The sequence below is a fragment of the Erwinia sp. S38 genome (genome assembly GCF_016624545.1).
Classification (GTDB): Bacteria; Pseudomonadota; Gammaproteobacteria; order Enterobacterales; family Enterobacteriaceae; genus Erwinia; species Erwinia coffeiphila.
Genome location: NZ_JACVTS010000007.1, coordinates 173,015 through 229,811 on the forward strand (window position 1 = coordinate 173,015; position 56,797 = coordinate 229,811).

A 56,797-nucleotide genomic window follows, 5' to 3' on the forward strand; every position below is an offset into this window, starting at 1 on the left:
CAAGTTCGCAGTTTCCAGCCCCTGCATCAGCTTACTGACGCCCTGATCAACGGCAAAGCTGATCACGCGATACTGCTCCAGCGTCTCACCATCGCGATCGAGCAAATCAACACGCAGCGGCAATTTAGTTTCACTGTCCAGCCAGACAACGTAGCCATAACGGGTACCATCGCGTGAGACGATGCGAATCACTTCACAAAGCTGATCGGCAATACGCGTGCGGCCAACCGGAACAAAATCATAGTTGCTGGCAAGATGCTGAAAATCGGCATAAACCAGCGCAGGCAGCGAATCAACGATATGATCGCCCGCCATGGTGAAGGGTTCCAAGCCCGGTTCGAAATAGCTGATTTCACTGCCGCGCTGAATGATCTCTCGACGAGGCCCATCCATTTGCAGCAGCTGTGCGTAGGTTTTGTTGTCAATGACCGCATGACGATAGCGAAGGGATTCGATCCCCAGTCTGGAGACATTGATATAGGCGAGTTCATAACTGAGAGACTGGCTTGCCTGCTCCATCTGTTGTAACAGCGCCCCGGACGGAGATTGTGCCGGGGCGACAGAGGAGTACATCAGGCTGCCAGCCAGAAGGCTGACGGCACACCAAAGCTGCTTCATTACTGCTGTTGCATTCCTAAGGACTGATTACCGGGAACCTGAGCAGCAGCCTGCTGGTCAGGATTTTGATCGAACTGCAGCTGTTCTGCATGCAGACGACGCTGAAGCTCATAGTCCTGCAGCAGTGCATTCACGCGACGACGCTGATCCTGCACCTGCTGATTGACTTTGCTGGTGCTGGTTGCGTTTTCAGAAGGTACGCCAAGGCTAACCTGCGAAGCCTGCCCCATCATCGGCAGCGTGTTAAACGCCGGCGAATCGGAAGACTGGCCTGCAACGGGCTTGTTGTACTGCTGAACGCCGACGATGACCGCCAGTGAAACGCAGGCGGCCAGGCCAACCTGAGTAATCTGAGCAGCCCATGGACGTAATTTGCCCCAGAACGGCATCGCTGCAGCTTCTTCGGGTTTCGGCTGAGCTTCCGGGATCAATCGAGTGACAGTTTTCGCTGGCTCATCTTCGATAGCCGCGGCCACGCGGGCAGCGATATCAAAATCCAGCAGCTGTGGGACATCGCCACGCAGCGTATCGCGGATCAGATGATAGCTTTCCCAGTTTTTCTGTAGTGCTGCATCGGAATTGAGAGCCGACATCAGCTCGGTATCCAGTGCTTCACCATCCATTAAAGCGGAAAGTTGTTCTTTCTGCATGCCTCAATACCCTTCCTGTGTACGTTATTACTAACGTTGGATAAGCGGTTGAATTTTATTATCAATAGCTTCTCGTGCACGAAAAATTCGTGACCGAACCGTACCCACCGGACAATCCATGATAACCGCTATCTCTTCGTAGCTCAGGCCATCAAGTTCGCGCAGTGTAATCGCCATGCGCAGATCCTCGGGTAACGTTTCGATAGTACGAAAAACTATCTGTTTCAGTTCTTCTGACAACATTAAGTTCTCAGGGTTCGAAATTTCTTTCAGCGCTCCCGCACTTTCAAAATTTTCTGCGTCGATAGCGTCCACATCGCTGGACGGCGGACGACGCCCCTGAGCCACCAGATAATTTTTAGCCGTATTGACGGCAATTCGATAGAGCCAGGTATAGAAAGCACTATCTCCCCGGAACGATTCCAGCGCACGATAGGCTTTAATAAATGATTCCTGCACAACGTCAGGAACATCTCCTGAAGGTACATAGCGGGAAACCAGACTCGCCACTTTATGCTGGTAGCGTACTACCAGTAAATTGAATGACTTCTGATCGCCCTTCTGCACGCGCTCAACGAGAATCTGATCCGTTAACTGCTCGCTCATCCGAGGTAAAATCTCCCCAAATCTGTTTCCACGCGTAACCAAACTCCCAGTGATAACCCAATATTGTTTTCGAGCAAGCACGCGATTTGAGTGGTTTTCATTGGAGAAGTTCCATTACGCCATTATTTTTGTGAGGTCATCAGGACATATTTACAAATCAGCTCGCTTTTTTATGCATTCTTGCCGATTTGTGAGCCACTGCCTTTCTTTGGAACCTGAACTCATGGTTCATCACCCTGATAACGCCCGCAGAGTAACGCATGGGGCCAGGTTTTTCACCCTCTAATCGCTTCAAAAAGCTTCGGCTCACACTATTAATAACCCTGGATTGCGTGTTAAGCCTGATGTACGCGGCAAATTTCCACATCTCAATACAGCTCACACTCTGCACACTGGTCGATAAAAAGCCTTTTTGCCTGATTAATTTGAATGCTATGCTCAGCAAACAACCTGTTTAGTAAATTAAACACCATGACGCATTCTTCCGATTACAGCTGTGATGTTTTGATTATTGGCAGCGGCGCAGCTGGCCTTTCTCTGGCGCTGCGCCTTGCGGCAAAACACCGTGTTACCGTGCTCAGCAAGGGCCCGGTCAGCGAAGGTTCTACTTTTTATGCTCAGGGCGGCATCGCGGCGGTGTTTGATGAAACTGACAGCATTGAGTCCCATATTGAGGATACACTCATCGCCGGCAGCGGCCTGTGCGAGCGTGATGCCGTTTCGTTTATCGCCAGTAACGCCCGCCACTGCGTTCAGTGGCTGATTGATAACGGCGTGCTTTTCGATAAAGAAACCCCAGGAAACAGCGAGCAGCCTTATCACTTAACTCGTGAAGGCGGCCATAGCCACCGCCGCATCCTGCACAGCGCCGACGCGACCGGCAAAGCCGTTGAAACGACCCTGGTGAGCCAGGCGCTTAGCCACCCCAACATTACGCTGATTGAGCGCAGCAACGCCGTTGACCTGATCGTCTCCGACAAGATCGGCTTGCCGGGTGAACGCCGGGTAGTCGGCGCCTATATCTGGAACCGCAAACGTGAAAAGGTCGAATCCTGCCGCGCGCGTGCGGTGGTGCTGGCAACCGGCGGTGCAGCGAAAGTGTATCAATACACCACCAATCCGGATGTCGCTTCCGGCGACGGCATCGCGATGGCATGGCGTGCCGGCTGTCGGGTCGCCAATCTTGAGTTTAACCAGTTCCACCCCACCTGCCTGTTCCATCCTGATGCCCGAAACTTTCTGCTGACCGAAGCCCTGCGTGGTGAAGGCGCACTGCTTAAGCGCCCTGATGGCTCCCGCTTTATGCCGGACTTCGATCCACGTGGCGAACTGGCACCGCGCGATATTGTAGCCCGGGCGATTGACCACGAGATGAAGCGGCTGGGTGCCGACTGCATGTATCTGGACATCAGCCATCAGCCGCCGGACTTTATCCGCGCGCATTTCCCTACCATTTACGAAAAGCTGCTGACGCTGGGTTTCGATCTCACCAGCCAGCCGATCCCTATCGTTCCGGCGGCGCACTATACCTGCGGTGGCGTGATGGTAAATCAGCAGGGACAAACCGATCTCAGCGGGCTGTATGCCATTGGGGAAGTCAGCTATACCGGGCTGCACGGCGCCAATCGCCTGGCTTCAAACTCTCTGCTGGAGTGCCTTGTTTACGGCTGGTCAGCGGCGGAAGATATCGATCGCCGCCTGGCTGACATTGAAATAGTGACAGCGCTTCCGGCATGGGATGAAAGCCGCGTGGACGATTCCGATGAGCGCGTGGTGATCCAGCATAACTGGCATGAACTGCGGCTATTTATGTGGGACTACGTGGGGATTGTTCGCACGACTAAACGCCTGGAACGCGCGCTGCGGCGTATTAACACCCTGCAGCAGGAAATTGACGAGTACTACGCCAATTTCCGCATTTCTAACAACCTGCTGGAGCTGCGCAATCTGGTACAGGTTGCCGAACTGATGGTGCGATGCGCCCTCGATCGCAAAGAAAGCCGCGGCCTGCACTATACGCTTGACTATCCTGAAGCGCTGGGCGAAGCCAGACCGACGGTGCTGGCTCCCCGATTAGCGGAATAAATAGAAGTCGCGGGTCAGACTACAGTGCGCCTCAGAGTAGTGCTGATCCGGCCCGCGAATCGTCATACGATCCAGCATCTGCTCACCCGCCTGTGGCGATAGCGCCAGCATGACGCGGTTCGGTGGCCGGGTATCGTTATCTGCCACATCGGTGCGGAACCGCAGATGCCAGCCGCGCTGTAGGGCAATCTCAACCAGCGCACTCCCGGCAGATTCCGGTAGGATCACGCAGAAAAATCCGTCTTCCGTGATGAGCTGCTCGGCGCAGCCCAGCAGTGCTTCATGTGTGAGCGCGCCGGTATAGCGGGCGGAAGCGCGTTCCGGGGTCGCACAGTCCGAACCCGGTGCAAAATAGGGCGGATTGCTGACAATCAGCGAATAACGCTGTTCACAACCCGTCGTCCATTCAAGAATATCAGCCTGATGAACCCAAATTCGATCCGGCCACGGCGACGCGGCAACGTTTTCCTGCGCCTGCTCTGCCGCCGCCGCATCCAGCTCGACGGCATCAACCTGTACGGATCCCGCGGTACGCTGAGCCAGCATCAGTGCAATCAGACCGCTGCCCGTACCGATATCCAGCACGCGGCGGACGTTGGCAACCGGAGCCCAGGCCCCAAGCAGTACGCCGTCGGTACCCACCTTCATGGCACAGCGATCGTGCGCGACGAAAAATTGTTTAAAGGTAAACCCGTTGGCACGGAGAATGGCTTTCTGTTGCGACATTTGACTGACCTGAAAGAGAAACGGCGCTAGCATAGGGCAAACCATGACGAAGGAAAAGTCATTAACCCGATACAAACAGATGAAGATCGCGTTCAATCTGTCTATAATCAGCGCCCCAAACTGAGGTAGACCATGACTGTAACCACTTTTTCCGAACTCGAACTAGACGAAAGCCTGCTGGAAGCTCTGCAGGAAAAAGGCTTCACGCGCCCCACTGCCATTCAGGCCGCGGCGATCCCGCCAGCACTGGAGGGTCGCGACGTTCTGGGTTCGGCACCAACCGGTACAGGCAAAACTGCGGCCTACCTGCTGCCCGTCCTGCAGCACCTGCTCGACTTCCCACGTAAGAAGTCCGGCCCTCCGCGCGTTCTGATTCTGACGCCAACGCGCGAACTGGCCATGCAGGTTGCCGAGCAGGCGCGCGAACTGGCTAAACATACCCACCTGGACATCGCGACCATTACCGGCGGCGTGGCATTTATGAACCACGCGGAAGTCTTCAGCGAAAACCAGGATCTGGTGGTCGCCACCACCGGTCGTCTGCTGCAGTACATTAAAGAAGAGAACTTTGACTGCCGCGCGGTTGAAACCCTGATCCTTGATGAAGCCGACCGCATGCTGGACATGGGCTTTGCGCAGGATATTGAGACTATCAGCGCCGAAACGCGCTGGCGTAAACAGACGCTGCTGTTCTCCGCCACGCTGGAAGGGGAAGCCATTAAGGACTTCGCCGAGCGTATTCTGAACGAGCCGGTCGAAGTTGAAGCCGATCCGGCGCGTCGCGAGCGTAAAAAAATCCAGCAGTGGTATTACCGTGCTGATGATACGCAGCATAAAACCGCCCTGCTTATCCACCTGCTTAAACAGCCGGAAGTGACTCGTGCGGTGATCTTTGTACGTAAACGCGAGCGCGTTCATGAAGTCTGCGCGTGGCTGCGTGAAGCCGGGATCAATACCAGCTACCTCGAAGGGGAACTGGTGCAGGCCAAGCGTAACGAGGCCATCAAACGCGTTGTTGAAGGCCGCGTTAACGTACTGGTCGCTACCGATATCGCAGCACGCGGTATTGATATCGATGATGTCAGCCACGTATTTAACTTCGATATGCCGGTAACGGCAGATACCTATCTGCACCGCATTGGCCGTACCGGCCGTGCCGGTAAGAAAGGCATCGCTATCTCGCTGGTTGAAGCGCACGACCATCTGCTGCTGGGCAAAATCAGTCGCTACATCCAGGAACCGCTGAAGTCGCGCATCATCGAAGAACTGCGCCCGACTACCCGTCCACCAAATGAGAAGCTGAAAGGCAAACCATCGAAAAAGGTGCTGGCGAAGCGCAAAGAGAAGAAAGATAAGGCGAAAGAAGACGAGAAGCCGCGCGCTAAAGTCCGCCACCGCGACGCCAAAAATGTCGGTAAACGCCGCAAGCCAAGCGCTGCTAAAACCGACGGTGCTGAATAATCGCACTGCATGATAAAAAGCCGCCTTCGAAGGGCGGTTTTTTTTCGCCTGTAAGCAGTGAAAACAGGCCGTTGAGTCAAAAAATGATCACTGTGTTAATTATGTGTTTCCCGGCCAGCGCCTGAATTTGCCGAATGATAAAAAAAACGCCAGCATTCAGTAAATTAAACCGAATGCTGGCGTGATGCGTTTATCAACAGCTCACCAATTAAATCCGGTGATTATTGCTTATAAACTCTCAGTAAATGTACGGGTAATCACATCACGCTGCTGTTCCGGCGTCAGAGAATTAAAACGCACGGCATAGCCGGATACGCGAATAGTCAGCTGCGGGTATTTTTCCGGATGCTTAACCGCTTCTTCCAGCGTTTCGCGGCTCAATACATTCACATTCAGATGCTGACCGCCTTCTACACGTACCTCAGGTTTTACTTCCAGCGGAATTTCGCGATATTCGATTTGGCCCAGATCGCTGACCGACACAACCTGATCTTCACTGTAGCCAGATTTCGCACACACGCAGCGAGCTTCCGCTTTCTCGCTGTCCAGCAGCCAGAATGAATTCAGCAGTGCGCTATTTTTTGCTTGAGTAATTTGAATTCCGGTAATCATGATGTTGCCTCCCAGGCAGTGGGCGCAGATTGAAACTGCGCACGGATGAATGGATAAACCAGTCTTCTGTATATCAGCCCGAAATGCTCTCCTCTTTGACCCAAATCAATTGATAAAAACCGCCAATAACGGTTAATAGAGTAACATTCTGTTTTATATCAATTTTCCCCGATTTTTTATTTCTAACATTTTTGTAAATATTCAATTATTTTTTAAGTTTAACCCCTTACTAAACCACGCTAAGCTACACGCTCTACAGACTTAAAGGAGTTGGCGATGGTCAATACCATGACCTGGCACGATGTGCTGGCTGAGGAAAAAGAAAAACCATATTTCAGGGAAACGCTGGCTGCGGTCGCCGCAGAGCGTGCGGCCGGCAAAACGGTTTATCCGCCACAAAAAGACGTGTTTAACGCTTTTCGCCTGACGGAGCTGGGGCAGGTAAAAGTGGTTATTCTGGGGCAGGACCCTTATCACGGGCCGAATCAGGCACACGGTCTGGCCTTTTCCGTCCTGCCGGGCGTGGCAGTACCGCCTTCGCTGGTGAATATGTACAAAGAATTGGTGACGGATATTCCCGGGTTTCAGCGGCCTAATCACGGCTTTCTGGAAAGCTGGGCACATCAGGGGGTGATGCTGCTCAACACCGTTCTGACCGTTGAAGGTGGCAAGGCGCATTCGCATGCTAAATTTGGCTGGGAAACCTTTACCGATAACGTGATTGCCGCGATCAATCAGCATCGCGAAGGCGTGGTTTTTCTGCTGTGGGGTTCCCATGCGCAGAAGAAAGGCAGCATTATCGACCGGAAGCGCCACCACGTTTTACAGGCACCGCACCCTTCCCCGCTGTCGGCCCATCGCGGTTTCTTCGGTTCCGCGCATTTCTCTAAAACCAATCAGTGGCTGAGTGAACGGAATGAAGCGCCGATAGACTGGACGCCGCATCTTCCTGAATAACAGTGATAAAAAAAGCACCTTTCGGTGCTTTTTTATGATTTAATTATCAGGCTTTCGCTTTCGCCACTGCAACCATCGCCGGGCGTAACAGGCGACCGTTCAGGGTGTAGCCGCGCTGCATCACCATCATTACGTGGTTTGGCGCAACGTCTTCAGATTCCATCATCGACATCGCCTGGTGCACGTCAGGGTTGAACGGTACGTTGGTATCGCCCACCACTTCTACACCGAATTTACCCACCGCGTTCAGCAACGATTTCATCGTCAGGTCGATACCTTCGATCATCGAAGCCAGTTCCGGGTTGGTCTTATCAGCCACTTCCAGTGCACGCTCAAGGCTGTCGATTACCGGCAGCAGCTCGTTGGCGAATTTTTCCAGCGCAAACTTGTGCGCCTTCTCAACGTCCATTTCCGCACGACGGCGAATATTTTCAATTTCGGCCTGAGCGCGCAGCTGCGCATCGCGCACGCCGCCCAGAGATTCAGCCAGCTGGGCTTCAAGCTGCGCAATACGTTCATCGCGCGGATCCACCCCATCTGCTGCGTCTGTAGCCTGGTTTTTCGCCTGCTCGATCTCAATTTCGTCTGAGACTTGCTCGTTTGGTGTGTTCTGTTCTTTACTACTCATGAATTTCTCCGCGTTTGTGCATATTCCATCGCTGGTTCGCTTATTATGGGGATCAGAATCGCGGTTTCAAGGGAACCAGTCACATTGTCGGGGGAGTTTACCTCGTAAGGAATGCCAGAATCATGAACAGCCACTTCAACTGCATCGGGATCGTCGGTCATCCCCGGCATCCTACCGCGCTCACCACCCATGAAATGCTGTACCGCTGGCTCACTGCGCGCGGCTATCAGGTGATTATTGAGCGCCAGATTGCCCGCGAGTTGAAACTGGAAGGGGTGGAAACCGGCACGCTGGCCGAAATTGGTCAGAAAGCGGACCTTGCGGTGGTGGTCGGCGGTGACGGCAATATGCTCGGTGCCGCACGCGTGCTGGCGCGTTATGATATTAAGGTTATCGGCATCAACCGCGGTAATCTCGGATTTTTGACCGATCTCGACCCGGACAACGCCCAGCAGCAGCTGGCGGACGTGCTGGAAGGCGAATACTTTGTTGAAAGCCGTTTTCTGCTGGAGGCACAGGTTTGCCGCCAGTCCGGCGCACCGCGCATCGGCACCGCCATCAATGAAGTGGTCCTGCACCCGGGCAAAGTCGCCCATATGATTGAGTTTGAAGTTTATATCGATGAGAGTTTCGCCTTTTCGCAGCGTTCCGATGGCCTGATCATCTCCACACCGACGGGCTCGACCGCCTATTCTCTCTCAGCGGGTGGCCCGATCTTAACTCCATCGCTGGACGCGATTGCGATAGTGCCAATGTTCCCGCACACCCTGTCGGCGCGACCGCTGGTGATTAACAGCAGCAGCACGATCCGCCTGCGCTTTTCCTCACTGCGCAGCGATCTGGAAATCAGCTGCGACAGCCAAATCGCCCTGCCGATCCAGGAAGGGGAAGATGTGCTGATCCGCCGTAGTGATTACCACCTCAATCTTATCCACCCAAAAAATTATAACTATTTCAACACGCTAAGCTCAAAACTTGGCTGGTCAAAAAAATTGTTCTAAATCTGTGCCTGGCTACTTTACTGGTCATAAAACCAGTATATACTGTATGAAAAACCATATATGTGTTTTCATACAGGAAGGCAACTATGCTGGCACAACTGACCATCAGTAACTTTGCTATCGTTCGTGAACTGGAAATCGACTTTCAGCGCGGGATGACGGCAATCACCGGCGAAACCGGTGCGGGTAAGTCCATCGCTATTGACGCGCTGGGGCTTTGTCTGGGTGGTCGTGCCGAAGCGGATATGGTTCGCCAGGGCGCATCCCGTGCGGATATCTGCGCCCGCTTCTCGTTGAAGGATACGCCTTCAGCCCAGCGCTGGCTGAGCGATAACCAGCTGGATGACGGCAACGAGTGCCTGCTGCGCCGCGTTATCAGCAGCGATGGCCGTTCACGCGGATTCATCAATGGCACTTCGGTGCCGCTTTCCCAGCTGCGTGAACTGGGCCAGGCACTGATTCAGATCCACGGTCAGCACGCGCATCAGCTGTTGCTCAAACCCGAACACCAGAAAACCCTGCTGGATGCCTACGCGGGCGAAACGCTGCTGCTGCAAAACATGGCGCAGCGCTATCGCCAGTGGCACCAGAGCTGCCGCAACCTGGCACACCATCAGCAGCAGGCACAGGAGCGGGAAGCGCGCCGCGAACTGCTGCAGTACCAGTTGAAAGAGCTGAATGAATTCGCCCCGGTACAGGGCGAGTACGAGCAGATCGATGAAGAGTATAAGCGCCAGGCCAACAGCGGCCATCTGCTCTCCGTCAGCCAGCAGGCGCTGCTGATGCTGGCGGACGGCGAAGATCATAATCTGCAAAGCCAGCTGTATACCGTTCGTCAACTGATGGGCGAGCTTACCGAGATGGATGACAAGCTCAGCGGCGTGTTTGGCATGCTGGAAGAAGCCGCTATCCAGATTAGCGAAGCCAGCGACGAACTGCGACACTACTGCGATCGGCTGGATCTGGACCCAAACCGCCTTCAGGAGCTGGAACAGCGCCTGTCGCGGCAGATCAGCCTTGCCCGCAAGCATCATATCGCGCCGGAGGAGCTGGCCTCCTTCCATCAGCAGCTGCTGGCAGAACAGCAACTGCTGGACCAGCAGGAAAGCGATCAGGATGAACTGACTCAGGCGGTAGCCGAACACCACGCAGCCGCATTGCACTGCGCCGAACAGCTGCATGAACGCCGCGCGCACTTTGCTGAAGAGCTGGGGCGCTTAATCACCGAAAGTATGCACGCGCTGTCAATGCCGCACGGCCGCTTCACTATCGATCTACAATTCAACCCTGAGCACCTGACGGCGGAAGGCGGCGATCGCATTGATTTCCGCGTCAGCACCAACCCCGGCCAGCCGCTACAGCCGCTGGCGAAAGTCGCCTCCGGCGGTGAGCTGTCGCGCATCGCGCTGGCTATTCAGGTGATTACCGCCCGTAAGATGGATACCCCGGCCCTGATCTTCGATGAGGTCGATGTGGGTATCAGCGGACCAACCGCAGCCGTGGTCGGTAAGATGCTGCGCCAGCTGGGCGAATCAACTCAGGTGATGTGCGTAACCCACCTGCCGCAGGTTGCAGGCTGTGGCCATCAGCATTTCTTCGTCAGCAAAGAAACCGACGGCGAAATGACTGAAACCCATATGCAGTGCCTGGACAAACGCTCGCGCCTGCAGGAACTGGCTCGTTTACTGGGCGGAAGCGAGGTCACCCGCAACACGCTGGCGAACGCAAAAGAACTTTTAGCCGCCTGAGCATTGCACTTTTTTACCGGTTTGTGGTCATATCCTTGCTTCGCAGAGGTTTTAAACTGCGTAAAGGTTTATTATCATCGGCAACTTACGCTGGTATCGTAGTTGTACACTGATAGACCCAGATTGCCGGGGCGGCTGCTTCAGGTGGGTGGGGATATAAATAGCCACAAAGGAATAAACATACTTATGCGCTGTAAAACGCTGACTGCTGCTGCGGTGGTTCTTCTGATGATGACCGCTGGATGTTCCACTCTGGAGCGAGTGGTTTACCGGCCTGATATAAACCAGGGTAACTACCTGGTTGCCAACGATGTTGCCAAGATCCACACCGGTATGACGCAACAGCAGGTTGCTTACACTCTGGGTACGCCGATGATGCACGATCCGTTCGGCAACAACGTCTGGTACTACGTATTCCGCCAGCAGCCTGGCCATGAGCCAATCAAGCAGCAAACCCTGACGCTGACCTTCGACAGCAACGGCACGCTGACCAACATTGATAATAAACCGGCTCTGACAAAATCTGAGGGTTGATCCACTCCGCCTTAACGGCTGTGGAATGGATACAAAATAAGGCGCAACGGCGCCTTATTTTTTTGTCGCGCGCTCGGCGCGCTGTCGGCGCAGTTCTTTCGGATCGGCAATCAACGGGCGATAAATCTCAATACGATCGCCGCTCTGCACTTCATCATGCAGCTTAACCGGGCGGCTGTAGATGCCGACCTTGTTTTCGTTGAGGTCGATATCGCTGCGCAGGTCGAGCACGCCGGATGCCTTTATCGCATCTTCAACCGTACTGCCTTCCGGAACCTTGACGCTGTAAAGATATTGTTTTTCCGGCAGTGCATAGACAACTTCAACCGCAATATCAGGCACTGTAGACCTCTTTCGCACGCTGGGTGAAAGCCTGAACCATGCTGCTGGCCAGCTCTTTAAAGACGCGGCCAAATGCCAGTTCTACCAGCATATTGGTGAACTCGAAATCCAGGTTCAGCTCAACTTTGCAGGCTTCCTCGCTCAGCGGAGTAAACCGCCAGCCGCCGCTCAGTTTGCGGAACGGACCATCAACCAGCTGCATATGGATGCTCTGGTTATCCGTCAGGGTATTGCGGGTAACGAAAGTTTTACTGATGCCCGCCTTGGAAACATCTACGGATGCGGTCATCTGATCGTTGCTGGCATCAAGTACACGGCTGCCGGTACAACCCGGCAGAAATTCCGGATAGCTGCTGACGTCATTAACTAACCGGTACATTTGCTCAGCACTGTACGGCACCAGCGCCGAACGACTAATCTGGGACATAACAATTCCTGTCTAATCTTAGAACTTTTAAATAATACCATTGCCGGGATTCAAACAAAAATTCTCTCCTGGCTGGCATCTGCTAGAATACCTCTTTCCCCTTTCGGTCACGTTACAGGGGATGCCAAAAATCACGGCTTCATGTACACTAAGTGGCACTATGACAAAGAAAAAAGCAAATAAACCCGGTTCCGCTACCATTGCCATGAACAAGCGTGCCCGCCACGAATACTTCATTGAAGAAGAGTTCGAAGCTGGGCTTTCGCTACAGGGATGGGAAGTAAAATCTCTCCGTGCCGGAAAGGCCAATATCAGCGATAGCTACATTCTGCTGCGCGACGGTGAAGCTTTTCTGTTCGGTTCAACATTCCAGCCGTTGAGCGTGGCCTCTTCGCATGTGGTTTGCGATCCAACCCGCAGCCGCAAGCTGCTACTGAAGCAGCGCGAACTCGACACCATCTTTGGCAAAGCCAACCGCGACGGATACACCATCGTGGCGCTGTCGATGTACTGGAAAAACGCCTGGGCCAAACTGAAGATCGGCGTGGCGAAAGGTAAGAAAGAGCACGACAAGCGCGATGACATCAAAGAGCGCGAATGGAAATTAGACAAATCGCGCATTATGAAGCACGCTAATCGCTAAGCTACTGGCATAGCGACAGGTTTTTCTGATATACTGATTTTCTACTTGGGGCTGATTCTGGATTCGACGGGATTTGCGAAGCCCTAGGAGCATGCCGAGGGGCGGTTTGCCTCGTAAAAAGCCGCAAAAAAATAGTCGCAAACGACGAAAACTACGCTTTAGCAGCTTAATAACCTGCTAAGAGCCCTCTCTCCCTAGCTTCCGCTCTTAAGACGGGGATCAAAGAGAGGTCAAACCCAAAAGAGATCGCGTGGAAGCCCTGCCTGGGGTTGAAGCGTTAAAACTAATCAGGCTAGTTTGTTAGTAGCGTGTCCGTCCGCAGCTAACCGGCGAATGTAAAGACTGGACTAAGCATGTAGTGCCGACGGTGTAGTAATTTCGGACGCGGGTTCAACTCCCGCCAGCTCCACCACTTTTTAGTAAAATTACGTCTACTCAAGTCTACTAAGGTCGCATTCCACAAGGGTTTGCGGCCTTTTTCATGTCCAGTGAAGTCTACTGAGAATTGCTAGAAACCACTCCTTATGGCACCCTCCTATTATCCCTCGTCGATGAGGGAGTAAAAACGAGGGAGCAAAAATGCCGAAGGTAGCAACAAAACTCACTGACACAGAGATCAAAAAGGCCAAGCCCACAGAGAAAGAGTTCACGCTATGGGATGGAGATGGCTTGTTCCTGCGTATCAAACCAAGTGGCAAAAAAATCTGGCACCTCGGCTATACCGTTCCTTTAACCAAGAAACGGGCCAAAATGAGTCTTGGGTTCTATCCCTACCTGACACTTGCTCAAGCAAGAGCGCTACGGGATGAATACCTCTCTTTGCTTGCACAGGGTATCGATCCCCAATCCCACAATGAGCAAAAAGCTCAAGCGCTCAAAGATGCCACTGAACACACATTCCAAACAGTGGCGAAAAAGTGGCTTGATGAAAAAATTAAAACATCAGGCATATCGCAAGATCATGCTAAGGATATCTGGCGTAGCCTTGAACGAAACATCTTTCCAACTTTGGGGGATATTCCTATTAAAGAGATCCGCCCTAAGATGTTGAAACAACATCTTGACCCTATCGAGCAAAGAGGTGTTCTTGAAACTCTACGCCGTATAATTTCCCGACTGAACGAAATTTTCCGTTATGCGGCCACAGAAGAGCTTATTGAGTTCAACCCTGCAGATAACCTCACACAGCGTTTCAGCAAGCCAAAGAAGCAAAACATGCCAGCCCTCCCCCCCAGCGAGTTACCAAGGTTCATAGTGGCTTTAGCAAACGCATCTATACGCTTAGAAACACGCCTGCTAATTGAATGGCAACTTCTTACATGGGTTCGCCCCGGAGAGGCTGTCCGTGCTCGTTGGACTGACATCGACGAAGAGAACCGATTCTGGAACATCCCCGCTGAGTTCATGAAGATGAAACGGCCCCACAAGGTTCCATTGAGTAAGGAAGCTATGCGTATTCTTGAATCCATGAAACTAATCAGCGGTCATCGTGAGTGGGTTTTCCCCAGCATCAAAGCTCCTCTTAGCCATATGCACGAGCAAACAGCTAACGCAGCAATCATCCGCATGGGTTTTGGCGGTGAACTGGTGGCACATGGTATGCGTTCTATTGCAAGAACAGCAGCAGAAGAGTCTGGTAAGTTCAGAACGGAAGCTCTTGAAGCGGCCCTTGCTCACTCGAAAAGAGACGAGATCGTCGCAGCTTATAACCGTGCCGAATATCTTGCTGAAAGAGTGGCGTTAATGCAGTGGTGGGGAGATTTCGTTGCGGCGCAAAAAAACAAGTCTATAGCAGCCTGAAAACCCCATCGAATTTGAGCCTATCTGCACGATGAGATAGAATCAGCAACAAAAGATGTTAAACTCATTGACAAAACTGGGAGGTTTGCGCATGTTTTATTCAGATAAATCGCAGACAATCCTATCGAGGATAGACAGACATTTTAGCTAACATTCTCACTATTTGAATATGGAAATTTTATGGCTACTACACAACAATTGAAAGTAAAAGAACTAGTTTTAGATCTTAAAAATTTTCGAACAGTCGCCCAAGATAACGAAATTGATGCCATCAAAGCTATGATTACTATTAGTCCTGATTATTTTTGGGGGCTCATGAATAGCTTACTTGATGATGGATACCTTCCGACAGAAAACATTATCATACTTCGCGAAAATAACATATATCTTGTAAAAGAAGGGAATCGTCGCATCGCTTCACTTAAAATAATACATGGATATGTAGATAAAAATAATTTTGACTTGCCATCAGAAATAGAAAGTAGAATAAATGCGTTGCCGAATACATGGCAAGTTCAAAATGAAATGATCCCATGCACAATTTATGATACAGATGAGGCTGATTTAGTCGATAAAATTGTTACTCTTACTCATGGTAAAGGTCAAAAAGCTGGACGCGATGACTGGGAAACCGTTGCTCGAGCGAGACATAACCAGCAAGTAAATTCAGCCCCTGAGTATGGCTTAACACTGCTTGAGAAATACCTTGAACATGGTCAAAACCATTCAAATGAACAAAAGCTAAGATGGTCGGGAAAATATAACCTATCTGTTTTAAATGAAGCACTCCCTAAAATATATGAGAGAGTTGACTGCACTTCAGTTATGGATCTAGCACTGAACTATCCAAACATAAAATTTAAAAAAGAATTAGAATCAGTTATCTATGCCATTGGTTTAGAGGAATTGAAATTTCCTGATATTCGTACATCCAGTGATTTCTTAATACGGTACGGGTTCCCACCGCTGAACACGAAAAAAAACACAACCAATACCAACTCAAATAATACATCTTCATCTACCCAAAATGGTCCTACAGGGACTACTAACTCATCCGCAAACAATTCATCACAGAATAGTTCAGGTAGTTCTGGAACAAATGGAACCGCCGCTAATAGCTCAACGCCAAATAGCAATACTTCTGCAGCTAATAATGGTTCTTCGTCTACAAAAAAAACAGCCACCTCAACAAACGACATAAAAACAGTAAGAAAATTATTGCGCAGCCTGAAACTATTTGGACCAAATAGATCAAAACTATTCGATATTAGAAAAGAAATGGAAAAATTAAAGCCTGAGGAACATCCCATCGCATTTATTTTTCTTCTAAGATGCATGATTGAAATATCTGCTAAGGCATATTGTGATGACATAAGTTCATCCCAAGGCTCTCCAAAATATGTTAAAACAGATGGTAGCGACAGAAACCTAGCCGATGTATTAAGAGACATTGTAAGTTATTTAACCCAAAATAAAACTGACAAACAAATGGTAAAATTATTGCATGGCCCATTAACAGAAATAACGCGCCAAGATGGTTTATTGTCAATAACCTCGATGAACCAGCTAGTGCATAATCCAAACTTTGTTATCCGTAGTAATGATATTCCGGGTCTTTTTGTATGCATTTTCCCACTAATTGAAAAAATGAATAACTAATTATGGCTAAATATAGAACACCACTAAGATACCCCGGCGGGAAACAAAAGCTAACCCCTTTTGTTTTGGAACTAATTATTGCGAACGGAATGGAAGGCTGTCAATACGTTGAACCGTATGCAGGTGGAGCCGGTGTTGCAATGCAGCTTCTCATTGATGGACATGTGAAAAATGTTCATCTCAATGACTCATCTTATCATATCTATGCATTTTGGCATTCAATATTAAACAATACGGAAAAATTCTGTAATCAGATATCTAAGTCATTATTAAATATTGATGAATGGAAAAAGCATCGTGAAGTAGTACGTCATCCATCAGAGCATAGTATTTTCGATGTTGGTTTTTCGACCTTTTATTTAAATAGAACTAATCGCTCAGGAGTATTAACTGGCGGGGTTATTGGTGGATTATCACAAGAAGGTAAATGGAAAATTGATGCAAGATTTTCACATTCAGAGCTAATAAATCGTATAGAGTTAATTGCATCCAAAAAAGACAGTGTTTTTGTTTATAATAAAGATGCAGAGGATTTTTTTGCTGAAAATGTTATAGCCTTTCCCGAAAATACTTTCATGTATTGTGATCCGCCTTACTTTGATAAAGCAAGTGGCCTATATCTTAATTATTATAAGCCAGAAGACCATGAGAGAATAGCTAATACAATACAAACAATCGATAATATCAAATGGATTGTTTCATATGATGGTGTTGAAAACATACTCAGCTATTATAAAAACAGGAAAAAATTCCTCTATCAGCTTCAATACAATGTTGCTAAAGTATATAAAGGAAACGAAGTTTTCATTTTTTCAGATGACATGGTCATTCCTAGAGATTCTGGCTTGAACTATATTTCTCATGCATTGAAGAATAATCCACAAGTATTTGAAGCACGTGTTTGATTTAACGCACTATGAACATGTTATAACATATGTTGCTAAAAGGGCTTTTCGGCCCTTTTTCCCCCACTAATTAATATACTGATCCTCCCTTTACTCAGAGCCAACTATCAAATCTCAGTGTGTGCTTTTTCATGTAAGCCCACCTAATATAGCTTAACAGGTGGAATGTCTCACTACGTGAACCTCCCACCTATACAAATGTTTTTTAATCTATGTGTCATCAAGAACAATAGCGGAACCCTTAAAAGGGAACCCCCACCATTCTTCTTGACGTCCTAAATATAGGAGTTGTCATTTAGTCTTATTGGAGATATTGCGGCGTTCCATGAATGACTTATAACGTTCTTCAGCTTCTTTTTGAAACTTTTCAGCATCAAATGTTGACGTCTCTATTTTTATCTTTTGTTTTAACTCCGCATCTAATCTTTTATTCTCTCTCAACCTTTCCTTCTCGGATAATATAAGCTTATAGTATTTTAATTTAATGTTAAAACTTTCTTTGACTAACTCATTAGGATCAAAATCTATTTTATATTTTCGTAGAAGCCTCAATATATTATCTATAGTCATTTTTTTCGCTTCCTTTTTTATTCTCTTTTCTTCATGATCTTTTCTCCTTTTTCCGTATTTTAACCAATGCTTAAAATTATAGCCGCTGTAATGCTGCCATTGATATATTTCAGCGGCATACATCACCGACAACATACAAATAATAAAAAATACAACCATAAAAACCACACATATTAAATAATACATATCAGCCCCCGCCTTTCCTTCTATATTGTTCTTTTATTAATGCTACATGATATTTTTTTGCGTTGCTTATACTTACATCAGCAGATGTTTCTAGCAGAAGCAAAAGCACTTGAAACAACAGAAGCAATAATAGCAACTAAGAAAGCAGCAACAAAAAAACCCATCGCTGGCCCCATAAAACTAGCCCCACCGTCATCTATTGCTGGTTTTGCTTTTGCTAATAATGATAATAGGCTCATATATTTCTCTCTTCTTCAATGTTTTTAATCGCTGTTTCTATTCTTTTTTTTACAAAGTCTCTAAACGCATAACCTATTATTCGCGCGTCTTCACATATATCTAACTCATCTTTTTTATGAAAATATAAATCAGCGCTTAAAAGCTCTTCGCTTTGAATATTTAACATTTTACTAACAAGTGATATTCTAATAATATTTCGCACTTCTAAATCCAAGCTTGCTCTATTATGCTTATTCAAAAGCTGGAGCGGATGAAAATCTTTTTTTCTTTTCATTTCTTGCATATCATTATCAAAATCTATCATTAAAAAATGTAAGCAAGTAAAAGACGTATCATAGAAGTTTAAGCGGTTCATCATATCCGCCGCCCCCTCTTTTCGAGGGTTCGGGTTAGGTCTTAAGTTATTCATCTGCTTTACTCCTTTTCTTGTTGTTTTTTAGCTTCCATTCATTCAGTCTTTTATCGCCTTCAACTTTTAAGAACTCACGCTGATCGTGTATTCTTTTCAGTATTAGACTATTAGTTAATGCTCCTATTAACAAAGAAATATCATTCGCAAAATCTAATGTCTCGATGTTATTCTCTCTAACTATTCTTATTAGTTCAGCGCCGACTTTTATTTTACGTGTCGCATCTTTTTTCCTTTCTTCTGCCTTCATTTCTTGCTCCATTCTATTCAATAAGTTTGCTCTTTGCTCAATTTCTTTTTTTACTTTATTATATTTCTCTATATTAAACGCCATTTTTTGAACCTCTCTTTTCTTTTATCGTAATAAAAAAAGCAATCAACCCACTGATCAATAAAATTGGTAAAGTTAAAATAAACCCTACCAATAACACTAATGAAAATCCGATCACGCCGGACATCTCATAGAGATTTCCGAACAATATGCTTTCGTTTTTATACTCAATCATATTCTGTAAAACAGACCTTTTTTCAAAATCTTTTTCTTTTAAATAGTCTTCTCTATATTCATAATCTTCACAACTCAAAGGAATTTCCACAGTGTTATCATTCAAATACTCATTATCATAATAGTCGTAATCATTATTCCCAATCATTCTAGAGCTCCTCCTAACGTGTCATAAACAACAGTAAAATCATTCTCATGAGAAAGAAGATTGTAAGTTATAAATAAGCTTGTCCTATAAACAATATCTGTATTTTCATCCTGTAGTTTTTGAATAATCAACTTAACAAGATCAGACGCTGCCACTTCAATTTTTTTATCAATATCATTCATGTTCCACCTCTTTTATTTTTTTTGATTTCTGTTATATATATTAAGTAATATAATTATTTATTTAAGTAAAGCGCGATATATATTTTTTTGTTTTTATAACGCATCTTTCAGATAAAAGGTTCACGTGCGGCGGCTATTTTAGTTTTACTAAAAACTACAATAGCGCACTTATACATTCTTCGAATGTGCGCGCCCCATAAATGGGGGTTTACTAACGCATAAAAATAAAAAGCAACATTCGCTTTATGCTCAATATTACTTAATCGATTTTTAAAAAAGCAAATATATTTTGCTTATTTTAAAAAGTATGTGCTTTCAATATCAGGAGATAGAAACAATGGCAATATTTCATATGAGTGCTCAAACAATAACACGCAGTAAGGGGCATAGTAGCGTAGCTGCGGCAGCTTATCGCCACGGCGAAAAGTTAACGGACGAACACACAGGAGAAATCCACGACTATAGCAAAAAGAAAGGTATTTCAGACAGTGTGATATTAATGCCTGAAAGCGCAGACCGTAATTTTTTAAAACCTGCATATTTATGGAACACGATAGAAAAAAGCGAAAAAAGAAAAGATGCGCAGTTAGCACGCGAGTTTAATATTGCGCTTCCTGTCGAAATGACAGACGAACAAAAAAAGGCGTTAGCAATAGATTTTTGCCAAGAGCATTTTGTAAAAAATGGAATGATTGCTGATATAGCTTTTCACAAGCTCGATAGCGACAACCCACATTTTCACGTAATGCTAACTACTCGCCGCCTTACTCCTGATGGTGCAGGGTTCGGGCAAAAGGTCAGAGAATGGAACAGCAAAGAGCAGCTACAAGAATGGCGCAAGAGCTGGGCAGACACAGCGAACGAGCACATGCAAAAGGCTGGCATCGATGCGCGTATTGATCATCGTTCATTGAAAGAACAAAAAACAGAGCTTGACGCTATCCTCCCCCCTCTCAGAACGGTTGAGCAAGAGGCGCAGTCTATCAGCTTAGACAGACCGCCGACTATCCATAGAGGCCATAGCCGCAATCCAGAGCGACAAGCACGCTTTGACGTGCTCAAAGAAGTGAAAGTATCACAAGAGGCAAAAGCACTTAACCACATTGAACAGAAACAGCTTAAGCCCTCGCCGCTGGCTCCTACTTCCTCCCCTGCCGCATCTTTGCAAGATGCTACACAGGGAGGCAATGAAAACAACCCGCAAAATAAACTCGACGAAGTTGGCGAATATCTTCAATCTGAACTCAATAAAGCAGATCTTAATGCGGATAATGAAATCAAAGTTCACACTACTAAAAATAATAGTAAAAGCAGTTCAGCAGCAGCTATAGGTTCAACATCAAATATTAATTTAACCGATGAGAAGGTAGATAAGAATCTACACTTAACAGAAGCACAAAAAGAAGAGTTAGAGGATTTAGAAAATAAAGAAGCAGCAGCGAAGAAAAAAGCTTATCTGATGGGCGGCGCTGTCGTTCCTGAACTTTCTCAAGATAACAAAACACAGTCAAAAAGTGAGTTTAAAAATAAGCTTCATACAGCTAAACAATCATTATCATTAACTGAACAGAGATTTAATGAAGAACGTGAAGCATATGAGAACAGAAGAAACCGACCAATAACGCCCTAAATATTTTGCTCATTTTTTATCCTCAATGAATGACTTAGAGTCATATTCACTTTAACCAATTGATAGTATTGGTTTATTTCCGCCTATCGTCGTATCGTTTATATCGATCAAAATCGACATAATGATAGTTATCACCTATCATAACTACTCTATCGATCGATTAAAACAATTAAAACACCGATCGATAAGCACTCTTTAATCGTTATAAACTATCAATATTAAATAATTGATCTTTAATAACGATCATTTTACTTGAGAGCAGCCCTCCTCATGGTATGCTCGGAGCGTGGAAGATCGGGCGAATCACCTTGGTATCTTCATGATTAAGCTAAAAACTATCGCTCTATGAGGAATGAAATTTTATGAAAACCGAAAACATTATTTTTCTTTTTTGGGCAGTGATTTTTATCCTGATTCTCTGCCAACTGTTTTACTTTGGCCCTAAAAAAAGAAGATATCTCAATACTTACACAGAGGTATTAGATGGTGATGTCCTCTCATATGAATGTCAAAACACCGGTGTAGTCATTGATACTAAAAAACACACAGTACGTATTTTCAATACAGATAAGGACAGCACTTTCAAATACGACAACATCAGGGAAATAAATTATACGCTATCCGAAGCCGGAAAAATTTATAGCACAGGTAATAATCTAAACTCTATGATAAAGTCCGCTGGAGCTAACAGTAATGAACAAATGTTAGCTAATCAGCGTTCCGGTATTTTTATACTGACAGATGATATAAAAAATCCTTCATGGAAAATCAATCTACCAATGAAAAACAAAACATCATCGACCAATCAAGAGATCTGCGATCGCTGGCTTCTCATTTTTAATAAATACGTTTTATAACCTTGTTATGTTTTATAATTTATATTTGGAGTTGATATGAAAAGATTGATTGCGGCAGCATTTATTATTCTTCCTTTGGCGAGTTGTACCGTTTATGGAAACAAATCTATTAAAGACGAGACACAGCAGAATATAGCATCTAAGATTATCAAGGGTAAAACTACTCAACAAGATATCCTTCGTTTTTATGGGGAGCCTCAGACTAAAGAAACTAACGATGGTAAAGAAATGTGGGGGTATTCCGTTATGTCCGGTGAATCCCAGATTTCAAATTACATACCGGGATTAGCATTATTAAAGAACAGCAGCACAGCGCACATGAAAGATCTTGAGATCTGGTTTAAAGGTGATGTTGTTGAACGCTATACCTTTAGACAAACGGCTGGTAAAACTTCTCGCGGTTTGTTAGATTAATCTAAATCGAATACCATTTTATCTATTAAAGAAGTTGGCGTAATCCGACTTCTTTAACTTTTATCCATGATCTGACTTCACTTATATTTCCATTAGCTCTTCATTAAATAGCACTTTACTTTTTATTTGTGGTTTTATATTTATTTTTATTAAAAAACTTTTGTACTAGTAGTACTAATTAATTAATTTAAAAGTTTTTGGTTTTAAGGTTTTGGGGTTTGTGTTTTAGCGGGGCGGCTTTCAGCCGTAGTAGTTTTCCTCCGAAGGAGGAAATAGTTTTTCTTTAAGCATTCCCCCCCTACCCCCCACGCCAAAAAGGCTAAAATAGAGAGATAGGAGATGCTCATTGCGCCTTGAAAATATTCAGAACATTTCCATCCTGATATTTCCCCCACGACCCGCGCAAACACAAATCATGAAACTTTCAAACAACTCTCGTTTTACTAAAGAGCCTATACTACCGTCTGTAAATTTTTTAGATTGTGCGATTCAGGTTGGCAGCTACGCGTCATCCGGCACTGCCACAATAACATAATAATTGCCAAACACTTGAGGAACCTTCATTCTTATACCCGATACACAGGATTAGCGTTATTGCTTTATTAAAGATTAAAATCTTCTGGAAGTGGTATTTAACATGAGTTAAAAGTCGGCGAAGAGTTTTTAATATTCTGTATCTTTATATTATATAAATCTATATATAATATCAGTCAATAGATAAAATCAAAAATATTTCAAAAACACGATTAGATAAAAATAAAAAAGACCAGTTCAAAAACCAGTCTTTTATTTTAAATAAATGATATTTTTCATATGTGGCTCTAAAACGCTCTATCCGCGATTTTGAGAGATTTTCTACTTTTAATGACTAATCCCGTCAGGAATAAATCAAAAAGCATGTAATAACATTCAGGCGGCTTTATTTCTTGAGAAATAAATCTTTTCATCAATCCACGCATCTATTTCACTTTCGACGAACCCGATTGCACGATCACCGATTTTTATAGGTGAAGGGAATTCGTCACGACTAATCAAACGATAAATCCAAGCTTTACAAAATCCTGTTCTTTCCAGAACTTCAGGTAGACGTATAAAGTTGTTTTTTTCTTTCATTTATCTCTCCCATTGTTTTTCGACAGAAGCTATTATTCGAATATCGCTTATGACGATCAACAATTTTTTTAGCAAAAAGTGCTTTTTTAGTTGACTATTTTAAATTGACAGTCATTCAATCCCCTTCGGAAGTTGAACTCATGAGTTCAACTCCTCACCGCTAGTCATGACATTCAAAATGTGACTGATTTTTAGCCACAATACTTTTTTTATCCCTCTATTGCACCTTAATGTAAAATACAAATAATTAATATATCTAATAATCAAAGTATTAAAGTATGGATTACAGGGACGCCAGCCCAAAATTCTTCAGCGGCGATACCAGAATTGTCCGCCGAAGTCCTGAAAGCCCGCAAGGTGAAAGCTTTGCGGGCTTTTTTGTGTCTATTGAAGTCTACTGGGATTTGTTAGAGGCTACTCGTTACGGTGTAAGCATCCCGCCATATTTCGCCTTCCAGTGGTAGTAGCTGGCTTCGGATATTCCAGCTTCGCGGCACACATCTTTGACGGCCCTGCCAGCTTCGACGGATTTCAGAACGGCAATGATCTGTTGCTCAGTGAATCGGATCTTACGCATAGCGATCTCCTCAGCGGACATAGTCAGTATGTCGGAAGATCTCTAAAAGTGAATGGGCCGTTTTAGCGGGATGCTTACAGAAAGCTTTGCGGTATTTTTTTGTGTCTGTAATCTTCCCAGAGCCCCCACCCCACCCTTCACTGCGAAATGCTCTGTTATCGAACCTACTAAAATCCCCAGGTAACCCCTGGGGATCGTTTTTCTCTAAATCATTTTTTCTGTCGTTTATAACCCAGCTCAATCAAAGGCTTTTCCAGTCAGGCAGCTTGTTTTTCCACCTGCCCCAGTAATGGAATAGCGCCATGGATATACCAAACAGCAAACCGGTCAAGAGGGAGGTAGACACCGCGCGCAACACGCTGAAATGCTGATGTTGCCAGTGACTAAACCACATAATAACGCCCCACAGAGGACCGAACCAGGCGGTATAGAGCAACGTATTCAGCCAGAAAGGGGCAAACGGTGGGGGCGGTACTTTACCCCCAAGCATCCAGCACAAGCGCAGGATAGGTGGCGCATAATTGCTCCGCCACATCTTTTTTTCCTCCAGCAGCGCGATTGCCTTTTTCTTCTTGCCTTCAAACGTCATCTGAATCCTTCCATCAGCTATCTTTAAGGAATGTCTGATAATAGGCGTTATCCAGAGTCAGTTAAAGCGTAAATCTATCAACGTTCAACCCTGCCTGCCCCTCCCACCTACCGATTATTCAGCATCCAGTATTTATAAGCCGTTCTGATGCAGTCATGCGCATCGCTGCCTATGCGGGGAATGCCGTGTCCACCAATGACCACGGTTGGCTTCAGGTTCAGCAGCCACAGCCTGGCAAAGCTTTCCCCCAGCTTTTCACCGCTGTAGGTCATGTCGCCTTTCCAGCCGGTAAAGGCGGCCGCGCCGGTTTCGCCGTCCGGGTAGAACATGTCGCCGCTGAACAGCACGCGGTCCTCGCCCAGCGTCAGATAGTACAGCACGCTGCCGTCGGTATGGCCCGGGGCCAGGTAAACCTGGATGGTCAGGTCGCCGATTTGCAGCACCGTATCGCGGTCAAAGGTCTGGTCCGGCGTACAGGGCGGCATCACGTGGTTAGTCTGCGGGCTGTTCAGGCCCAGATGGCCGTCAATCAGCATCTGCGCATCCGCCGCCCCCACACACACTTTCGCCCCTTTCTGCTGAAACCACGCGGCGCAGCCTGCGTGATCGTCGTGGCCATGCGTCATCAGGACATGAGTGATGCGATCTTCGCTGATGTCCCAGTGCCGGAGATTCGCCAGGATAGTCTCCCGCGCGCCGGGAACGCTGCAGTCAATCAGGATAAAGCCCTGGCTGTGCTCCACGGCGTAGGCGTTGCCCAGCCTGCCGTAGGTGCCACCTGAAACAAGGTACAGTCTTTTTCTAATCTGCATCGTGGTTATTCCTTTTGCATTGCATCCATATATTCAACGAGTTCAGTTTTAATATGCCCGACGTTCAGGCCGTATATCACCTGGGCACTGTTCCCTTTCACAAACACACCGGCCGCCCCCGTTTGGCTGAGCAGCGCCTTATCGACCTTCTCACCGTTAAGTAAGGTCACGCGCAACCGTGTTGCGCAGTTGTCCACCTCTTCGATATTGCCCAGACCACCCAGTCCGGCAACGATTTGCGCGTTTCGTTCGCTGAGAGTTTTAGCGGTCGGAGCCTGGTGAGCACCACCGGCATCGCTTTTTTTACTGCTGACATAGTCCGAGCGGCTATGCAGGCGAACATCGTCCGTACGATCTTCACGGCCCGGCGTTTTCAGTTTCAGTCGGGTAATCGCCACCCGGAACGTAATGTAGTAGAGGAAGGCAAACACCACGCCGGTCGCCACCACGGGGACCCAGTGCGTGCGGTCGTTACCGGGGATCACGCCGTAAATCAGGAAGTCAAAGAATCCGCCCGAGAAGGTATAGCCCACGCCGGCATTAAGCAGGTAAACCACCGCAAAGGCAAAACCGGAAAGCACACAGTGGATCCCGAAGTACAGCAGCGGCGAAGCGAACAGGAATGAAAACTCCAGCGGCTCGGTGATCCCGGTGAGGAATGAGGTAATCGATGCGGAAAACAGCAGGCCTTTGGCTTTGGTTTTATTTTCTTTGTACGCCGTGTGGTACATCGCCAGCGCCGCAGCCGGGAAGCCAAACATCATAATGATGTAGTTGCCGGAATAGAATTTCGCCACTTCAGGGCTGATAACGTCGCCGTGGCCGAGCTGGGCAAACAGGATATTCTGCGCGCCAACCACCACTTCGCCGCCCACGGTGGCGGTGCCACCCAGCGCGGTCTGCCAGAACGGCATATAAAAGACGTGGTGCAGCCCGGTCGGGATCAGCGCGCGCAGGATCACCCCGTAGAGGAACACGCCAAACTCACCCATGCGGGCAATGCTTGCGCCCAATGAGGCAATGCCCCCGGCAATCCACGGCCAGACAAAGGCAAACGCGATGCCGATAACGATAGCCGCCACGCAGGAAACGATCGGGATAAAGCGCTCGCCGGAGAAAAAGGCCAGCATGTCCGGCAGCACGATTTTACAGAAGCGATTGTGCAATACCGCAACCGCGATACCGATAATCACCCCGCCCAGCACGCTGGTGTTCATGGTGTTCTTAAAGCTCATAAAGTCCGATATCAGGCCGGGCGTTTTGAGCAGCAGATCGAGATCGAGAAAGTTTTTGACGGTGCTGGCAAGCGCGGCGTTCATCACAAAATACGCAATAAGCGCCGACAGCGCCGCCACCTCTTTGCTGCTTTTCGCCAGGCCAAGCGCCACCCCGACGGCAAACAGCAGTGGTAAGTTGCCGAACAGAATACTGCCGCTGTCCGTCAGCACCGCAACCAGCCGGAACAGCATACTGCCCTCATCAAGCAGCGTGCTGCGTGCAGGATTGATCAGCGTTGAGCCGACGCCCAGCAGCAAGCCTGCCAGAGGAAGCACCGCAATAGGCAAAACAAATGATTTACCCACTTTTTGTAGAAAATTGAAGACGTTATTATCCATGTCGCACAACCTCTGAGAGAAACGGAAATGAAATCGAGTCTGGCCATGACAGGATGGACTATAAATCCGCACTGCATCGAAATGCAATAATATGCGTTAAATGTTTAAACACAGATCAAATAATTGCAGAAAAATGCACGCAGTGTTAGGCTGCCTGCATCAAGGAGTCAGCCATGTTGATTGAAGACCGTTTAGAGAAGATCAAAAAAATCATTCAGGAAAATAAGAGCGTTTCCATCGAAACGCTGGTCGCCAGAACGGGCGTGTCCAAAGACACCGTCCGCCGCGATCTGATCAGGCTTGAACAGGACAACATCATCAAACGGACTCACGGTGGCGCGGTGGTGAATAATCGCGACGCCCTGATTTTTGATTACAAAGCGCGTTCAGGCACGCTGAACCCGGTTAAAGAAAGCATTGCCGAGCAGGCCGCCCGCCTGATTAACGACAACACCAGCGTGATTTTTGATGCCTCGACCACGGTGGAGTCGGTCATTCGTCAACTCGGCGACAGGCCGGTGCGGGCGATTACCAACTCGCTGACCAATGCCAGCCAGCTGGCAAAAAATAAGGCCTGCGAGGTCAAACTGCTGCCGGGCACCCTGCACAAAGAGCAGCTGTTTTTATTCGGCGGGGAAACCATTCAGAAGCTCGCTGAGTATCACGTTGATTACGTGCTGCTGGGCATTTTCGCCATCTCTGAAAAAGGCGTTTTCATTCATACCGAAGAAGAAGGACTGGTGAAAAGGCAGATGGTCTTACAGGGAACCAAAGTTATTGCCCTGGCCGATCACACCAAAATTAATACCACCGGATTTTTTAAAGTCTGCGATCTCTCGCAGATAGATGTACTGATTACGGACAGTCGTCCCGACGACAATTTTATGAAGGCGTTAAAGGAACATGACGTCGAACTCATTCTGACTACTACGTTAACGTGAGGTTAATTATGAATACTAAAGTTATCCAGCTGAAAGCCACAGCGTCTCCCCGCCAGTTCACTGACGTGGTTCCCGTTCCGTTGAGTGATGCAACGATGCTGGAACGTAAAAACAAAGTTCTGGCCCGCATGAAGGATGAAGGCTTTGACGCCATCCTGATCTATGCGGATAAGGAGCACGGGGGTAACTTTGAGTATCTCACGGGATTTTTCCCCCGCTTTGAAGAAGGCCTGCTGCTGTTAGAACAGAGCGGTAAGGCCACGGTGATTCTGGGCAATGAAAACCTCAAAATGGCCAGCTATTCCCGCATTCCGGTCACGCTGAAGCACTGCCCGTTCTTCTCGCTGCCTAACCAGCCGATGGATAATGAAGTCAGCCTTGAGCGGCTGTTTATGGACATCGGCCTACACGCGTTTACTAAACTGGGGCTGGTTGGCTGGAAGATGTTTACTTCCGCCTACGGCAACAATAAAAAGCTGTTTGATTTACCGAGCTTTATTGTCGATGCCGTCAGAAGCACGCTGCCTGCCGCCTCGGCGCTGGAAAATGCCGCACATCTGTTCATTCGTGGCGACAGCGGTGCCCGCACCACCAATAATGAAAATGAGATCGCCCACTATGAATACGGTGCGAATCTGGCCTCCAACTGCATCCTCAATGCGATGAACGCCGTTGCGCCCGGCATCCGTGAAACGGAACTGGGCAACTATCTGTCGGCAGAGGGGCAGTATCCGACCGTTGTCACCATTGCCGCTACCGGCCAGCGTTTTGATAAGGCTAACTTTTTCCCGACCGATAAGCAGGTTGAACGCGGTCAGCCCGTCTCCCTGACGGCGGGATTTAAAGGCGGGCTGTCCAGCCGGACGGGATTCGCCGTGGCGGATGAAAGTGAACTGCCGGCGAACCAGAAAGACTATCTGGACAGAGTGGCGAAGCCCTATTTTGCTGCCGTCGCCACCTGGCTTGAACAGATCCGTATTGGTATGCCGGGCGGCGAGATGTACGCGCTGATTGAAAAAGTACTGGATAAAGAACGCTACGGCTGGCACCTGAACCCCGGGCACCTGAGCGCGGATGAAGAGTGGATGTCTTCCCCGATTTACAGCGGCTCGGCGGAAACCTTAAAAAGCGGCATGATTATGCAGATTGATATTATCCCTTCGGTGCCGGGCTATACCGGCGTGAGCGCTGAAGAGAGCGTGGCGCTGGCGGACAGCACGCTGCAGGATAAAATCCAGACCGCGTATCCTGAGCTGTGGGAAAGGATCGTCACCCGCCGTGACTACCTCCGCGATGAATTAAACATTCACCTGTCGGATGATGTCATTCCTCTATCCAACAGCGTCGCCTATCTGCGCCCCTTCCTGCTGGCACAAGATCGCGCCCTGAGCTGTTAAGATCCCGTCTTCTGGCCGCCAGGCCGTCTTCAACATAAGGAACCGCAGCGGTTCCTTATTTCCTTCCTGACGCACCCTTGCGGACTTTCTTACACCTCATCTCAAAACGCATTGACCATACTAAAATGCTCAATTTCAATCACCACTCTCAAAATCCCGCAGAAAAAAGATTAAGTTCAATCAAAAATAGTACTAAAAGTGTGACGAGCGTCGATTAAAAACCCGTTGTGATTAAATAAAATCAAATTAATTTCACTTAATCACAAGGCAACCGCATGAAGATCAAATCAACATTAGAAAAAATACCCGGCGGTATGATGCTGGTCCCTCTGATCATTGCCGCACTACTCAACACGTTTTGTCCAAAAGCACTGGAGATCGGAGGATTTACTACTGCTTTATTTAAACACGGCACCCTGCCTTTAATTGGCGCTTTTCTACTTTGTATGGGCGCGGGAATTAGTTTCAAAGCCGCTCCTCAGGCGCTGCTACAGGGCGCCAGCATTACTTTTACTAAGGTCATTATCGGCGTGATGATTGGCTTTGGTATCGAATTTTTTTTTGGAAACCAGGGGATTTTCGGGCTGAGCAGCCTGGCGGTCATCGCAGCATTTGCTAACGCTAACGGTGGCCTGTATGCCGCACTGGTTGGCGAGTACGGGAAAGAGCGCGATGTAGGGGCCATCTCTATCCTCTCTCTCGGCGATGGCCCTTTATTTACGATGATCGCACTGGGTGCCGCGGGTATGGCCAATATCCCGCTAATGGCATTAGTCGCCGTCATCATCCCTATTCTGGTAGGAATGATCCTTGGCAATATCGACCCTGACATGCGTGATTTTCTGACACGAGGGGGGCCGGTACTCATCCCGCTGTTTGCTTTTTCAATTGGTGCCGGAATTGACCTTGATATGCTGTTAAAAGGTGGGATAGCGGGTATTTTCCTCGGCGTGATAACCACCTTTGTGGGCGGATTTTTCAATATTCGTGTTGACCGCCTGGTAGGCGGTAGTGGCGTGGCTGGCGCAGCAGCCTCCAGTACAGCAGGTAATGCCGTTGCTACCCCGTTTGCTATCGCCCAGGCCGATCCCTCCTTTGCTTCCGTCGCCGCTATCGCGACGCCGCTGGTTGCAACATCCGTCATTACTACAGCGATTCTGGCCCCGCTGTTAACCGCATGGGTAGCCAGGCGCAACCGCAGAACCGAACAGGAAACCAATGTATGAGAGCGCTGATAATCGCCGATGATTTTACCGGCGCTAATGATACGGGCATGCAGTTAGCGAAAAAAGGGGCCAGAACGGAAGTCGTGATGAACCGGTGTGTACGCGCTTCGTCACGTACCGATGTACTGGTACTGAATACCGAGAGCCGGGGATTAAATGCGCAGGATGCCAGGCGTCAGGTTGCAGAGGCTATGCAATCCGTAGCAGCTCAGATCGCCCTGACATCGTTGATCCTCTACAAAAAAATCGACTCTACTCTGCGCGGTAATCTGGGTGCAGAAATTGATGCCGCCATGCAAATCGGCAACCGCCGTATCGCCATTGTTGCCCCTGCGATTCCCAGCGTGGGTAGAACGACAGAGAACGGTGAATGCTGCGTGTACGGCATCCCACTGCTGGAAACCGAATTTGCCAGCGATCCGAAAACTCCGGTGATCTCATCACGGATCAAAACGCTGATTGAAGCGCAAAGCAACTGTCTGGTTTCCGAAGTGGGCCTTTTGCAGGTGCAATCCGGCAATCTCGGCAAACATCTGCAGCAGCTGATCCCCGCGCGGGGCGAATGTATCGTCGTCTGCGATGCCCGAACACATGACGATCTTGCCACAATAGCTAAGGCGGCGCTGTCACTCAGCGTAGCCCCTTTGTTGGTGGGAGCTGCGGGTCTGGCCGACGCTTTACCGCCATCCCGTTACTGCACCCAAAGCATACTGCTACCCGTGCTGGTAGTGGCAGGCTCGATGAGCGAGGCCACGTGGCATCAGGTAGAGCAGGTTCGCCAGGCTCATCGTGCCGAAGTCGTGGACGTTGACGTTCGCAGCCTGCTAGGCGTCGACAACGGTCGACAGCTCTCCGAACTGGTGGATAACAGCTGCCGCATTTTATCAGCGGGTAAACACTGCATTTTGCGCACCTGTAGAACCCTGGAAGAACGCAACAATATTCATTCACTGTGTCAGGAATTTCATCTCTCCCAGCGCGAACTGGGTGAAACGCTGAGCCATATACTCGGCGCACTGACGTTGCGAATAGTTGATGGCGCAAAAGTGGGGGCGCTATTCCTGACCGGTGGGGATATCGCCACTTCAGTGGCGCAGGCGCTGGGAGCCACAGGCTATCGTATTCAGGGGGAGGTCGCCCCCTGTATTCCGTGGGGAACCTTTATCAATAGCGAGATTGAAGACCTGCCCGTTATCACTAAGGCTGGCGGATTCGGTGCTGACAATACCCTCCAGAACGCTCTGGAATTTATCGAGGAAATGTATAGTGAATAAACATGTTATCGCCGTCACAATGGGTGATGCGGCCGGAATTGGCCCGGAAATTATCGTAAAATCTTTAATGGCTCCAAAACTGAACGGCGCACCGATTGTTGTCGTCGGCTGCCTCCGCACGTTTCAGCGTCAGCAGCGTCTGGGAATCGTTCCGACGGCCCATTTTCGTTCAATCGCAAAAGTGAGTGATGCATGCTTTGAGTCAGGCGTTATTCACGTGATTGATGAACCCGCAGCATCACCCGACACGCTGATTGCGGGTGAGGTGCAGGACCAGGCTGGCGACCTGGCTTTCCGCTGCATTAAACGCGCGACTGAGCTGGCCATGAGCCACGACGTGCAGGCCATTGCCACCGCTCCTCTTAACAAGGAAGCGCTGCACCTTGCGGGGCATATGTATCCTGGCCATACCGAACTCCTGGCCACCCTGACCGGAAGCAAAGACTACGCCATGGTGCTTTACACCGACAGGCTAAAAGTCATTCACGTAACGACCCATATTGCGTTGAGGAAGTTTTTAGATACGCTTAACCAGCAACGTATTGAAACAGTTGTCAATATTGCCGATGAGTTTCTTAAACGCGTTGGCATTACGCGCCCCCGAATTGCGGTGGCAGGAGTAAACCCCCACGCAGGAGAAAACGGGCTTTTCGGCACGGAAGAGATCGAGATCGTTGCACCAGCTATTTCCGTAATGCAGAAAAAAGGCGTTGATGTCTCCGGTCCCTGCCCGCCGGACACCGTGTTTTTACAGGCATATGAAGGCAAATACGATATGGTCGTGGCCATGTATCACGATCAGGGCCACATTCCACTAAAGCTGCTGGGTTTTTACGATGGCATCAACATTACCGCCGGCCTGCCGTTTCTGCGAACCTCATGCGATCACGGTACGGCCTTTGATATCGCATGGACAGGAAAAGCGAAACCTGAGAGCATGATAGCCTCTATCCAACTTGCGATGAAGCTGGCTTAAGTATCTATGATTAAAGGACAAGATCGCCTGGAACGCATTGTCGAATTTATTCGCGGCCATAATCTGGTGACGGTAGAACAGCTGGTTGAGTTTATCGGCTCCTCGCCGGCAACGATTCGACGCGACCTGATCAAGCTTGATAATGTCGGAACGATATCCCGCGTTCATGGGGGGGTTGTCTTTAATCGGCCCATTACCAGCCAGCCGACTACCTATGAAAAACTGGCCATCAATCATGCTGAAAAGCTCTCGATTGCCGCGCAGGCTGCGCAGCTTATTCGAGATGGCGATGCAGTCGTGCTTGATGCCGGTACGACCATGATGGAGCTGGCGCGTAGAATTACCCACCTCTCTCTGCGGGTGATCACCGTTGATCTGCATATCGCGCTATTCCTGTCCGCCTTTAAGAATATTGAGGTCAGCATTATTGGTGGGCGAATTGATGACAGTAGCCAGTCGTGCACCGGACCGCACGGCTGCTTACTGCTGCAGAGCGTCTATCCCGATGTTGCGTTTATGAGCTGTAACTCATGGAGCCTTGAGAAAGGAGTTACCACGCCAACGGAAGACAAAGCCAAGCTTAAACAAAGTGTTATCGCCAATGCACGCCAGAAGATTTTGCTGGCGGACAGCGGAAAATATCATGCCTGGTCGCTCTACAGCGTGGCGCCGCTTGCGGCATTTTCAACCATCATCACCGACAACCACCTACCCGCAGACATCGCCAGTGGGCTGAGGGCGGAAGGCATTTCGTTGACGACGGCCGAAGTAGAAGTACCGCAAGGGTAAATCAGAAATCCGCCTTCAGCCCCTGCGGCGCAATAAAGATTTCCATATTCTCGCGGGAAAGCTCCCAGTGCTCGAACACCAGGTCAACCACGGCCTGCTCGTCGCGCGCTTCAATGGCGACGATAAACGCGTCGTGGTGCTCGGCAGCGAGTTGCAGGCGGCGTTCCATATCAGCATTCTGCGGGCGGAAGAAGGTGTGGCCAATACGGCAGTGATCGATGAGCAGGCGGCCAAGGCTCGGTTGCAGATAGGGGTTGGCCGCCATCTCGCCCATGATTTCATGGAAGCGGTTATTTTCCAGCGCCAGCGCTTCGGCATCGCGGGTTTGCACCGCTTTGCGGAAGCGCTTCTGCGTTTCCTTCAGCGCCTTCATCTGCGAGGGCTTATAGTTCTGCACCGCCAGGCGACCCGTGGCGGCATAGATCATGGGGGCAACGAGGAAGAAATTGCGCAGGCTGGAGTGGCTCATTGGGATCACCCGCACGCCGCGTTTTTCGACGATTTCCAGATAGCCTTCACCTGCCAGCCGCTGGAAGACTTCTCTTACCGGCGTGCGCGATAAACCGTACTGTGCCGTCAGGCTGGCTTCATCCAGCAGCTCGTCGGGATCGAGTTCCATGGTTAAAATGAGACGTTTTAAATCCTCATATAGTGCAGCTTTACCCGATCTCAATGTTGCCTCCTGAACGCCATCATCTTCAATGTTTGCGCGAGAAACGCGCTATCCCATGCCGATTAACCTACAGAAAAAGTGCGTATACAGCAAAAATAATTCAAATATTTCATGCGATACCTGGATCGACATAACACTTTCATCAATTAGCCAAGACTTACGTATTATCAACAGGTAACGAAATTCTTCGCGAGGCAATTTTAACACTAGAGTAGAGCGATTCTGGCGGGAAAAGCGGTACACCCTGCCCTCTCAGGACTGGGAATGTTAGCAAAGTAAGCGCTGCCCGCCGGGAATAGCGGACAGCGGAGGGGCAAAGCTAAGACTTAGCTGTCGGCACCCGGTACATCAATCCAGATGGTTTTCAGCTCGGTGTACTGATCCAGCGCGAAGGCGGATTTATCACGCCCGCCGAAGCCGGACTGCTTGTAGCCGCCAAACGGCGTGGTGGCGTCGCCTTCACCGAAGCAGTTCACAGTGACCGTACCGGCACGCACGGCGCGGGAGACGCGGATAGCGCGGTTCAGCTTGCCGGTATAGACCGATGCCGCCAGCCCGTAAGGGGTGTCGTTGGCCAGCGCAATCGCTTCGGCTTCGGTTTTAAAGGTGGTGATGCACAGTACCGGCCCGAAGATCTCTTCGCGGAACAGCGCGCTCTGCGGCGTCACGCCGTCGATCACGGTCGGCTGGACGTAAATGCCGTTCTCGGTGTCGCCGCCCTGCACAATGCGCAGCCCTTCCTGGCGTGCCGTTTCCAGATAACCGCTGACCTTGCTGAAGTGATCGGCGGAGATCATCGTGCCCAGGCGGTTTTCCGGATCGAGCGGGTTGCCCATCGGCCAGCTGCCGATCTGCTCGGCGATCAGCGCCAGCAGGCGATCCTTCACCCCTTCCTGCACCAGCAGGCGAGAGGTGGCAGAGCAGTTCTCACCCATGTTCCAGAACGCGCCGTTCAGCACGTGTCCGGCCACGGTTGCCAGGTCCTCAGCATCATCAAAGACCACCGCCGGGTTTTTACCGCCGCACTCCAGCACCACTTTTTTCAGGTTAGAGTCCGCCGAATAGTGCAGGAAACGGCGGCCGGTCGCAGTGGAGCCGGTAAAGCTCACCATATCGATATCCGCATGCAGGCCAATCGGCTCGCCCACGTCCTTGCCGGTGCCGGTAACAATGTTCAGTACGCCAGCCGGTACGCCCGCCTCAAAGGCCAGTTCCGCCACGCGCAGCGAGGTCAGCGAAGTCTGTTCGGCCGGTTTCACCACCACCGAGCAGCCTGCCGCCAGCGCCGGGCCGATTTTCCACGCCAGCATCAGCAGCGGGAAGTTCCACGGCAGCACGCAGCCCACCACGCCAATTGGCTCACGCACCACCAGCGCCATCGCGCCGTTACCCACCGGGGCGGTGTGGTCGTAGAGCTTATCGATCGCTTCCGCGTACCACTTAATAATGTGAATGGTTTCCGGCACGTCTACCGCCAGGCATTCGCTCACCGGTTTGCCGCTGTCGAGGCTTTCCAGCACCGCCAGCTCGGTGACTTCCTGCTCCATCAGTGCCGCCAGTTTCAGCAGCACCGCTTTACGCTCGCCCGGCGGCAGCTGGCTCCAGCTTCCGGCGTCAAAGGCGGCACGCGCGGCGTCAACGGCGCTGTTCACGTCGGTAATATCGCACGCGGCGAGATCGGCCAGCTTATCGCCGGTCGCCGGGTTGGTGGTTGGCAGGGTTTTGCCGGAGGCTGCCGCCACAAAGCGACCGTTGATAAATGCCTTATCGGCAAATTTCAACCCCTGAACCACAGCGGCCACATCATTTAATGTCTGAATCTGGCTCATGCTATCCCCTTACCCGGTAACCGCTGCGACGTTGCGTTTCACGCCTTCAATCACAGCCTGCAGCTGCGCTTTCTCTTCTTCATCCAGCGCCAGCAGCGGTGCGCGCACCGGACCTGCGGTCAGACCGGCCAGATCGCAACCGTACTTGATGGACTGCACGAACTTACCGCCGTCGAGGAAGTTCATCAGCGGCATCATCGCCGCCATGATCTTCCGGCCTTTGGCGAAGTCCTTCTCAATGACACAGGCTTCGTACAGCGCAACGTGCTCGCGTGGAATAAAGTTAGATCCAGCGCAAACCCAGCTGCGTGCGCCCCAGGCGAAGAACTCCAGCGCCAGGTCGTCCCAGCCGCAGGAGAGTGCGATGTTCGGGTACTTAATAGCCAGCAGATGCAGGTTGTTCAGATCGCCGGAGCTTTCTTTAATCGCCACCACGTTTTTCGATTTGCTAACTTCGGTGAAATAGGTTTCACCCATGCTGATACCCATACGGCCGGGGTAGTTGTAAAGCATGATAGGTAGCTGAGCGGCTTTATCCACGGTCAGCGCGTGGTGGGCATTTTCCAGTTCGGTTGGCAGCGCGTAAGGCGGCGAGGTCACCAGAATGGCGTCGGCCTTGTGTTCGCGGGCGTGCTGTGCAAAAGCAACGGCATCTTCCGTGCGGATAGCTCCCGTCCCCACCACCAGCGGCAGGCGGTTGCCAATCACCTTGCGGGCATGTTCCACCAGCGCCAGGCGCTCTTCGGTAGTTTGCGCGTAGTATTCACCGGTGGAACCGCCGATGATAATGCCGTGCACGCGGGCTTCAATCAGCGACTCCAGCACGTCGGCAAAGCGAGCAAAATCAATGCTGCCATCGGCGGCGTAAGGGGTGATAGCCGGGGTGAAGATACCATCAAATGTCAACACGTTAACCTCCAGAGGGAAAATCAGGACCAAAATCACCCGCTTTGCGGCAGAAAATGGCGACGTTTGTTAACAATTTGCACAGCCCGGTTTGACAGGTCAATGAAGGGGGATTTTTTGTATACGAGTAAAATACAAAAAAAATTCGCATGAATGGTACGTTCATACAAATTAATTTTTTTTAAAATGTTAAGAATCAGTAAATTAAAACTATTTTCAACCAGGAAAAATTTTCTACATGATTTCCGATAACGATCACATTATGAGATTATTACGCTATCTGGCATATTTACAGCCTCGCTCAGGAAGCATAATTTTGATGCTGCATTTAACCAAGTTTTAACAGATATCCGTCCGGTTCGCTGGCGAACACCGTAAACAGAGGTAGAAGGCTATGCCCCAGAACAAAGCGACGCTCACAGGATTGATTGCCATCCTGCTTTGGAGCGCGATTGTGGGATTGATTAAGAGCGTCAGTGAAGGATTTGGTGCGATTGGCGGCGCAGCGCTAATTTACACCTGCAGCGCCGTGCTGCTGCTGTTCACCATCGGCTTCCCCAACATCCGCAAGTTTCCACGCAGCTATCTGATTATCGGCAGCGTGCTGTTTGTTTGCTACGAGCTGTGCCTGTCGCTGTCGCTCGGGTTCACCCACTCCGGCCGCCAGGCAATTGAAGTCGGTATGGTGAATTATCTGTGGCCCAGCATGACCATTGTTTTATCGGTTATTGTTAACCGACAGAAAACCAGCCTGTTAATTATTCCTGGGGTTATTATTTCAGTCATGGGAATTTGCCGCGTGTTAGGTGGCGACAGCGGATTCTCTCTGAGCGAAATGGCCAGTAATATAATGGATAACCCACTCAGCTACGGACTGGCCTTTAGCGGCGCGATTATTTGGGCAATCTATTGTGTGGTAACGAAAAGAATTGCGCAGGGCAGCAACGGCATTACGCTGTTCTTTATTTTAACCGCGCTAACCCTGTGGGTGAAATTCCTGCTGTCGCCGCAGCCCGAGTTTGTTTTATCGGCGAAAGTCTGGATTAATCTGGCGCTGGCGGCCATGGCGATGGGCTTCGGTTACGCAGCCTGGAACGTGGGTATTCTGCACGGGAACGTCACCATTCTGGCGGCGGCATCCTACTTTATTCCGATTATCTCTGCGGTTCTGGCGGCGTTTATGCTCAATTCGCAGCTGTCCATTTCCTTCTGGCAGGGCACCGCGATGGTCAGTCTCGGTTCTCTCGCCTGCTGGTGGGCAACCCGCACGGTGGCTGAAAAAAAGCTCTCCTGTAAGGCCTCTTAGCTTTTACCCCGGGAGGAGTACTCTCCTCCCAACCTCGACACATCGTACTCACTGAATTTTAAACAAAAACAATTCCTGTTCCATCCTCTTTAACCGAAGGAGAATTTATAGAATATAAAAAAACTGATAATAACCGTTCACCTGATTAATCAATTAATGAAAACAACCTGCTCCGGATAACATTCTGGTGGATTTATCTGGTTTAAAATAATCCCGTTAATGCTGTGATTAAAAGTAATAAACCCCGTGACCGTAATAAGCATCCCTCGCTTTCATGTTTATTACAGTCATTATGTTGTGCTTTTTATTCAACGGTATCGGAGAAAAAACAGGAGTTACCATGTCTGCTCATATTTCTGTTGAAGACGTGCCGCTGAGCCGCTTCCACCGATTACTGACCGTTCGCTCCGGCGGCGGCTCCTTTGTCGATGGCTACGTGCTGAGCATCATCGGCATCGCCATGACCAAAGTCTCCCCGGCGCTGGGGCTCAACGCATTCTGGGAAGGGCTGATTGCCGCATCGGCGCTGATCGGCATCTTCTTTGGCGGCTTTTTGGGTGGCGTACTGACCGATCGCCTCGGCAGGCGTCTGATCTATTTCGTTGGCCCTACGCTGTTTATCCTCTGCTCGCTGGCCCAGTTCTGGGTACAAAGCGGTGAAATGCTGTTTATTCTTCGCCTGCTCAGCGGCGTGGCGGTGGGTATTGAATACCCGGTAGCCACCGCGTTTCTGGTGGAGTTTCTGCCGAAAAAATACCGTGGCCCGTGTCTCGCAACGCTGACCATTCTGTGGTTCGCCGGTGCCGCCACCGCCTATATGACCGGCGAAGCGATTCTCTACATTGGCGGGGCAGAAGCCTGGCGCATAACGCTGGCCAGCACCGCAGTGATTGGCCTGCTGCTGTTCCTGATCCGCTTAGGCACGCCGGAATCGCCGCGCTGGCTCATCAGTAAAGGACGCCATGCCGAAGCCGAAGTCGTTATTCGCCAGGTTTATGGCAACGACTTCAGCCTGAAAAATCTGCCCGCACAGTCGGAAAATAAGCACCTGTCGTTCAGGAGCCTGCTGCACTCAGGCTACGGCAAGCGCATGGCGTTTATTACCATTTTCTGGACCTGCTCGGTCATCCCGGTGTTTGCCGTCTACGCCTTTGCGCCGAAGGTGCTGGATGCCCTGCACCTCAGCGGCGGCTGGGCCTCTTACGGTTCGGTGGCGATTACGCTGCTGTTCGTTATCGGCTGTATTATCGCTACCCGGCTGGTGAACACGCTGGGACGCCGTAAACTGCTGCTGCAAAGCTTCCTGTGGTCCGGCCTGGCGCTGGCGCTGCTTGGCCTGCTGCGCGACGGGCCGTCACCGGTGATCCTGCTGCTGTTCGGCACCTACGCGCTGTTTATCGGCGGTGCGCAGGTGCTGCAGCTGGTCTATCCAAATGAGATCTTCCCGACGGAGATCCGTGCGGGTGCGGTGGGTATCGGAACGTCGATGTCGCGGATTGGGGCGGCGATCGGCACCTGGCTGATCCCGGTTTCGCTACAGACGATCGGCATTGGCGCAACGATGTACATCGCTGCCGGGATCACCGCCGTGGGGCTGATTGTGTCCTGGTTCCTGGCACCGGAAACCGCCTCGCGTAGCCTGGAGGATGCCGCCTCGCTGAGTGATGAGCGGCCTGAAGCGGCCTCGGCCAGAGCGAATCTGTCCAAGAATAGCGCCTGGTAAATTCACCTCGGGGCTGCATCGCAGCCCCTGCTTTCACGGCTTGATCAGCTTTTCCACTTCCCTGCGGCGTTTTCGGTATGAGCTGGGCGTTTCGCCATACTGCTTGCGGAACCAGGCGATCAGATGTGAGGCATCGGCAAAGCCGGTAGCGGCAGCGATGGCGTTGATGCTGTTGCTGGAGTCGGCCATCAGCTTGCGCGCCTGCTCCAGCCGCATCCGCCGCCAGTACACCGCCGCCGAATAGCTGGTGCATTTGGTAAAAATCAGGTTTAGCTGGCGGAACGTGACTCCGGCAAAAGCAGCCACTTCGGCTAGAGGAACCGGCGAATCGAGGTGGTGCTTCATCAGCTCGATCACCTTGTTAACCACGTCGTTTTCATAGACGTCCGGCGGGTTCTGATTCTCTTTCTGCTTCGCCCGGCTGGCAGGCACCGCGGTGTCGTCCACCAGCAGGTACTTCAGCACCTTCTGCGATCGCACCAGCCCACAGTGCTGGCGGATCAGATCGGCCGCCAGATCGATGGCGGTTCCGCCGGGGCAGGAGATAATGCCGCCGTCTTTGATGTAGGTTTTATCGATCACCGGGATCGCTTTCGGAAAGCGCAGGCGAAACTCATCGCGGGTGGTGAAGTGAATCGCACACTGTCGCCCGTCCAGCAGACCAGCATTACCCGCCACAAAGGCCCCGCTGCACAGAGTGATGATCGGGATATTGCGCGCATGGATCTCTCTGAGCGCATGCAGCAGCCACTGCGGCGGCTGGCGCGTCTCCTCCAGCAGCCCGCCGGCCACCACGAAGTAATCCCAGTTTCGGGAAAAATCCAGCGCCGCCGTCGGTGACACGGGCAGGCCGCAGCTGGCAGTGACCGGTTGATCATCGCAGGTCATCCATTCCCAGCGGCAGAAGATCTGGCGGCTGGAGAAGGATTCATCCGCAGCAAAGCGCAGCGATTCCACCAGCCCCGCCACCGAAGCCAGGGTGAACTGTTTCATCAGCAGAAAGCCGATGGTCAGATCGGGCTTGGATTCACCGTTTTGTTCAGGCGCTATCTGTTGCTGCATGATTCTCAGGGCTCCTGTAATCCGCCCAGCTTGCTCAGCAGGCGCTTCAGATCGCGAATGTCCTGTTCGTTCAGGCCGGAAGCGATGGTTTTTTCTGCGCTTTTTGCCTGTTCCACCATCCGTGCCAGCATGATTTCACCGTCGGCCGTCATCGACACCAGCTTGCGGCGGCGGTTATCCGGATCGACAACGACGCTGACTAACCCGCTTTTGGTCATCCGGTCGATAACATAGGTGCCGGTCGCTTTATCAAACCCGGCGCGATTCCCCAGCGTTTGCTGGTCACAGCAGGTTTCTTCCGCCAGCACCACAAGAATGGCGTATTGCACGGCGGATAAACCGGTATCAACGCACTGCGCCCAGCAGGTTGTGGAGTGCTGCCCGGCGCGGCGCACAAGGTGCATCAGCGAACTGTCGCCGTGCGGCCACAGAGGAGCAGCAACAATTAAGTCAGGATTTTGTGACATGGACCGTCTTGACTCCTTAAAACGATAATCTTATAGTTCGAACTCAAACTGTTTATACTCAAACTATAACCCAAAAGTTTAGCAAAAGAGAACCACATGAAGCTTGTTGTCGGCATGACCGGTGCTACAGGCGCGGCAATTGGCGTTCGCCTGCTTACCGCACTGAAAGACCTGGACGTGGAAACTCACCTGGTGATCTCCAAGTGGGCCCGCGCCACGATTCAAATGGAAACACCCTACAGTGTACAGGACGTTATCGCCCTCGCCTCCAGGACTTACAGCGAACACGACCAGGCCGCAGCGATTTCCAGCGGCTCCTTCCGCGTCGACGGCATGGTGGTGGTGCCCTGCAGCATGAAAACCCTCGCTGCCATACGCGGCGGCTATGGCGATGGCCTTATCGCCCGCGCGGCCGATGTTACGCTGAAAGAGCAGCGAAAACTGGTACTGGTGCCACGCGAATCACCACTGAACGTGATCCATCTGGAAAATATGCTGGCGCTGTCGCGCGCCGGCGCGATGATGCTGCCGCCCATGCCCGCCTTCTATAACAATCCGGCCAGCATCGATGACATTATCAATCATTTTGTCTCGCGCATTCTCGATCAGTTCGGTCTTGATAACGATCTCACAAAACGCTGGGGCTAACGCCCGCCATCTTCCGCTACGAATCAGGAGAGCCGGATGAAATATTACGATGATTTAAGAAGTTTTATCGACGCGCTGGATGCCATGGGCGACATCATGCATGTTACCCGCGAGGTCGACTGCGATTTTGAACCAAGTGCCATCACCCGCCGCAGCTACGAAATCCAGTCCCCCGCTCCGCTGTTTCATCATATCACTGGGGTAGAATCCGGTTTCCGCCTGTTTGGCGCACCGGCATCGCTCTCTTCACGCAGCGATATGCCGTATGCCCGCGTGGCAATGTCGCTGGGCCTTGCGCCGGAATCCACCGGCCTGGAGATCGTTGAAGCGCTGTCGGCCGCCCGTCACAAGCCTGGCATTCCGCCGGTACGTGTAGAGTCTGCCGCCGCGCCGTGCCAGCAGAACATCCTGCGCGGCGAACAGGCCACCCTCGACCGCTTCCCTATTCCGTTTGCTCACGACAAGGATGGCGGTCGCTACGCCAATACCTGGGGCACGCTGATTGTGAAAACCCCGGACGGGAAATGGGTGAACTGGTCCATCGCTCGCGTGATGAAGGTTGACGGGAAAAGAATGGTCGGTCTGATCGTTCCCAGCCAGCATATTGGCCAGATCTGGGCGGAGTGGGTGAAGATCGGTGAGCCGATGCCATACGCACTGGTACAGGGCCCTGCCCCGGCGATCTCCTGCGTTTCCGGTATTCCGATCCCGGCACACGCCGACGAAGCGGATTACATCGGCACGCTGGCCGGTGCGCCCGTCGAAGTGGTGAAAGCGGTCAGCATCGATCTCGATGTACCGGCCACCGCTGAGATTGTGATTGAAGGGCACGTATCAATTACCCGCGACTGTCAGGAAGGCCCGTACGGCGAGTACGGCGGCTACCTTGGCTCCGGCTCTTCCGCACAGCCCACCTTCCATGTGGAAACCATTACCTACCGTGACGATCCGATCTGGCCGATGTCGATCACCGGCCGTCCAACCGATGAATCCCACACGCTGTGGGCGATGGGGCTGGCGGCCGATGCGCTGACCTATCTGAGAGAAGCGGAACTGCCGGTCAAAGCGGCCTGGATTCCGGAAGATTCAACGGTGCACTGGCTGCTGATTGTCATGCCGGAAAACTGGCGCGAGCTGCTGCCGGGTGTGTCCAGCGAAGAGCTGTCACAGCGCATTGGTGAAGTGCTGTTTAAAACCAGCGCAATGGTGTTTATTCCGAAGGTCTACGTGGTGGATGACGACTTCGATCCGACCAATCTGCGTGAGGTGGTATGGGTACTTTCCACCCGCGTGCATCCGGTGGGTCGCCGCGCGGTGTTTGAAGATCAGCGCGTTATCCGCCTGCCACAGTGCTATGAAGAAGAGGAGTACGTGGCGGGTAAAGGTGCCAAGGTGGTGTTCGATACGCTGCAAACCACCCGCCATCTGCACGCTTCGTTCGAACAGGGCTATCCGCAGGAAGTGCGCCAGCGCATTCTGGATAACTGGTAAGTTCTGACGCGTGCTTAGACGACTCCCGGCCTCAGACGCCGGGAGCCGTCACTTCACCATCCACGTCAATGCGCTGGGTAAAGTTAAAGCAGCAGAGGATAGCAATCGCTGCCGCAAGAAAGGCCAGACAGCATGCTGAAATGACGAGGGATGAAACGCCCCTCAGTAAAATGACCCGACCGTTCCAGTAACTTTTCTGATGGTCTACGGCTTCCTGCCTGAATAATTTTCGACTCATTAACACTCAACCCTGATTTGAAGAATTTCCGAATCCTTCGGTTTGCAGTCAATATTAACCGGATAACACAGTTGTTTCCCCATCACAAAATCATCCTAAAAAGCCAATTAACGCTTGCTTCAGGATGGTTAATTTACCGAAATATTATATTTAACTTGACTCGCAAATAGAAACGCATCCCTTCCACAAGATTTAAAAATCGTTCATTTGAATAAGGACATCGTGTGGTTCGGTTTTTGTGGGGCGTGAATGATATGCCTCCCTTCCGCCGGTTACAAGTCAGGCAAAAAAAATACTTCTGCATAAATAATAATATATCCATAAATACGCTATTGAGCGAGAAGGTTAGAAACACCTGCGCAGATTTTTAATTAACGCAAAAAACGCATTGTTAACAATAAAGTTAAAACATCGAAAACCTCGTGAGATTTATCCCAATTCATCAGAGGATGAAATTGGGATAATCGTATTCGCCACAATGGATAACAGTTACTCCCCCTTTGCTGTCTGCTTAATCTGCCGCACCTGGGACGCTTTTCCGCTAAGCAAAACATATCTTTTTTGCAGCCGATCGAGGGCCATCTCAACCTGCCTGTGCTGTAAATCCGGCGAATCCGCCTCAAACTGGCGCAGCAGTTCCTCAACGGGCGGTGCGCGGTTAAAATCCTGAGTAATGGCAAAAACGTCTGATTTCAGTTGGCTGACGGTCATATATTTACCGCGCTTTTCATCCAGACCGTTCAGCCGCTCGGCCAACTGCTGCAGCTTGAGCATTCCCTGATGCCAGTTACTCAGCGCCGCCAGCGGTACCGCATTTTTTTCCATCTGCCGCTGCCACGTCTGCTGCATCTGTAACGCCGCAGGATTACCCGGCCACAGCGCCAAGCCCTCAGTCATTAATTGCTGGCTATACTGCTCCGGCCAGCCCGGCGGCAGCGACATTAACCACTTAAGCTGCTTCTGCATCTTATCCGTATGGCGATCCGCCTGCGGCGCGGACTGCCGAAGTTCACTCAGCTGTTGCTCCGTCAGCCGCTCGGGCAATGGCATCAACGAGGCTGAGAACTGCTGATGTGCCGCAGAAGGCCGGGTAAAACTGTGCCAGCCCCACAGCAGCAGCCCACCTATCAGCAGCGCGCTGGCCATCCCGGCGAGAAATGCGCGCCGCGAGCGGCCTCGGAACAGCTCACCTTCAGGGCGCAGGGCGACGGGGAGCGGCCCGGAATCGCCAGGTGATGTGCTATTCAAAGCGCCCGGATACGGATCTGAGCGCTCACCTGCCGAGCCAGCGGCCTCGGAAGGAGCTGGATGCACGACGTAAATACGCGGGCCGGATACGGCAAGGCTCTCTAATGATTCGGAGAGAACGGCCTGCGGAGGAAGTATCACCGGCGAGTCGGGGATTTCAGCATGCGGTGCATTCTCAAGACGGGTAATCGCCTGCCCGACCAGCTGCTGTAAGGCATCCAGTCGGCTGGCCTGCTTCAGCTCATGCCGCGCCAGCACCTCCATCAGTGCGTTCAGGCTTTTTTCGGTCTGGTAGAGCAGAGCCAGATCGTCGCGATTCACCAGCGGTAGCGTTCGAAAAGCTTTCTGCAATCGCTGATTCATCGCGGTAATTATTTCCATCCGGTTATGCGTGCTGCCGGGCCACATCACTGACCACTGATAGGTACTTAACGCATTTATCAGCGCCAGACCTTCATTCATGCCCGCCAGCCCGGCAAGATGCGTTCGTGCCAACAGATACCAGGCGGCAGTCTGTAGTTCAACACCGTTGCTTTCGAACAGTTTCAGGCAAAGGGATTCCGCATATTTCCAGTCCACATCGGGCCGGGCGGGATGAGACAGCTTCATTAATTCTTCACGCAGCGAAATATAATCCGAGAGTGCACGCGGATCGCTGCCTGTTCTGAGATGTTTGTCCTTTTTCACCAGTTTTGTTCCATCAAATATAGGGAGGATTCATAGCCGGGTTGCTACTGGATTAATTTAACATCAATAATCTGGCAATGCTCTAATTTGCTGCCGCCGGTAAAAAGTCTTAAGCCACGGTAACATTCCAATAACGACCCGGAATAAGATGGCTAATATTTATTGTGATAAGGAAGACAAAAACACACCCTGTTTTAGATGGCTATAATTCCACATCGATAAATGAAAATTGAAAAGCCAAATTACTGACCTCCCCACTATTTTCATATTCATTCATCGCCACCTTTCTTATTGCCCTCTGTTTCTACTTAATCCAGCAACGTTACCCGAACGTCTGGCTGAATTGCGCCATCACAACCGCCACAGATGCCGGTTCAATACTCCCGATGCAACAATGTAATAATAACGAAAATCAAAAATGCTGAGAGTGGCTGAGAATGGAGAATTTCTTGCCCGATTTCTGCGATTTTATGAATTTTTGTGTTCGGACGGAGCGATATACTTTTTTAATCGAACACACAACAGGGTTAATACAATGATTTTTAAGCCAAAATTCATCAGTTTTGATTGTTACGGCACGCTTATTAATTTTGAAATGGGGCCGACCGCAAAGGGACTTTTTGCCGGGCGCGTTGCGGAGCAGCAGATGCCCGCCTTTCTCGACAGCTTCCGCTTTTATCGTCTGGATGAAGTGTTAGGTGACTGGAAGCCGTTTTTGCAGGTGGTCGAAAATGCCATCCAGCGGGCATGCCGGGCGCATAACGTTGAATACCGTTCCTCCGACGCGCTGGCGCTGTATAACGCGGTGAAAACCTGGCAGCCTCATCCTCACGTAGTCGAAACGCTGGAGCGGATTGCCCGGCATATCCCTCTGGTGATCCTGTCGAATTCGATGGTCGACCTTATTCCACACAGCATCGCCCACCTTAAAGCCCCCTTCCACGCCGTCTATACCGCAGAAGAGGCGCGTGCCTACAAACCGCGCGCGCAAATCTTCGAATACATGTTCGATCGGCTGGGCTGTGGGCCGGAAGAGATGATGCACTGCTCTTCCAGCTTCCGCTATGACCTGATGACGGCTTGCGATCTTGGCTTTATGGCGAAGGCATTTATCGATCGCGGACATGAACCCAGCGTTGACGGTTACGACGTCAGCCGGATAACCGATTTCCGTCAGCTTGCTGGCCTGCTGGGCCTGTGATCCTTACCGGGAAACCGCATGACGAAGAGAGGAAAATGATGTTGAAAGAACATTCGTCCGGGGCTGCCGCACTCAATACTGCAGCGCCCGCCGTCTCTCTTTCAGAGATACAGTCGGTGGTGGCTGCTCGGTATGGTATCGAGGGCACGGCCCGGTTGCTGACCGCCGAACGCGATCAGAACTGCTGCATCGAACAGGAAAACGGGAACCGCTATGTCTTTAAGATCAGCAATCCATCTGAATCTGCATCAGTTGTAGATTTCCAGATTGCTGCCTTAAACCATATTGCAGGCGCCTCACCGGATCTGCCCATCCCGCGCGTCGTGCCGACGCTGGCCGGTCGTTCCTGTGAAAACGTAACGTGGCGTGACGGATCGATCACCCTCGTACGGATGCTGAGCTATCTGGATGGGGTACAGATAAAGGAAACGGAACGCACCCCCGGGCAGCGTCGCTCCATGGCAACCTGCCTGGCCCAGCTCAATCTGGCTTTGCACGGATTCTCGCATTCTGCTGCCAGCCACGATCTGCTGTGGAACGTCTCGGCTGCTCATCGCCTCAACGAGCAGTTGGAAAGCGTCATCCATCCCGATCGGCGCAGGCTTGCCGAAGAGTTTATGAAGCGTTTCAAGCAGCATGTTCTGCCCTCTCTTCCCGCGCTCAGATCCCAGGTGATACATAACGATTTCCACCTCTATAACGTCCTCGTCGCCCCGGAAGAGCCGGATCGCATCAGCGGGATTATTGATTTCGGCGATCTGTTATACGCGCCGCTGGTTGGCGAAGTGGCTACCGCGGCGGCTTTCCATATGACGGGCTGTGCCGATCCGTTCGAAGGGCCTGCCGAATTCGTGGGAGCCTATCATCGCACGCTGGCACTTACCGAGCCTGAGCAGGAGATCGTGACCGACCTGATGGCAACCCGCCATCTTATTACCGCCCTGATTTCGGAGTGGCGCGCTGCGCGCTACCCCCATAATCGCGACTATATCCTGCGCCACAATCCCGCCGCCTGGGAAGCCCTGGCACAAATGGCAGAGATTTCCCGCAATAGCGCGCGCGATCGGCTGCTGTCTAAAATTCGAAATGGGAGAAATAAATGAAAAGCACCACTGACCTGAATATGGTGAATGCGTATATCCCCGGCCGTGCTGACGTCGGCGCGTTGACCACCGCAATGATCCAGCGCCGCGATGCGCTTCTGGGCCCGGCCTACCGTCTGATGTATGAACATCCTCTGCATATTGTGCGCGGCGAAGGCGCATGGTTGATCGATGCCGATGGCCGCCGTTTCCTGGACGTCTACAACAACGTGACCTCACTGGGCCATTGCCACCCAGCGGTCAGCGAGGCGATTTGCAGGCAGGTTCAGACCCTGGCGACCAATACCCGCTATCTGCACGACACGATCCTTGAACTGGCCGAGCGTCTGCTGGCGACGGTTCCAGAAACCTCACTGGCTCACCTGATGCTGACCTGCACGGGCAGCGAGGCGAACGACCTCGCGTACCGCATCGCGAAGATGCGCACCGGCGGCAGCGGGATTATCGTCACCGAAACGGCCTACCATGGTATTACCGACGCGGTTTCTCAGTTCTCACCGTCGCTCGGGACCTCGGTTGACCTTGGCCCTCACGTACGGCTGATCCCCGCCCCCTGCCATTATCATGCTGAAGGCGTCGATCTGAATGAACGCTTCACGCAGGATGTTGAAGCCGCCATAGCCGATTTGCAGCGCCACGGTATTAAGCCCGCTATGCTGATTGTCGATTCGCTCTTCACCAGTGACGGTATTCTTCCGGGTCCGGCAGGCTTTCTGAAAGGTGCCGTCGAGGCAATTAAACGCGCTGGCGGTCTGTTTATTGCCGACGAGGTACAGCCTGGATTTGGACGAACGGGTGAACATATGTGGGGCTTCCAGCGCCACGGCGTCATTCCTGACATCGTTACCCTGGGCAAACCGATGGGCAACGGCCAGCCGATTGCCGGTCTGTTGGCCACAGCCGACGTGCTGGAAGAGTTCGGCCAACGCTCCCGTTACTTCAATACCTTTGCAGGCAATACCGTCTCCTGCGCTGCGGCCTTAGCCGTATTGCAGACCATCGAACGTGAAGGGCTGATAGACCATGCCCGCAAGGTGGGTAAGGTTCTGCTGGATGGTATTATCGAACTTCAGGCGCGGCATCCGGCAATTGGCGACGTACGTGGCGCCGGTCTTTTTGTCGGCGTGGAGCTGGTATCCGATCGCCTCACGCGTACCCCGGATCGCTGGCTGACCAGCCAGGTGGTGAACCGGATGCGCCAGCAGGGGATACTGCTAAGCGCCTGCGCAAAAGGGCACAACGTGCTCAAAATCCGCCCACCGCTGATCCTGAGCGAGGAGCAGGCGGCCATGGTCATCAGGGCGCTTGACCAGGCGCTGACGGAAGCCGCTGCCGCTCGCGCTGGGCAGTTAAATCCTGTGGTATAGTCCTTCTATGTCAAATTCAAAATCCCTGGACCTCGCCGACCTCAGAATACTCGAGCATCTTCAGCGCGAGGGACGCTGTTCGAACCTGGAGCTGGCTGAGGCGATAAGCCTCAGCCCCAGCCCGTGTTTAACGCGGACCAAACGGCTGGAACAAAGCGGCGTTATCACGGGCTACAGCGCTAAAATCGCCCTGGATAAGCTGGGCAGCAACGTCGTGGTGTTTTCTGAGATCACCCTCAGTAGCCACTACCCCGCTGACTTCCGAAAGTTCGAGATGGGCGCAAGCAAGTATCGTGAAATCGTGGAGTGCTACAACGTGAGTGGCGGTTACGATTATCTGCTGAAGATCATCGCGCCTAACATTGCCCTGTTTCAGGATCTGATGGATCGTTTGCTCGAGGATGAAATCGGCATTGATAAGTTCGCCAGCCGCATTGTTTTGCGCCAGCCTTATCAGCAGCGGGCGGAACCGTTACAGGTGATTGCGAAGGGTAAATCGAGTTGGAAGTGAGTTCGCTACATTATCTCGCTATGCTGTAGAACGAATTCCACCGTTCAGGAGCAAAAAGCGAATGGCATCACCCCGCTTATTTATTATTCACGGTTACACGGCAGGCCCGCACCACCACTGGTTTGACTGGCTTAAAGCGGAAGCCGAAGCGCTGGGCATGACGGTTACCGTACCGGCGCTACCTGATTCACAGCATCCCGAAAAGGAAGCATGGCAGACCGCGCTGACGGAATGTGTCGGCGAGGTGGACAACCAAACCTGGTTCGTTGGCCACAGCCTGGGCTGCATTACCGCCCTGCGCTACCTGAATCAGCAGCCCGCCGGACAGGATGCCGGCGGCGTCATTATGGTCGCGGGTTTCAGTGAAGCGGTGCCCCCACTGCCCGAGCTGGACACCTTTATGTCGGTGCCGTTCGATGCCAACCGTGTTGTTCAACGGGTGCCACACCGCGCGGTAATCGCATCACTCAACGACGATATTGTTCCTCCCGTACTCTCGCTGCGCTTCAGTCAGCAGCTCAACGCCCCTTTCTACGCGCTACCCGACTGCGGACATTTCCTCAGCCGTAACGGTATGACCGAACTGCCGTTGGTTTTGCAACTACTGAGCCAGTTTATTAAGGAATGATGTTCGCCCGGTGCCGGAACAACCGCTCGTGGTTTTATTCCGGCATCATTTCCTGAAACAGACTGAAAACATCCCCCGGAATTATATTTAAGACTTAGACTAATCATTTAGAATTAATAAATTAAAACCATGGGAATTTATTTTTATAAAAATCATAAAACTATAACCAGTCGCATTTTCTGTTTTAATAAATTACGTATTATTAAATTATGATGCGTCCTTTATTGCATATATTGCATAGCCTCAAATGGAATGGAACTATGAGAAAGGTTTACTGCAGGGAAGCGTATACGCTTTGCGGTATTTTGTTGTGCTCAGCACCCGTCATGGTCACACAAGCCGCCGTACCCATTATGGAAAAAGATGCACCTTCTTACGATTATCACAGCGACCCACTAACCCCCTCGGTGGTAACCACCACGCCGTCCAGGGAGCGAGCCCCGGATCTTTTTGGTGAAACAACCGGCCCTCTGCCTTTCTTTGGTAAGGAATTACGTGAGCGCGGTTACGATCTGCCCGATCCTTATGGTATTGGTTACAACCATATGGATATTCATCAGAATATCAAAGTTAAGAGTATCGATTTCTCCAATCTGAAAATCCCCAGCTTGTTCCCCGGAATGACCCCGATCCCGGTCGATAATATGTTTAATATTCTCGTCGGGCACACTCGTGAAAAAAGTAAAACCGATACGGCCAGGCTGGACATGTGGCTGTTTCCGTTTATGAATGTTTACGGCATTGTCGGGCACACCAAAGGGCGCTCCGTTTCCAGCGTCAGTGCCTGCATTACGGATGCAGGCTGCCCGCCAGAGCTGAAGGATCTGGATTTCACGCTGAAATTTAAAGGCACCACCTGGGGCGGCGGCACCACGCTGGCCTACGGTTATCATGACTGGTTCGGTACCATGGACTTCAACTATACCGAAACGCATTTTGACATTCTGGACGGTAATATTTCTGCGTTTACCTTTACTCCACGCGTCGGTTATCGCTTTACCGTACCCGGTGTAGAGAGATTCTCCATTCCGGTTACCCATGCCAGCCTGTGGGTGGGCACGATGTATCAGGATGTCGATCAGGACTTCAGGGGGAATATCAGCGACCTGCATATGCCAGCGCAGCTCAGCAGCCTGGTCAACTTCGTTAACGCCGATGATAAAGGGCGTTTCCGGGTTAAGCAGCATCTTAAATCGCCGTGGAATATTCTGGTCGGCGGGCAGTATGAGCTAACCCGAAACTTTAATATCACCAGTGAAGTGGGCTTTTCCAACCGTAACAGCTTTATGGTCGGCGGAGAGTTTCGTTTCTGAATATGCAGTTTAAAACCTTCCTGCTCTGTGGCCTGATGACTCTACCCTCCGTAAGTCAGGCCAACGTATTCCCCAACCGGGAAAAAATCGACCGATTTCTGAATAAATTGGGGGCGGACCGTAAAGCCGACATGCGTAAAACCATTGACTGGGGAATTGTTCCCGGCCCTTTTTATACCCCGGAACTGGGCGTCGGCGTCGGGGTGGCGGCGGTCGGTCTTTACCGGCCGGACGACCGCCAGCGCGATACGCCGCTCTCCTCACTCTCCTTTACCGGATTTGCCAGCTCTACAGGTGCCTTCGGCATCGGCTATGAGAATTACACCTTTATCGATAATGACAGCTGGCGTTTTTACCTGTCCGGCGACCTCAGCCGCAGACCGCTGCACTACTGGGGAGAGGGATACCGCGCCGGACGAAAACAGCGTGGAAAGCAGTCCTACGACTCAACAAAATTGAGCGGCGTGCCACGCATACTCTATCAGTTGGCTAACCATACTTACGCCGGCGTTGGCTGGTCATTCTCCTATGAAGGCGCGTCATCACTGCAGCACAAAACCAATGGCAGTTTCTATCAACAGGATGAGTCACGCCATATCTTCAGCTCAGGAGCCAGCGTGCTGTTTAGCTATGACTCTCGCGATTTTGTGGCGAATCCGTCGCGCGGTCAGGTGCTGAACCTGTCATGGACCCGCTACAGTCCGGCAATTGCCAGCGATAATCGTTTTGATGCTTTAGACGCGCAGTACAACCTTTACCATGCCATAAATAGCACCAACCTGCTGGCCTGGGAGGTCTACAGTCGTTTTACCAGCGGACACGTCCCCTGGACGATGCAGTCGCTGCTGGGGGACAGTCATCATCTGCGCGGCTACTACGAAGGGCGATATCGTAATCGTAATATGCTGACCAGCCAGCTGGAATGGCGCAAAAAACTCAGCTGGCGTCACGGCGTTGTGGCATGGCTGGGTGCCGGTAGTATGTCGGACAAACCGAGTGAGGTTCTTGACGGGCACTGGCTGCCGTCTGTCGGGGCCGGATACCGCTTTGAGTTTAAGAAAAATATGAACATCCGCCTTGATTATGGCCTTGGACAACACAGTTCAGGTTTTTACTTCCAGGTCGGGGAGGCGTTTTGATCTTCCGCTTTATCGGCCTGTCACTGCTGCTGTTGCCATTCATTTTCTTCGCTAACGGCCAGGCTCAGCAACCTGATGATCCGATAATCCCCGTGGCCGATCTCAGCCTTCCGGCAGGTCAGTCACCGCAGGTATGGTTGTTGACGCGACCACTGCCGCAGCCAAACAGCCTGAGGCCATGCTGTGCTTTCGGCTACAGTCTTAAAGTGAAACTGTTTGGCGTACCGGTGCCGTGGTATCAGGTCGATAACGTGGTTGCCCCGACAGACATCGGCAAGCACCACTTCAATCCGGGTGTAATGGACATGTTGAGCACGCTGAGTGGCCTGAACAGCGAACACAACGGCCTCGTCTACACGCGGCGGGGTGGCTTCATCGATCTGGCCCATCTGCGCGACAGCGCTGATAACACGCTTTGGCTGTTCAGCCATATCTGGCCCCGGATAGGCCAGGCAACAACGCTGAAACTGGGCGATGAGTTAGGTCAGCGCGAAATCCAGCTGTTTTCCTATCCTCCACCGGCCAGTGCCACTGAGCGTTACAGACTGGCAGTATTCCTGGCAGCGCATCTGGCATTTGAACTTGCCGCATGGCACGAGGTGGCACAGTGGTATGGATTTGAATCAGTGAAGGGATTTTCCGAAGGCGTTTCCGCTTTTTCTCCTGAAGACCTCTATTCCAATCTGCTCGGTGCCCGCGTGGCGATCGACCTACTCAATGCGGGAGGTGGCGCATCACTGTCTCGCTATCAGCACGCCATGCGCACGATGATCCCGCAGGCGCTGGAACAGCTTGAAGCAGAGCCTCCCGCCGCAACGCGCTTTCATTTCGATATGCTCGATCGTCTCTGGTGGAACAGTGCCTGTCGCCTGCCGGATAAATTTCTGCTGCGCTACCGTAATTACGATGTTAGTGAACGGCGGCTGCCGTCACGTGCACCGGAAAGTGTTCCTCCGCTCTGGCTGACGTTGCCCGACCGCTTTAACGGCGTTGAGCTTTCCCACTTTGGCCGCCTTGAAATACGCCCCGGGCGCTCAATGGCTCGCCTGCCTGCACCAGTTTCACGCTACCTGTTTTCTGATTTTCCCGCACTGGCCAGGGAGGCACAAAAAGCCGATTTACAGCATTTGGCCAACTTACATTACCGCTGCAACTGAGCAAAAAACCACCTTTCACGCCGAAAAGCCATAATCAAAAGTTATATTTCATTTCAATTGTTAACCTCAGCACATCAGCCTTTTTTTCTACCGGCGATCCCCTTTTCTAAAACTCGCCACAGGCAAACGTTTAACTGCTGATTTAATGAGCGAATTGGCACTAAAACGTAAAGTTCCCTAATCCCACACACATTTATGTGACATTCATCACACTTTAGCTGACTTGAAATGAAACAGAATTTGACAAGTGTGAGCAATCTCTATTTCCTAATGGCCGGATAACGGCACACTGCCGCAACATTACTGATGGGGATTTTCGTCAATTGCGGCGGTACCCGTTTTGAAGGCTTTACTAACCCAACCTGACCCTCGCGCTGGCTGCGGAGGATGGTCTCTGAGCATGTGGTAATATAATGAAATATAAAATTATGATGGCTGGTGCGCTGGCAGCGTTGTCTTATACCAACGTCTCTTTCGCTGATTCGAGCAGCCCTGAATACGTTTCCGACTGGTGGCACCAGAGCGTTAACGTTGTTGGCAGCTACCACACCCGTTTCGGACCGCAGCTGAACAACGATGTTTACCTGGAATATGAAGCCTTTGCGAAAAAAGACTGGTTTGATTTCTACGGTTACATCGATGTGCCTAAATTCTTCGGCGTGGGCAACGGTAACGACAAGGGCGCATGGGATAACGGTTCCCCGTTCTTTATGGAAATCGAACCTCGCTTCTCTATTGATAAACTGACCGGCACTAACCTGGGCTTTGGTCCGTTCAAAGAGTGGTATTTCGCTAACAACTATATCTACGATATGGGCGACAACCGCGCAAACCGCCAGAACACCTGGTATATGGGTCTGGGTACCGATATCGATACGCATTCAGATGTTGGCCTGTCACTGAACGTTTACGCAAAATATCAGTGGGCGAACTACGGTGCCGCGAACGAAAATGAGTGGGATGGCTATCGCTTCAAGGTGAAATACTTTGTGCCGATCACCAGTCTGTGGGGCGGCAACCTGAGCTATATCGGTTTCACCAACTTTGACTGGGGCTCCGATCTGGGCGACAACTCTGCGCCTGCGCGTACCAGCAACTCTATCGCCTCCAGCCATATTCTGTCACTGGGTTACGATCACTGGCACTACTCGTTCGTGGCGCGTTACTTCCACAACGGCGGCCAGTGGAACGATGGCACCGAGCTGAACTTCGGCAACGGTCCGTTCCACGTCAAATCTAACGGCTTTGGCTACTACCTGGTTGTGGGTTACAACTTCTGATTGTGGCAAAAACGTACTGAATTCCGAATGCGCCTGCGGGCGCATTTTTTTTGCGTGATTTCAGCATCCGGCGGGGAAATCAGTCAAACATCCGTTCCAGATAGCGCTCGAGTGCGGCGCGTGAGCTGAATCCGTAGGGAATTCCGTAGTGATCGTTGGTGTCGCCCACCAGATACATGGGAAAGCGGACGTAATGTTCGCAGGTTTTTATATCAGATGCCGGTACCGCAATCGCCTGGCTTTTCTCTTTCAGTGTCGGATGGATAACCAGCGCCGTACGACCTAAACGCGCCTCACGATTAACATAGACGTAGTTTTCACCCCGACTGTAACCGTAGCTTTTGGCAGTGACCGTATCCATCTCAAATCCCGCCTTTTCCAGTACGCGAGCTACCTCATCAGGTCGTAAATACATGCTTTTTCCTCTGTGTCTGCAAACCCCGCAACCTTACCTCAGGCCACATAGTCAGTGCTTTCGGAATAATCCAAAACGCAGGTTTTCAGCGTTACCGATTTTTAGCCTGTCCTATACTTAATAGTACATTTCAGAATTAGGGAGCAAAAATGTTCAATCGGACAGCGAAAAATAACGATATTGATCTGAGTGAAGATGTATCACTGCTGGCAGATACGCTTGATGACCTGCTGAAATCCTACGGTAGTAAAGCTAAGGATGACGTGGAAGGTGCCAAAAGCCGTGCTGAAACACTGCTAAAAGAGACTCGTGCCAAACTACAGGGGCATAATCGGGTGACTCAGGCAGCGAGAGATGCAGGCGCTCAGGTCGATACTTACGTGCGTGATAAACCCTGGCACGGCGTGGGGATCGGTACCGCTCTCGGCGTGCTGATCGGCGCATTAATCACGACTAGCACAACCCGCCGTTAGTACCGTTTATTTTTTGAACAAATGCTCGCAGATCACAGTGCGGGCATTTTTTTTATCTGCACAAAACCTTGTGGCGTAA

The 56,797-nt window shown here is 50.8% G+C and carries 59 protein-coding genes, 1 other RNA gene and 1 pseudogene (1 of these 61 only partly in view); 34 read left to right on the top strand and 27 right to left on the bottom strand.

Annotation, left to right across the window (positions count from 1 at the left end; genetic code table 11):
• The 3 genes in view from rseB to rpoE are tightly spaced (at most 30 nt apart) and all read right to left on the bottom strand, a layout consistent with a single transcriptional unit that may run on beyond the window.
• On the bottom strand, positions 1-618 hold the 5' portion of the coding sequence (rseB, locus tag IBT46_RS10500; protein ID WP_200545625.1) for a sigma-E factor regulatory protein RseB. Its footprint begins 336 nt before the window's first position; 618 of the gene's 954 nt are visible here — the first part of the coding sequence; its start codon is at positions 616-618; the stop codon falls past the left edge of the window.
• Positions 618-1,268 carry an anti-sigma-E factor RseA gene (gene rseA, locus IBT46_RS10505; RefSeq protein WP_200545626.1) on the bottom strand — a complete coding sequence of 217 codons (651 nt, stop codon included), beginning with the start codon at positions 1,266-1,268 and terminating at the stop codon, positions 618-620. Before rseA ends, rseB begins: the two co-directional genes overlap by 1 nt.
• A gap of 30 nt (positions 1,269-1,298) precedes the next feature.
• Positions 1,299-1,874 (bottom strand): RNA polymerase sigma factor RpoE, encoded by a 576-nt coding sequence (rpoE, locus tag IBT46_RS10510; RefSeq protein WP_105593184.1) that lies wholly within the window; start codon positions 1,872-1,874, stop codon positions 1,299-1,301.
• 471 nt (positions 1,875-2,345) lie between these two features.
• Here rpoE and nadB point away from each other — a divergent pair, with 471 nt between their 5' ends.
• Positions 2,346-3,959: an L-aspartate oxidase gene (gene nadB / locus IBT46_RS10515; RefSeq protein WP_200545627.1), complete on the top strand. Its 1,614-nt coding sequence runs from the start codon at positions 2,346-2,348 to the stop codon at positions 3,957-3,959.
• Here the strand turns inward: nadB and IBT46_RS10520 are convergent.
• On the bottom strand, positions 3,948-4,685 hold the full coding sequence (locus IBT46_RS10520; RefSeq protein WP_200545628.1) for a tRNA1(Val) (adenine(37)-N6)-methyltransferase: 738 nt from the start codon (positions 4,683-4,685) through the stop codon (positions 3,948-3,950). The genes nadB and IBT46_RS10520 overlap by 12 nt on opposite strands.
• 132 nt (positions 4,686-4,817) lie before the next feature.
• Here IBT46_RS10520 and srmB point away from each other — a divergent pair, with 132 nt between their 5' ends.
• A complete protein-coding gene (srmB, locus tag IBT46_RS10525) occupies positions 4,818-6,146 on the top strand; it encodes an ATP-dependent RNA helicase SrmB (protein ID WP_200545629.1) in 1,329 nt (442 codons plus the stop codon).
• A 228-nt stretch (positions 6,147-6,374) separates the two neighbouring features.
• Here the strand turns inward: srmB and grcA are convergent, their stop codons facing one another.
• Positions 6,375-6,758, bottom strand: coding sequence for an autonomous glycyl radical cofactor GrcA (gene grcA / locus IBT46_RS10530; RefSeq protein ID WP_200545630.1), 384 nt, complete (start codon positions 6,756-6,758; stop codon positions 6,375-6,377).
• A gap of 276 nt (positions 6,759-7,034) precedes the next feature.
• Here grcA and ung point away from each other — a divergent pair, with 276 nt between their 5' ends.
• Positions 7,035-7,715 (top strand): uracil-DNA glycosylase, encoded by a 681-nt coding sequence (gene ung, locus IBT46_RS10535; protein WP_200545631.1) that lies wholly within the window; start codon positions 7,035-7,037, stop codon positions 7,713-7,715.
• Between the two features lie 46 nt (positions 7,716-7,761).
• Here the strand turns inward: ung and grpE are convergent, their stop codons facing one another.
• Positions 7,762-8,343, bottom strand: coding sequence for a nucleotide exchange factor GrpE (grpE, locus tag IBT46_RS10540; protein ID WP_200545632.1), 582 nt, complete (start codon positions 8,341-8,343; stop codon positions 7,762-7,764).
• A gap of 122 nt (positions 8,344-8,465) precedes the next feature.
• Here grpE and nadK point away from each other — a divergent pair, with 122 nt between their 5' ends.
• The 3 genes from nadK (at position 8,466) to bamE (ending at position 11,626) form a co-directional block, all read left to right on the top strand.
• On the top strand, positions 8,466-9,344 hold the full coding sequence (gene nadK, locus IBT46_RS10545) for an NAD(+) kinase (protein WP_105593177.1): 879 nt from the start codon (positions 8,466-8,468) through the stop codon (positions 9,342-9,344).
• 86 nt (positions 9,345-9,430) lie between these two features.
• Positions 9,431-11,092, top strand: coding sequence for a DNA repair protein RecN (recN, locus tag IBT46_RS10550; RefSeq protein ID WP_105593176.1), 1,662 nt, complete (start codon positions 9,431-9,433; stop codon positions 11,090-11,092).
• A gap of 186 nt (positions 11,093-11,278) precedes the next feature.
• On the top strand, positions 11,279-11,626 hold the full coding sequence (gene bamE / locus IBT46_RS10555) for an outer membrane protein assembly factor BamE (protein WP_105593175.1): 348 nt from the start codon (positions 11,279-11,281) through the stop codon (positions 11,624-11,626).
• Positions 11,627-11,680: 54 nt separating this feature from the next.
• Here bamE and IBT46_RS10560 read toward each other — a convergent pair whose 3' ends face one another.
• Together IBT46_RS10560 and IBT46_RS10565 are read right to left on the bottom strand one after the other, a co-directional pair.
• Positions 11,681-11,968: an RnfH family protein gene (locus IBT46_RS10560; protein WP_200545633.1), complete on the bottom strand. Its 288-nt coding sequence runs from the start codon at positions 11,966-11,968 to the stop codon at positions 11,681-11,683.
• Positions 11,961-12,395, bottom strand: coding sequence for a type II toxin-antitoxin system RatA family toxin (locus IBT46_RS10565; protein ID WP_200545634.1), 435 nt, complete (start codon positions 12,393-12,395; stop codon positions 11,961-11,963). Before IBT46_RS10565 ends, IBT46_RS10560 begins: the two co-directional genes overlap by 8 nt.
• Positions 12,396-12,555: 160 nt before the next feature.
• On the opposite strand from IBT46_RS10565, the gene smpB reads away from it, so the two are divergent.
• The 5 genes from smpB (at position 12,556) to IBT46_RS10590 (ending at position 17,402) form a co-directional block, all read left to right on the top strand.
• Positions 12,556-13,038 (top strand): SsrA-binding protein SmpB, encoded by a 483-nt coding sequence (smpB, locus tag IBT46_RS10570; protein ID WP_200545635.1) that lies wholly within the window; start codon positions 12,556-12,558, stop codon positions 13,036-13,038.
• 47 nt (positions 13,039-13,085) lie between these two features.
• Positions 13,086-13,450: a transfer-messenger RNA gene (gene ssrA / locus IBT46_RS10575) on the top strand.
• 167 nt (positions 13,451-13,617) lie between these two features.
• A complete protein-coding gene (locus tag IBT46_RS10580; RefSeq protein WP_200545636.1) occupies positions 13,618-14,838 on the top strand; it encodes an integrase domain-containing protein in 1,221 nt (406 codons plus the stop codon).
• Positions 14,839-15,018: 180 nt separating this feature from the next.
• Positions 15,019-16,497 carry a hypothetical protein gene (locus IBT46_RS10585; protein WP_048212948.1) on the top strand — a complete coding sequence of 493 codons (1,479 nt, stop codon included), beginning with the start codon at positions 15,019-15,021 and terminating at the stop codon, positions 16,495-16,497.
• A gap of 2 nt (positions 16,498-16,499) precedes the next feature.
• A complete protein-coding gene (locus tag IBT46_RS10590; RefSeq protein ID WP_048212949.1) occupies positions 16,500-17,402 on the top strand; it encodes a DNA adenine methylase in 903 nt (300 codons plus the stop codon).
• Between the two features lie 291 nt (positions 17,403-17,693).
• Here IBT46_RS10590 and IBT46_RS10595 read toward each other — a convergent pair whose 3' ends face one another.
• The 6 genes from IBT46_RS10595 to IBT46_RS10620 all read right to left on the bottom strand — a co-directional run bounded on the left by IBT46_RS10595 (position 17,694) and on the right by IBT46_RS10620 (position 19,642).
• Positions 17,694-18,158 carry a hypothetical protein gene (locus IBT46_RS10595; RefSeq protein ID WP_048212950.1) on the bottom strand — a complete coding sequence of 155 codons (465 nt, stop codon included), beginning with the start codon at positions 18,156-18,158 and terminating at the stop codon, positions 17,694-17,696.
• Between the two features lie 77 nt (positions 18,159-18,235).
• A complete protein-coding gene (locus IBT46_RS10600) occupies positions 18,236-18,397 on the bottom strand; it encodes a hypothetical protein (RefSeq protein ID WP_200545637.1) in 162 nt (53 codons plus the stop codon).
• The gene (locus tag IBT46_RS10605; protein WP_200545638.1) at positions 18,394-18,807 is read right to left on the bottom strand and encodes a hypothetical protein; all 414 of its coding nucleotides are present in this window, start codon (positions 18,805-18,807) and stop codon (positions 18,394-18,396) included. Before IBT46_RS10605 ends, IBT46_RS10600 begins: the two co-directional genes overlap by 4 nt.
• Positions 18,800-19,141 (bottom strand): hypothetical protein, encoded by a 342-nt coding sequence (locus IBT46_RS10610; protein WP_048212953.1) that lies wholly within the window; start codon positions 19,139-19,141, stop codon positions 18,800-18,802. Before IBT46_RS10610 ends, IBT46_RS10605 begins: the two co-directional genes overlap by 8 nt.
• Positions 19,131-19,460, bottom strand: a complete 330-nt coding sequence (locus tag IBT46_RS10615) for a hypothetical protein (RefSeq protein WP_048212954.1) — start codon at positions 19,458-19,460, stop codon at positions 19,131-19,133. The genes IBT46_RS10610 and IBT46_RS10615 overlap by 11 nt, the downstream gene beginning before the upstream one ends.
• Positions 19,457-19,642: a hypothetical protein gene (locus IBT46_RS10620; protein WP_048212955.1), complete on the bottom strand. Its 186-nt coding sequence runs from the start codon at positions 19,640-19,642 to the stop codon at positions 19,457-19,459. The genes IBT46_RS10615 and IBT46_RS10620 overlap by 4 nt, the downstream gene beginning before the upstream one ends.
• Before the next feature lie 337 nt (positions 19,643-19,979).
• Here IBT46_RS10620 and mobQ point away from each other — a divergent pair, with 337 nt between their 5' ends.
• The 3 genes from mobQ to IBT46_RS10635 all read left to right on the top strand — a co-directional run bounded on the left by mobQ (position 19,980) and on the right by IBT46_RS10635 (position 22,543).
• Positions 19,980-21,272 (top strand): MobQ family relaxase, encoded by a 1,293-nt coding sequence (gene mobQ, locus IBT46_RS10625; RefSeq protein ID WP_200545639.1) that lies wholly within the window; start codon positions 19,980-19,982, stop codon positions 21,270-21,272.
• Positions 21,273-21,634: 362 nt separating this feature from the next.
• Positions 21,635-22,129 (top strand): DUF4755 domain-containing protein, encoded by a 495-nt coding sequence (locus IBT46_RS10630; protein WP_023214636.1) that lies wholly within the window; start codon positions 21,635-21,637, stop codon positions 22,127-22,129.
• Between the two features lie 36 nt (positions 22,130-22,165).
• A complete protein-coding gene (locus IBT46_RS10635) occupies positions 22,166-22,543 on the top strand; it encodes a hypothetical protein (RefSeq protein WP_048212956.1) in 378 nt (125 codons plus the stop codon).
• A 909-nt stretch (positions 22,544-23,452) separates the two neighbouring features.
• Here IBT46_RS10635 and IBT46_RS10640 read toward each other — a convergent pair.
• From IBT46_RS10640 to IBT46_RS10660, 5 genes and pseudogenes are all read right to left on the bottom strand, one after another.
• Positions 23,453-23,656, bottom strand: coding sequence for an AlpA family transcriptional regulator (locus IBT46_RS10640; RefSeq protein ID WP_048212957.1), 204 nt, complete (start codon positions 23,654-23,656; stop codon positions 23,453-23,455).
• Between the two features lie 433 nt (positions 23,657-24,089).
• A pseudogene (locus IBT46_RS10645) lies at positions 24,090-24,233 on the bottom strand (transposase); the annotation flags it as partial.
• Positions 24,234-24,474: 241 nt separating this feature from the next.
• Positions 24,475-24,822, bottom strand: coding sequence for a DUF6404 family protein (locus IBT46_RS10650; RefSeq protein ID WP_200545640.1), 348 nt, complete (start codon positions 24,820-24,822; stop codon positions 24,475-24,477).
• 107 nt (positions 24,823-24,929) lie between these two features.
• Complete coding sequence (locus IBT46_RS10655) at positions 24,930-25,634, bottom strand: MBL fold metallo-hydrolase (RefSeq protein ID WP_200545641.1); 705 nt, start codon at positions 25,632-25,634, stop codon at positions 24,930-24,932.
• A 5-nt stretch (positions 25,635-25,639) separates the two neighbouring features.
• Positions 25,640-27,250, bottom strand: a complete 1,611-nt coding sequence (locus tag IBT46_RS10660) for a PTS transporter subunit EIIC (RefSeq protein WP_200545642.1) — start codon at positions 27,248-27,250, stop codon at positions 25,640-25,642.
• Between the two features lie 173 nt (positions 27,251-27,423).
• Here IBT46_RS10660 and IBT46_RS10665 point away from each other — a divergent pair, with 173 nt between their 5' ends.
• From IBT46_RS10665 to IBT46_RS10690, 6 genes are all read left to right on the top strand, one after another.
• The gene (locus IBT46_RS10665; protein WP_200545643.1) at positions 27,424-28,191 is read left to right on the top strand and encodes a DeoR/GlpR family DNA-binding transcription regulator; all 768 of its coding nucleotides are present in this window, start codon (positions 27,424-27,426) and stop codon (positions 28,189-28,191) included.
• 8 nt (positions 28,192-28,199) lie between these two features.
• Positions 28,200-29,588 carry a Xaa-Pro peptidase family protein gene (locus IBT46_RS10670; protein ID WP_200545644.1) on the top strand — a complete coding sequence of 463 codons (1,389 nt, stop codon included), beginning with the start codon at positions 28,200-28,202 and terminating at the stop codon, positions 29,586-29,588.
• Between the two features lie 275 nt (positions 29,589-29,863).
• On the top strand, positions 29,864-30,814 hold the full coding sequence (locus tag IBT46_RS10675) for a 2-keto-3-deoxygluconate permease (protein ID WP_200545645.1): 951 nt from the start codon (positions 29,864-29,866) through the stop codon (positions 30,812-30,814).
• Positions 30,811-32,088 carry a four-carbon acid sugar kinase family protein gene (locus IBT46_RS10680; protein ID WP_200545646.1) on the top strand — a complete coding sequence of 426 codons (1,278 nt, stop codon included), beginning with the start codon at positions 30,811-30,813 and terminating at the stop codon, positions 32,086-32,088. The genes IBT46_RS10675 and IBT46_RS10680 overlap by 4 nt, the downstream gene beginning before the upstream one ends.
• The gene (locus IBT46_RS10685; protein WP_200545682.1) at positions 32,078-33,064 is read left to right on the top strand and encodes a D-threonate 4-phosphate dehydrogenase; all 987 of its coding nucleotides are present in this window, start codon (positions 32,078-32,080) and stop codon (positions 33,062-33,064) included. Before IBT46_RS10680 ends, IBT46_RS10685 begins: the two co-directional genes overlap by 11 nt.
• Positions 33,065-33,073: 9 nt before the next feature.
• Complete coding sequence (locus IBT46_RS10690) at positions 33,074-33,853, top strand: DeoR/GlpR family DNA-binding transcription regulator (protein WP_200545683.1); 780 nt, start codon at positions 33,074-33,076, stop codon at positions 33,851-33,853.
• 1 nt (position 33,854) lies between these two features.
• Here IBT46_RS10690 and IBT46_RS10695 read toward each other — a convergent pair whose 3' ends face one another.
• The 3 genes from IBT46_RS10695 to IBT46_RS10705 all read right to left on the bottom strand — a co-directional run bounded on the left by IBT46_RS10695 (position 33,855) and on the right by IBT46_RS10705 (position 37,264).
• Positions 33,855-34,526: a GntR family transcriptional regulator gene (locus IBT46_RS10695; RefSeq protein WP_105593164.1), complete on the bottom strand. Its 672-nt coding sequence runs from the start codon at positions 34,524-34,526 to the stop codon at positions 33,855-33,857.
• Positions 34,527-34,852: 326 nt separating this feature from the next.
• Complete coding sequence (locus tag IBT46_RS10700) at positions 34,853-36,355, bottom strand: aldehyde dehydrogenase (protein WP_200545647.1); 1,503 nt, start codon at positions 36,353-36,355, stop codon at positions 34,853-34,855.
• 9 nt (positions 36,356-36,364) lie between these two features.
• Positions 36,365-37,264: a dihydrodipicolinate synthase family protein gene (locus IBT46_RS10705; RefSeq protein ID WP_200545648.1), complete on the bottom strand. Its 900-nt coding sequence runs from the start codon at positions 37,262-37,264 to the stop codon at positions 36,365-36,367.
• 391 nt (positions 37,265-37,655) lie between these two features.
• Between IBT46_RS10705 and yddG the strand changes: the two genes are divergently transcribed.
• Together yddG and IBT46_RS10715 are read left to right on the top strand one after the other, a co-directional pair.
• Positions 37,656-38,567, top strand: coding sequence for an aromatic amino acid DMT transporter YddG (gene yddG, locus IBT46_RS10710; protein ID WP_200545649.1), 912 nt, complete (start codon positions 37,656-37,658; stop codon positions 38,565-38,567).
• Between the two features lie 340 nt (positions 38,568-38,907).
• Positions 38,908-40,290, top strand: a complete 1,383-nt coding sequence (locus tag IBT46_RS10715) for an MFS transporter (protein ID WP_200545650.1) — start codon at positions 38,908-38,910, stop codon at positions 40,288-40,290.
• A 33-nt stretch (positions 40,291-40,323) separates the two neighbouring features.
• On the opposite strand, the gene IBT46_RS10720 is transcribed toward IBT46_RS10715, so the two are convergent.
• Positions 40,324-41,352, bottom strand: coding sequence for a GlxA family transcriptional regulator (locus IBT46_RS10720; RefSeq protein ID WP_105593160.1), 1,029 nt, complete (start codon positions 41,350-41,352; stop codon positions 40,324-40,326).
• A gap of 5 nt (positions 41,353-41,357) precedes the next feature.
• The gene (locus IBT46_RS10725; protein WP_105593159.1) at positions 41,358-41,819 is read right to left on the bottom strand and encodes a MarR family winged helix-turn-helix transcriptional regulator; all 462 of its coding nucleotides are present in this window, start codon (positions 41,817-41,819) and stop codon (positions 41,358-41,360) included.
• Between the two features lie 96 nt (positions 41,820-41,915).
• Here IBT46_RS10725 and IBT46_RS10730 point away from each other — a divergent pair, with 96 nt between their 5' ends.
• Together IBT46_RS10730 and IBT46_RS10735 are read left to right on the top strand one after the other, a co-directional pair.
• Complete coding sequence (locus IBT46_RS10730; protein ID WP_105593158.1) at positions 41,916-42,467, top strand: non-oxidative hydroxyarylic acid decarboxylases subunit B; 552 nt, start codon at positions 41,916-41,918, stop codon at positions 42,465-42,467.
• Between the two features lie 36 nt (positions 42,468-42,503).
• Positions 42,504-43,958, top strand: coding sequence for a UbiD family decarboxylase (locus IBT46_RS10735; protein ID WP_200545651.1), 1,455 nt, complete (start codon positions 42,504-42,506; stop codon positions 43,956-43,958).
• 31 nt (positions 43,959-43,989) lie between these two features.
• Here the strand turns inward: IBT46_RS10735 and IBT46_RS10740 are convergent, their stop codons facing one another.
• Entirely contained in the window at positions 43,990-44,196 is a 207-nt protein-coding gene (locus IBT46_RS10740) for a hypothetical protein (RefSeq protein ID WP_200545652.1), read from the bottom strand.
• Between the two features lie 489 nt (positions 44,197-44,685).
• Entirely contained in the window at positions 44,686-46,131 is a 1,446-nt protein-coding gene (locus IBT46_RS10745; RefSeq protein WP_200545653.1) for a VasL domain-containing protein, read from the bottom strand.
• A gap of 535 nt (positions 46,132-46,666) precedes the next feature.
• Here IBT46_RS10745 and IBT46_RS10750 point away from each other — a divergent pair.
• From IBT46_RS10750 to IBT46_RS10790, 9 genes are all read left to right on the top strand, one after another.
• Positions 46,667-47,332 (top strand): haloacid dehalogenase type II, encoded by a 666-nt coding sequence (locus IBT46_RS10750; protein ID WP_200545654.1) that lies wholly within the window; start codon positions 46,667-46,669, stop codon positions 47,330-47,332.
• 35 nt (positions 47,333-47,367) lie between these two features.
• Positions 47,368-48,435 (top strand): phosphotransferase, encoded by a 1,068-nt coding sequence (locus IBT46_RS10755; protein ID WP_234480069.1) that lies wholly within the window; start codon positions 47,368-47,370, stop codon positions 48,433-48,435.
• Positions 48,432-49,802, top strand: a complete 1,371-nt coding sequence (locus IBT46_RS10760) for an aspartate aminotransferase family protein (RefSeq protein WP_200545655.1) — start codon at positions 48,432-48,434, stop codon at positions 49,800-49,802. Before IBT46_RS10755 ends, IBT46_RS10760 begins: the two co-directional genes overlap by 4 nt.
• 7 nt (positions 49,803-49,809) lie before the next feature.
• A complete protein-coding gene (locus tag IBT46_RS10765) occupies positions 49,810-50,313 on the top strand; it encodes an Lrp/AsnC family transcriptional regulator (protein WP_200545656.1) in 504 nt (167 codons plus the stop codon).
• Positions 50,314-50,374: 61 nt separating this feature from the next.
• Positions 50,375-50,941, top strand: a complete 567-nt coding sequence (locus IBT46_RS10770) for an alpha/beta hydrolase (protein WP_200545657.1) — start codon at positions 50,375-50,377, stop codon at positions 50,939-50,941.
• 326 nt (positions 50,942-51,267) lie between these two features.
• Complete coding sequence (locus IBT46_RS10775; protein WP_234480070.1) at positions 51,268-52,254, top strand: hypothetical protein; 987 nt, start codon at positions 51,268-51,270, stop codon at positions 52,252-52,254.
• A gap of 35 nt (positions 52,255-52,289) precedes the next feature.
• On the top strand, positions 52,290-53,393 hold the full coding sequence (locus IBT46_RS10780) for a BamA/TamA family outer membrane protein (protein WP_234480071.1): 1,104 nt from the start codon (positions 52,290-52,292) through the stop codon (positions 53,391-53,393).
• Positions 53,390-54,550: a DUF4056 domain-containing protein gene (locus tag IBT46_RS10785; protein WP_200545660.1), complete on the top strand. Its 1,161-nt coding sequence runs from the start codon at positions 53,390-53,392 to the stop codon at positions 54,548-54,550. The genes IBT46_RS10780 and IBT46_RS10785 overlap by 4 nt, the downstream gene beginning before the upstream one ends.
• A 413-nt stretch (positions 54,551-54,963) precedes the next feature.
• Entirely contained in the window at positions 54,964-55,830 is an 867-nt protein-coding gene (locus IBT46_RS10790; protein WP_200545661.1) for a nucleoside-specific channel-forming protein Tsx, read from the top strand.
• 79 nt (positions 55,831-55,909) lie between these two features.
• Here IBT46_RS10790 and IBT46_RS10795 read toward each other — a convergent pair whose 3' ends face one another.
• Positions 55,910-56,245, bottom strand: coding sequence for a DUF2002 family protein (locus IBT46_RS10795; protein WP_105593145.1), 336 nt, complete (start codon positions 56,243-56,245; stop codon positions 55,910-55,912).
• Between the two features lie 149 nt (positions 56,246-56,394).
• Here IBT46_RS10795 and IBT46_RS10800 point away from each other — a divergent pair, with 149 nt between their 5' ends.
• Positions 56,395-56,718: a DUF883 family protein gene (locus IBT46_RS10800; RefSeq protein ID WP_200545662.1), complete on the top strand. Its 324-nt coding sequence runs from the start codon at positions 56,395-56,397 to the stop codon at positions 56,716-56,718.
• Positions 56,719-56,797 lie beyond the last annotated feature (79 nt).

Bases quoted from the DNA above. Each gene is read 5' to 3' on its own strand.
- rseA (WP_200545626.1), bottom strand. From the start codon at position 1,268: ATGCAGAAAGAACAACTTTCCGCTTTAATGGATGGTGAAGCACTGGAT.
- rpoE (WP_105593184.1), bottom strand. From the start codon at position 1,874: ATGAGCGAGCAGTTAACGGATCAGATTCTCGTTGAGCGCGTGCAGAAG.
- nadB (WP_200545627.1), top strand. From the start codon at position 2,346: ATGACGCATTCTTCCGATTACAGCTGTGATGTTTTGATTATTGGCAGC.
- IBT46_RS10520 (WP_200545628.1), bottom strand. From the start codon at position 4,685: ATGTCGCAACAGAAAGCCATTCTCCGTGCCAACGGGTTTACCTTTAAA.
- srmB (WP_200545629.1), top strand. From the start codon at position 4,818: ATGACTGTAACCACTTTTTCCGAACTCGAACTAGACGAAAGCCTGCTG.
- grcA (WP_200545630.1), bottom strand. From the start codon at position 6,758: ATGATTACCGGAATTCAAATTACTCAAGCAAAAAATAGCGCACTGCTG.
- ung (WP_200545631.1), top strand. From the start codon at position 7,035: ATGGTCAATACCATGACCTGGCACGATGTGCTGGCTGAGGAAAAAGAA.
- grpE (WP_200545632.1), bottom strand. From the start codon at position 8,343: ATGAGTAGTAAAGAACAGAACACACCAAACGAGCAAGTCTCAGACGAA.
- nadK (WP_105593177.1), top strand. From the start codon at position 8,466: ATGAACAGCCACTTCAACTGCATCGGGATCGTCGGTCATCCCCGGCAT.
- recN (WP_105593176.1), top strand. From the start codon at position 9,431: ATGCTGGCACAACTGACCATCAGTAACTTTGCTATCGTTCGTGAACTG.
- bamE (WP_105593175.1), top strand. From the start codon at position 11,279: ATGCGCTGTAAAACGCTGACTGCTGCTGCGGTGGTTCTTCTGATGATG.
- IBT46_RS10565 (WP_200545634.1), bottom strand. From the start codon at position 12,395: ATGTCCCAGATTAGTCGTTCGGCGCTGGTGCCGTACAGTGCTGAGCAA.
- smpB (WP_200545635.1), top strand. From the start codon at position 12,556: ATGACAAAGAAAAAAGCAAATAAACCCGGTTCCGCTACCATTGCCATG.
- IBT46_RS10580 (WP_200545636.1), top strand. From the start codon at position 13,618: ATGCCGAAGGTAGCAACAAAACTCACTGACACAGAGATCAAAAAGGCC.
- IBT46_RS10585 (WP_048212948.1), top strand. From the start codon at position 15,019: ATGGCTACTACACAACAATTGAAAGTAAAAGAACTAGTTTTAGATCTT.
- IBT46_RS10590 (WP_048212949.1), top strand. From the start codon at position 16,500: ATGGCTAAATATAGAACACCACTAAGATACCCCGGCGGGAAACAAAAG.
- IBT46_RS10595 (WP_048212950.1), bottom strand. From the start codon at position 18,158: ATGTATTATTTAATATGTGTGGTTTTTATGGTTGTATTTTTTATTATT.
- IBT46_RS10600 (WP_200545637.1), bottom strand. From the start codon at position 18,397: ATGAGCCTATTATCATTATTAGCAAAAGCAAAACCAGCAATAGATGAC.
- IBT46_RS10605 (WP_200545638.1), bottom strand. From the start codon at position 18,807: ATGAATAACTTAAGACCTAACCCGAACCCTCGAAAAGAGGGGGCGGCG.
- IBT46_RS10610 (WP_048212953.1), bottom strand. From the start codon at position 19,141: ATGGCGTTTAATATAGAGAAATATAATAAAGTAAAAAAAGAAATTGAG.
- IBT46_RS10615 (WP_048212954.1), bottom strand. From the start codon at position 19,460: ATGATTGGGAATAATGATTACGACTATTATGATAATGAGTATTTGAAT.
- IBT46_RS10620 (WP_048212955.1), bottom strand. From the start codon at position 19,642: ATGAATGATATTGATAAAAAAATTGAAGTGGCAGCGTCTGATCTTGTT.
- mobQ (WP_200545639.1), top strand. From the start codon at position 19,980: ATGGCAATATTTCATATGAGTGCTCAAACAATAACACGCAGTAAGGGG.
- IBT46_RS10630 (WP_023214636.1), top strand. From the start codon at position 21,635: ATGAAAACCGAAAACATTATTTTTCTTTTTTGGGCAGTGATTTTTATC.
- IBT46_RS10635 (WP_048212956.1), top strand. From the start codon at position 22,166: ATGAAAAGATTGATTGCGGCAGCATTTATTATTCTTCCTTTGGCGAGT.
- IBT46_RS10640 (WP_048212957.1), bottom strand. From the start codon at position 23,656: ATGAAAGAAAAAAACAACTTTATACGTCTACCTGAAGTTCTGGAAAGA.
- IBT46_RS10650 (WP_200545640.1), bottom strand. From the start codon at position 24,822: ATGACGTTTGAAGGCAAGAAGAAAAAGGCAATCGCGCTGCTGGAGGAA.
- IBT46_RS10655 (WP_200545641.1), bottom strand. From the start codon at position 25,634: ATGCAGATTAGAAAAAGACTGTACCTTGTTTCAGGTGGCACCTACGGC.
- IBT46_RS10660 (WP_200545642.1), bottom strand. From the start codon at position 27,250: ATGGATAATAACGTCTTCAATTTTCTACAAAAAGTGGGTAAATCATTT.
- IBT46_RS10665 (WP_200545643.1), top strand. From the start codon at position 27,424: ATGTTGATTGAAGACCGTTTAGAGAAGATCAAAAAAATCATTCAGGAA.
- IBT46_RS10670 (WP_200545644.1), top strand. From the start codon at position 28,200: ATGAATACTAAAGTTATCCAGCTGAAAGCCACAGCGTCTCCCCGCCAG.
- IBT46_RS10675 (WP_200545645.1), top strand. From the start codon at position 29,864: ATGAAGATCAAATCAACATTAGAAAAAATACCCGGCGGTATGATGCTG.
- IBT46_RS10680 (WP_200545646.1), top strand. From the start codon at position 30,811: ATGAGAGCGCTGATAATCGCCGATGATTTTACCGGCGCTAATGATACG.
- IBT46_RS10700 (WP_200545647.1), bottom strand. From the start codon at position 36,355: ATGAGCCAGATTCAGACATTAAATGATGTGGCCGCTGTGGTTCAGGGG.
- yddG (WP_200545649.1), top strand. From the start codon at position 37,656: ATGCCCCAGAACAAAGCGACGCTCACAGGATTGATTGCCATCCTGCTT.
- IBT46_RS10715 (WP_200545650.1), top strand. From the start codon at position 38,908: ATGTCTGCTCATATTTCTGTTGAAGACGTGCCGCTGAGCCGCTTCCAC.
- IBT46_RS10720 (WP_105593160.1), bottom strand. From the start codon at position 41,352: ATGCAGCAACAGATAGCGCCTGAACAAAACGGTGAATCCAAGCCCGAT.
- IBT46_RS10725 (WP_105593159.1), bottom strand. From the start codon at position 41,819: ATGTCACAAAATCCTGACTTAATTGTTGCTGCTCCTCTGTGGCCGCAC.
- IBT46_RS10730 (WP_105593158.1), top strand. From the start codon at position 41,916: ATGAAGCTTGTTGTCGGCATGACCGGTGCTACAGGCGCGGCAATTGGC.
- IBT46_RS10735 (WP_200545651.1), top strand. From the start codon at position 42,504: ATGAAATATTACGATGATTTAAGAAGTTTTATCGACGCGCTGGATGCC.
- IBT46_RS10740 (WP_200545652.1), bottom strand. From the start codon at position 44,196: ATGAGTCGAAAATTATTCAGGCAGGAAGCCGTAGACCATCAGAAAAGT.
- IBT46_RS10750 (WP_200545654.1), top strand. From the start codon at position 46,667: ATGATTTTTAAGCCAAAATTCATCAGTTTTGATTGTTACGGCACGCTT.
- IBT46_RS10755 (WP_234480069.1), top strand. From the start codon at position 47,368: ATGATGTTGAAAGAACATTCGTCCGGGGCTGCCGCACTCAATACTGCA.
- IBT46_RS10760 (WP_200545655.1), top strand. From the start codon at position 48,432: ATGAAAAGCACCACTGACCTGAATATGGTGAATGCGTATATCCCCGGC.
- IBT46_RS10765 (WP_200545656.1), top strand. From the start codon at position 49,810: ATGTCAAATTCAAAATCCCTGGACCTCGCCGACCTCAGAATACTCGAG.
- IBT46_RS10770 (WP_200545657.1), top strand. From the start codon at position 50,375: ATGGCATCACCCCGCTTATTTATTATTCACGGTTACACGGCAGGCCCG.
- IBT46_RS10775 (WP_234480070.1), top strand. From the start codon at position 51,268: ATGGTCACACAAGCCGCCGTACCCATTATGGAAAAAGATGCACCTTCT.
- IBT46_RS10780 (WP_234480071.1), top strand. From the start codon at position 52,290: ATGACTCTACCCTCCGTAAGTCAGGCCAACGTATTCCCCAACCGGGAA.
- IBT46_RS10790 (WP_200545661.1), top strand. From the start codon at position 54,964: ATGAAATATAAAATTATGATGGCTGGTGCGCTGGCAGCGTTGTCTTAT.
- IBT46_RS10795 (WP_105593145.1), bottom strand. From the start codon at position 56,245: ATGTATTTACGACCTGATGAGGTAGCTCGCGTACTGGAAAAGGCGGGA.
- IBT46_RS10800 (WP_200545662.1), top strand. From the start codon at position 56,395: ATGTTCAATCGGACAGCGAAAAATAACGATATTGATCTGAGTGAAGAT.